At 61.0% G+C, this 55,857-nt stretch carries 54 protein-coding genes (2 of these 54 running past the window's edge); 14 read left to right on the forward strand and 40 right to left on the reverse strand.

The window, feature by feature from the left end; translation table 11 throughout:
* A protein-coding gene (locus GIV35_RS06025) for a CheR family methyltransferase (RefSeq protein WP_236264369.1) crosses the window boundary here: on the reverse strand, positions 1-260 show its 5' portion. It extends 3,892 nt beyond the left edge of the window; 260 of the gene's 4,152 nt are visible here — the first part of the coding sequence; the start codon lies at positions 258-260; the stop codon falls past the left edge of the window.
* 305 nt (positions 261-565) lie between these two features.
* Between GIV35_RS06025 and GIV35_RS06030 the strand changes: the two genes are divergently transcribed.
* On the forward strand, positions 566-1,423 hold the full coding sequence (locus GIV35_RS06030) for an SDR family oxidoreductase (RefSeq protein ID WP_236264364.1): 858 nt from the start codon (positions 566-568) through the stop codon (positions 1,421-1,423).
* Positions 1,424-1,732: 309 nt separating this feature from the next.
* On the opposite strand, the gene GIV35_RS06035 is transcribed toward GIV35_RS06030, so the two are convergent.
* The 6 genes from GIV35_RS06035 to GIV35_RS06060 form a co-directional block, all read right to left on the reverse strand.
* Positions 1,733-1,972, reverse strand: coding sequence for a hypothetical protein (locus GIV35_RS06035; RefSeq protein WP_019821471.1), 240 nt, complete (start codon positions 1,970-1,972; stop codon positions 1,733-1,735).
* Positions 1,969-2,226, reverse strand: a complete 258-nt coding sequence (locus GIV35_RS06040) for a DUF6555 family protein (protein WP_003190423.1) — start codon at positions 2,224-2,226, stop codon at positions 1,969-1,971. Before GIV35_RS06040 ends, GIV35_RS06035 begins: the two co-directional genes overlap by 4 nt.
* Before the next feature lie 102 nt (positions 2,227-2,328).
* Complete coding sequence (locus tag GIV35_RS06045; RefSeq protein WP_236264365.1) at positions 2,329-2,610, reverse strand: hypothetical protein; 282 nt, start codon at positions 2,608-2,610, stop codon at positions 2,329-2,331.
* Positions 2,611-2,783: 173 nt separating this feature from the next.
* Positions 2,784-4,073 carry an SDR family oxidoreductase gene (locus tag GIV35_RS06050; protein WP_236264370.1) on the reverse strand — a complete coding sequence of 430 codons (1,290 nt, stop codon included), beginning with the start codon at positions 4,071-4,073 and terminating at the stop codon, positions 2,784-2,786.
* Between the two features lie 80 nt (positions 4,074-4,153).
* Positions 4,154-4,918, reverse strand: a complete 765-nt coding sequence (locus GIV35_RS06055; protein ID WP_236264366.1) for an OBAP family protein — start codon at positions 4,916-4,918, stop codon at positions 4,154-4,156.
* Positions 4,919-5,186: 268 nt separating this feature from the next.
* Positions 5,187-5,585 carry a low affinity iron permease family protein gene (locus GIV35_RS06060; RefSeq protein WP_105226471.1) on the reverse strand — a complete coding sequence of 133 codons (399 nt, stop codon included), beginning with the start codon at positions 5,583-5,585 and terminating at the stop codon, positions 5,187-5,189.
* Between the two features lie 123 nt (positions 5,586-5,708).
* Here GIV35_RS06060 and GIV35_RS06065 point away from each other — a divergent pair, with 123 nt between their 5' ends.
* Positions 5,709-6,209, forward strand: coding sequence for a CinA family protein (locus GIV35_RS06065; RefSeq protein WP_105226472.1), 501 nt, complete (start codon positions 5,709-5,711; stop codon positions 6,207-6,209).
* A gap of 19 nt (positions 6,210-6,228) precedes the next feature.
* Here the strand turns inward: GIV35_RS06065 and GIV35_RS06070 are convergent, their stop codons facing one another.
* Positions 6,229-6,507: a hypothetical protein gene (locus GIV35_RS06070; RefSeq protein ID WP_105226473.1), complete on the reverse strand. Its 279-nt coding sequence runs from the start codon at positions 6,505-6,507 to the stop codon at positions 6,229-6,231.
* Between the two features lie 5 nt (positions 6,508-6,512).
* Positions 6,513-6,767 (reverse strand): hypothetical protein, encoded by a 255-nt coding sequence (locus tag GIV35_RS06075; protein ID WP_105226474.1) that lies wholly within the window; start codon positions 6,765-6,767, stop codon positions 6,513-6,515.
* Between the two features lie 424 nt (positions 6,768-7,191).
* On the opposite strand from GIV35_RS06075, the gene GIV35_RS06080 reads away from it, so the two are divergent.
* Both GIV35_RS06080 and GIV35_RS06085 read left to right on the forward strand, forming a co-directional pair.
* On the forward strand, positions 7,192-8,769 hold the full coding sequence (locus GIV35_RS06080) for a histidine kinase famiy protein (RefSeq protein WP_268939809.1): 1,578 nt from the start codon (positions 7,192-7,194) through the stop codon (positions 8,767-8,769).
* Between the two features lie 473 nt (positions 8,770-9,242).
* Positions 9,243-10,766 (forward strand): sensor domain-containing diguanylate cyclase, encoded by a 1,524-nt coding sequence (locus tag GIV35_RS06085; protein ID WP_223024075.1) that lies wholly within the window; start codon positions 9,243-9,245, stop codon positions 10,764-10,766.
* 26 nt (positions 10,767-10,792) lie between these two features.
* Here GIV35_RS06085 and GIV35_RS06090 read toward each other — a convergent pair whose 3' ends face one another.
* The 3 genes from GIV35_RS06090 to GIV35_RS06100 form a co-directional block, all read right to left on the reverse strand.
* On the reverse strand, positions 10,793-10,942 hold the full coding sequence (locus GIV35_RS06090; RefSeq protein ID WP_019821496.1) for a hypothetical protein: 150 nt from the start codon (positions 10,940-10,942) through the stop codon (positions 10,793-10,795).
* 111 nt (positions 10,943-11,053) lie between these two features.
* The gene (locus GIV35_RS06095; protein WP_105226478.1) at positions 11,054-11,503 is read right to left on the reverse strand and encodes a GNAT family N-acetyltransferase; all 450 of its coding nucleotides are present in this window, start codon (positions 11,501-11,503) and stop codon (positions 11,054-11,056) included.
* Positions 11,500-11,952 carry a helix-turn-helix domain-containing protein gene (locus tag GIV35_RS06100; protein ID WP_105226479.1) on the reverse strand — a complete coding sequence of 151 codons (453 nt, stop codon included), beginning with the start codon at positions 11,950-11,952 and terminating at the stop codon, positions 11,500-11,502. Before GIV35_RS06100 ends, GIV35_RS06095 begins: the two co-directional genes overlap by 4 nt.
* Before the next feature lie 81 nt (positions 11,953-12,033).
* On the opposite strand from GIV35_RS06100, the gene GIV35_RS06105 reads away from it, so the two are divergent.
* Entirely contained in the window at positions 12,034-12,522 is a 489-nt protein-coding gene (locus GIV35_RS06105; RefSeq protein WP_105226480.1) for a DUF2938 domain-containing protein, read from the forward strand.
* Positions 12,523-12,528: 6 nt separating this feature from the next.
* On the opposite strand, the gene GIV35_RS06110 is transcribed toward GIV35_RS06105, so the two are convergent.
* Positions 12,529-12,984 carry a GNAT family N-acetyltransferase gene (locus GIV35_RS06110; RefSeq protein WP_213154317.1) on the reverse strand — a complete coding sequence of 152 codons (456 nt, stop codon included), beginning with the start codon at positions 12,982-12,984 and terminating at the stop codon, positions 12,529-12,531.
* Positions 12,985-13,234: 250 nt separating this feature from the next.
* Between GIV35_RS06110 and GIV35_RS06115 the strand changes: the two genes are divergently transcribed.
* Entirely contained in the window at positions 13,235-14,068 is an 834-nt protein-coding gene (locus GIV35_RS06115) for a DNA/RNA non-specific endonuclease (protein WP_236264804.1), read from the forward strand.
* A 9-nt stretch (positions 14,069-14,077) separates the two neighbouring features.
* Here the strand turns inward: GIV35_RS06115 and GIV35_RS06120 are convergent, their stop codons facing one another.
* Positions 14,078-14,314 (reverse strand): hypothetical protein, encoded by a 237-nt coding sequence (locus tag GIV35_RS06120; RefSeq protein WP_236264803.1) that lies wholly within the window; start codon positions 14,312-14,314, stop codon positions 14,078-14,080.
* A 234-nt stretch (positions 14,315-14,548) separates the two neighbouring features.
* Between GIV35_RS06120 and GIV35_RS06125 the strand changes: the two genes are divergently transcribed.
* Together GIV35_RS06125 and GIV35_RS06130 are read left to right on the forward strand one after the other, a co-directional pair.
* Positions 14,549-14,992, forward strand: a complete 444-nt coding sequence (locus tag GIV35_RS06125; RefSeq protein WP_034127111.1) for a DUF421 domain-containing protein — start codon at positions 14,549-14,551, stop codon at positions 14,990-14,992.
* Positions 14,993-15,127: 135 nt separating this feature from the next.
* Complete coding sequence (locus tag GIV35_RS06130) at positions 15,128-15,277, forward strand: hypothetical protein (RefSeq protein ID WP_164919367.1); 150 nt, start codon at positions 15,128-15,130, stop codon at positions 15,275-15,277.
* Positions 15,278-15,427: 150 nt separating this feature from the next.
* Here the strand turns inward: GIV35_RS06130 and GIV35_RS06135 are convergent, their stop codons facing one another.
* The 4 genes from GIV35_RS06135 to GIV35_RS06150 form a co-directional block, all read right to left on the reverse strand.
* Entirely contained in the window at positions 15,428-16,768 is a 1,341-nt protein-coding gene (locus GIV35_RS06135) for a c-type cytochrome (protein ID WP_200648628.1), read from the reverse strand.
* 16 nt (positions 16,769-16,784) lie between these two features.
* The gene (locus GIV35_RS06140) at positions 16,785-19,022 is read right to left on the reverse strand and encodes a xanthine dehydrogenase family protein molybdopterin-binding subunit (protein WP_105226485.1); all 2,238 of its coding nucleotides are present in this window, start codon (positions 19,020-19,022) and stop codon (positions 16,785-16,787) included.
* Positions 19,022-19,480: a (2Fe-2S)-binding protein gene (locus tag GIV35_RS06145; protein ID WP_213154319.1), complete on the reverse strand. Its 459-nt coding sequence runs from the start codon at positions 19,478-19,480 to the stop codon at positions 19,022-19,024. The genes GIV35_RS06140 and GIV35_RS06145 overlap by 1 nt, the downstream gene beginning before the upstream one ends.
* Positions 19,481-19,649: 169 nt before the next feature.
* Positions 19,650-20,579 carry a LysR family transcriptional regulator gene (locus GIV35_RS06150; protein ID WP_105226487.1) on the reverse strand — a complete coding sequence of 310 codons (930 nt, stop codon included), beginning with the start codon at positions 20,577-20,579 and terminating at the stop codon, positions 19,650-19,652.
* A 108-nt stretch (positions 20,580-20,687) separates the two neighbouring features.
* Here GIV35_RS06150 and GIV35_RS06155 point away from each other — a divergent pair, with 108 nt between their 5' ends.
* Positions 20,688-22,187 carry a CoA-acylating methylmalonate-semialdehyde dehydrogenase gene (locus GIV35_RS06155; protein ID WP_054895686.1) on the forward strand — a complete coding sequence of 500 codons (1,500 nt, stop codon included), beginning with the start codon at positions 20,688-20,690 and terminating at the stop codon, positions 22,185-22,187.
* Between the two features lie 96 nt (positions 22,188-22,283).
* Here GIV35_RS06155 and GIV35_RS06160 read toward each other — a convergent pair whose 3' ends face one another.
* From GIV35_RS06160 to GIV35_RS06170, 3 genes are read right to left on the reverse strand one after another with little or no spacing between them, the layout of a single operon-like run.
* A complete protein-coding gene (locus tag GIV35_RS06160; RefSeq protein WP_236264802.1) occupies positions 22,284-27,248 on the reverse strand; it encodes an RHS repeat-associated core domain-containing protein in 4,965 nt (1,654 codons plus the stop codon).
* Between the two features lie 42 nt (positions 27,249-27,290).
* Complete coding sequence (locus tag GIV35_RS06165; protein WP_213154322.1) at positions 27,291-28,268, reverse strand: hypothetical protein; 978 nt, start codon at positions 28,266-28,268, stop codon at positions 27,291-27,293.
* A gap of 43 nt (positions 28,269-28,311) precedes the next feature.
* Positions 28,312-29,505 carry a hypothetical protein gene (locus GIV35_RS06170; RefSeq protein ID WP_213154323.1) on the reverse strand — a complete coding sequence of 398 codons (1,194 nt, stop codon included), beginning with the start codon at positions 29,503-29,505 and terminating at the stop codon, positions 28,312-28,314.
* A 259-nt stretch (positions 29,506-29,764) separates the two neighbouring features.
* Between GIV35_RS06170 and GIV35_RS06175 the strand changes: the two genes are divergently transcribed.
* Positions 29,765-30,541: an ABC transporter substrate-binding protein gene (locus tag GIV35_RS06175; RefSeq protein ID WP_105226488.1), complete on the forward strand. Its 777-nt coding sequence runs from the start codon at positions 29,765-29,767 to the stop codon at positions 30,539-30,541.
* A gap of 159 nt (positions 30,542-30,700) precedes the next feature.
* On the opposite strand, the gene GIV35_RS06180 is transcribed toward GIV35_RS06175, so the two are convergent.
* From GIV35_RS06180 to xylA, 7 genes are all read right to left on the reverse strand, one after another.
* The gene (locus GIV35_RS06180; protein ID WP_057978045.1) at positions 30,701-31,327 is read right to left on the reverse strand and encodes a helix-turn-helix transcriptional regulator; all 627 of its coding nucleotides are present in this window, start codon (positions 31,325-31,327) and stop codon (positions 30,701-30,703) included.
* On the reverse strand, positions 31,327-32,460 hold the full coding sequence (locus GIV35_RS06185) for an NAD(P)/FAD-dependent oxidoreductase (RefSeq protein WP_014718055.1): 1,134 nt from the start codon (positions 32,458-32,460) through the stop codon (positions 31,327-31,329). Before GIV35_RS06185 ends, GIV35_RS06180 begins: the two co-directional genes overlap by 1 nt.
* A 13-nt stretch (positions 32,461-32,473) precedes the next feature.
* Complete coding sequence (locus GIV35_RS06190) at positions 32,474-33,421, reverse strand: ornithine cyclodeaminase family protein (protein WP_236264801.1); 948 nt, start codon at positions 33,419-33,421, stop codon at positions 32,474-32,476.
* A 224-nt stretch (positions 33,422-33,645) separates the two neighbouring features.
* Positions 33,646-34,782: a sugar ABC transporter permease gene (locus GIV35_RS06195; RefSeq protein WP_106118377.1), complete on the reverse strand. Its 1,137-nt coding sequence runs from the start codon at positions 34,780-34,782 to the stop codon at positions 33,646-33,648.
* Entirely contained in the window at positions 34,783-36,336 is a 1,554-nt protein-coding gene (gene xylG, locus GIV35_RS06200; RefSeq protein WP_105226492.1) for a D-xylose ABC transporter ATP-binding protein, read from the reverse strand.
* The gene (gene xylF, locus GIV35_RS06205) at positions 36,333-37,334 is read right to left on the reverse strand and encodes a D-xylose ABC transporter substrate-binding protein (protein ID WP_197883376.1); all 1,002 of its coding nucleotides are present in this window, start codon (positions 37,332-37,334) and stop codon (positions 36,333-36,335) included. Before xylF ends, xylG begins: the two co-directional genes overlap by 4 nt.
* Positions 37,335-37,478: 144 nt before the next feature.
* Complete coding sequence (gene xylA / locus GIV35_RS06210; RefSeq protein WP_236264800.1) at positions 37,479-38,795, reverse strand: xylose isomerase; 1,317 nt, start codon at positions 38,793-38,795, stop codon at positions 37,479-37,481.
* A gap of 215 nt (positions 38,796-39,010) precedes the next feature.
* Between xylA and GIV35_RS06215 the strand changes: the two genes are divergently transcribed.
* From GIV35_RS06215 to GIV35_RS06230, 4 genes are all read left to right on the forward strand, one after another.
* Positions 39,011-39,493 carry a hypothetical protein gene (locus GIV35_RS06215; protein WP_105229124.1) on the forward strand — a complete coding sequence of 161 codons (483 nt, stop codon included), beginning with the start codon at positions 39,011-39,013 and terminating at the stop codon, positions 39,491-39,493.
* 56 nt (positions 39,494-39,549) lie between these two features.
* Complete coding sequence (locus GIV35_RS06220; protein WP_105226494.1) at positions 39,550-40,965, forward strand: PAAR domain-containing protein; 1,416 nt, start codon at positions 39,550-39,552, stop codon at positions 40,963-40,965.
* Positions 40,962-41,351 carry a hypothetical protein gene (locus tag GIV35_RS06225; protein ID WP_105226495.1) on the forward strand — a complete coding sequence of 130 codons (390 nt, stop codon included), beginning with the start codon at positions 40,962-40,964 and terminating at the stop codon, positions 41,349-41,351. The genes GIV35_RS06220 and GIV35_RS06225 overlap by 4 nt, the downstream gene beginning before the upstream one ends.
* 185 nt (positions 41,352-41,536) lie before the next feature.
* On the forward strand, positions 41,537-42,742 hold the full coding sequence (locus GIV35_RS06230; protein ID WP_105226496.1) for a XylR family transcriptional regulator: 1,206 nt from the start codon (positions 41,537-41,539) through the stop codon (positions 42,740-42,742).
* On the opposite strand, the gene GIV35_RS06235 is transcribed toward GIV35_RS06230, so the two are convergent.
* The 12 genes in view from GIV35_RS06235 to GIV35_RS06290 are tightly spaced (at most 2 nt apart) and all read right to left on the reverse strand, a layout consistent with a single transcriptional unit that may run on beyond the window.
* Positions 42,630-44,057, reverse strand: coding sequence for an isochorismate synthase (locus GIV35_RS06235; RefSeq protein ID WP_236264896.1), 1,428 nt, complete (start codon positions 44,055-44,057; stop codon positions 42,630-42,632). The genes GIV35_RS06230 and GIV35_RS06235 overlap by 113 nt on opposite strands.
* Positions 44,054-44,362, reverse strand: coding sequence for an isochorismate lyase (locus GIV35_RS06240; protein WP_223024059.1), 309 nt, complete (start codon positions 44,360-44,362; stop codon positions 44,054-44,056). The genes GIV35_RS06235 and GIV35_RS06240 overlap by 4 nt, the downstream gene beginning before the upstream one ends.
* A complete protein-coding gene (locus GIV35_RS06245) occupies positions 44,362-45,105 on the reverse strand; it encodes a thioesterase II family protein (RefSeq protein ID WP_268939892.1) in 744 nt (247 codons plus the stop codon). Before GIV35_RS06245 ends, GIV35_RS06240 begins: the two co-directional genes overlap by 1 nt.
* Positions 45,102-46,700: a (2,3-dihydroxybenzoyl)adenylate synthase gene (locus tag GIV35_RS06250; RefSeq protein WP_223024058.1), complete on the reverse strand. Its 1,599-nt coding sequence runs from the start codon at positions 46,698-46,700 to the stop codon at positions 45,102-45,104. The genes GIV35_RS06245 and GIV35_RS06250 overlap by 4 nt, the downstream gene beginning before the upstream one ends.
* Complete coding sequence (locus GIV35_RS06255; RefSeq protein WP_200648641.1) at positions 46,693-47,412, reverse strand: VOC family protein; 720 nt, start codon at positions 47,410-47,412, stop codon at positions 46,693-46,695. Before GIV35_RS06255 ends, GIV35_RS06250 begins: the two co-directional genes overlap by 8 nt.
* Complete coding sequence (locus GIV35_RS06260) at positions 47,409-48,548, reverse strand: Gfo/Idh/MocA family oxidoreductase (protein ID WP_213154332.1); 1,140 nt, start codon at positions 48,546-48,548, stop codon at positions 47,409-47,411. Before GIV35_RS06260 ends, GIV35_RS06255 begins: the two co-directional genes overlap by 4 nt.
* A complete protein-coding gene (locus GIV35_RS06265; protein ID WP_198715110.1) occupies positions 48,545-49,723 on the reverse strand; it encodes a cytochrome P450 in 1,179 nt (392 codons plus the stop codon). The genes GIV35_RS06260 and GIV35_RS06265 overlap by 4 nt, the downstream gene beginning before the upstream one ends.
* Positions 49,720-51,396 (reverse strand): class I SAM-dependent methyltransferase, encoded by a 1,677-nt coding sequence (locus tag GIV35_RS06270; RefSeq protein WP_223024057.1) that lies wholly within the window; start codon positions 51,394-51,396, stop codon positions 49,720-49,722. Before GIV35_RS06270 ends, GIV35_RS06265 begins: the two co-directional genes overlap by 4 nt.
* A gap of 2 nt (positions 51,397-51,398) precedes the next feature.
* Complete coding sequence (locus GIV35_RS06275) at positions 51,399-52,427, reverse strand: class I SAM-dependent methyltransferase (protein WP_223024056.1); 1,029 nt, start codon at positions 52,425-52,427, stop codon at positions 51,399-51,401.
* Positions 52,424-53,527, reverse strand: coding sequence for a saccharopine dehydrogenase NADP-binding domain-containing protein (locus GIV35_RS06280; RefSeq protein ID WP_105226505.1), 1,104 nt, complete (start codon positions 53,525-53,527; stop codon positions 52,424-52,426). The genes GIV35_RS06275 and GIV35_RS06280 overlap by 4 nt, the downstream gene beginning before the upstream one ends.
* Complete coding sequence (locus GIV35_RS06285) at positions 53,521-55,266, reverse strand: ABC transporter ATP-binding protein (protein ID WP_236264895.1); 1,746 nt, start codon at positions 55,264-55,266, stop codon at positions 53,521-53,523. The genes GIV35_RS06280 and GIV35_RS06285 overlap by 7 nt, the downstream gene beginning before the upstream one ends.
* On the reverse strand, positions 55,263-55,857 hold the end of the coding sequence (locus tag GIV35_RS06290; RefSeq protein ID WP_236264894.1) for an ABC transporter ATP-binding protein. The gene runs 1,145 nt beyond the window's last position; 595 of the gene's 1,740 nt are visible here — the last part of the coding sequence; the start codon falls outside the window, past its right edge — the gene reads right to left on this strand; its stop codon occupies positions 55,263-55,265. Before GIV35_RS06290 ends, GIV35_RS06285 begins: the two co-directional genes overlap by 4 nt.

The following is a 55,857-nucleotide window of genomic DNA, read 5'->3' on the forward strand; positions in this document are numbered from 1 at the left end:
TCATTGACCTGCGACACCGGCATGCGGGTCGTTTCCTGGATGATCTTGTCTGCCACGCTTTGATGGTCGGGCGAAAGATGCAGGACCACCACGAAGGCCATGCCGCAGTCTTTAGGCATGTGCTCGAAAAACGCTTTCACGGCTTGCAGCCCGCCCGCCGACGCACCGATACCCACCACCGGGAAATTCAAGTTGCTGGGGGTCAGATCTTTGCGTTGCGGTACGTTGGGGGACCGCGGGGGGGGGCAGACTTCATAGATACCAACCTTGGTTAACGGCGCACAAAAAGACGGGGTGTAGAGGGAAGAACTTGAACAACGAGGGCGAGGGCTGAACCGACAGTGAAATATAGCTGAAAACCTGCTGCCAACAAAAAATGCCTTGAGGCCACCCGGTCATTCGACACACCACTACGACCCGGTTGAGACGCGCAACCGTCGGAAGGTTTAATCAAACTGACGAGTGGCCACCGCGGTTGCACGGTTATCCGATTTTCTGAAAATCCGTCTGAACTTCGCTTCCTGGCGAACCCTCGCAAAGAGAAACCCACCCAGGAGACGTTCTGATGAACAGCTATCCAAAACCACCCTTCAACGCCCAGCAACAGCCCGTACCCGGTGAGCAACGCAAGATGGACCCGATGCCCGATTGCGGCGAGCAGTCGTACCAAGGCTCGGGCCGGCTCACCAATAAAATCGCCTTGGTCACCGGTGCCGACAGCGGCATCGGACGGGCCGTGGCCATTGCCTTCGCACGTGAAGGCGCGGACGTGGCAGTGTCGTACCTGGATGAACATGAAGACGCCAAGGAGACCGCACGCTGGGTCGAGGCGGCAGGTCGTCAATGCTTGTTATTGCCCGGCGACCTGGGCAATGCGGCGCAGTGCACGGCCATCGTCAACGACACCGTGGAGAAGTTCGGCCGCATCGATGTGCTGGTCAACAACGCAGCGTTCCAGATGACCTATCAATCGCTGGAAGACATCCCCGACGAGGACTGGGTGAAAACCTTCAACGTCAACATCACCGCGATGTTTCGCATCTGCAAGGCCGCGCTGCCTCATATGGCCGAGGGCAGTTCGATCATCAATACCAGCTCGGTCAACTCCGATATGCCCAACCCCAGCCTGTTGCCCTATGCGGCCACCAAAGGCGCGATTGCCAACTTTACCGCCGGCCTGGCGCAGATGCTCGGCGAGCGGGGGATTCGCGTCAACAGCGTGGCACCCGGGCCTATCTGGACGCCATTGATCGTCTCGACGATGACGCCGGACATGGTGAAAAACTTTGGCGGCAACACCCCACTGGGGCGCCCAGGCCAGCCAGTGGAAGTGGCGCCGATCTATGTGCTGCTGGCGTCGGATGAAGGCAGCTACATCTCCGGCGAACGCTACGGCGTGACGGGTGGCAAGCCGATACTTTGATCAGTGATTGAGGAGGGCGGTATGAGCGAAGCCTCGAAGCACCACGAACCGAATCCTTCTGAGCGCAAGGTGCGCCCGCCGGCGGCTAAGCGAAACGATAAATCGCAGTCGCCGGCAGGCGGGCAACAGGCACGGGAGCAAGGCGGTGTTGCCCCTGGAGGCCCTTCGACAGACCCTGAGTCAGGGGCGTGAACGCTAGGGGATATACACTCGGCCTGACATCCTGATTGGTTGTCAGGCCGCTATCGCAGGCAAGCCAGCTCCCACATTTGGATCGTAGGGTGTCAGGTTGATGCGTGCCGGCTGACGTTATTTCCGCTTGGAACGATGAATTCGCATCCACTCTCGATAGGCCACTGTACGCTGCGCATCCGCACGTTTCTTCGCCTCGGTAAACCGCGCCCACGTCTGCGCATCGCCGCTGTAAGACTCAATGATCTCGTACGCCAACGCGTCCAATCGATCCGCTTCGAAGAACATCTCGGCGTTTCGCGTGACCTCGTCGTCCCGCCTGTTTGTCGTTGTGTAACCAAGAGTCTGACTGTTCATCCTCTGAGGCCCTCCGCCCATTGAATCTGTGCCGCGCCACTCCAGCGCACCTGGGTAATGCCGTATTTCTCCGCCATCGGTTTTGACACCCGCTTGAACGTGTGTTGCCCAAATTTGGGGATGACCGCCACACCAGCGTCGCAACTGGCCCAATGCCAAGCCTCGGCATTGTCCATGCGCGGTGCGCGCACGATGAAGGACTTGGGCTCGCCATGCAGCTGGTACTCGATAGTGAATAGGTCGTTGTGTTTCATGAGGCCTCCTTGATACTCATGAACTACAGATATTTGACGTCAAAAATAATTCAAATAAGTTGTCCGACAATTCGATGACTGGGCGCAGGGCATGGATGAGGCCTAATCGTCTACCGTGAAGGTGACCCATCCAGGCCCATCGGCTGGGCGGTTCAGCTCGGCGATGACCCCGCTGACGGAGGAGCCGTCGGGCAAATTGACGGTGATAAAGTTGGGATTGCCGGGCCAATCCATTGGCGTGTCAAAGTCCAAGCGCGCGATGGTCGGTTTGCCGCTACTTTTCATTTGGATGTTTTTTGATTCGTTTAGGCGTTCATCTGAGGGCGTTCCAAGATGGCGCGAGGCAGTGATGACACTGGCAGTACCTTGGTAATCGTAAGACATGCTGGGTTACCTCATGTAATGGGAACAACGAAGATCAAATGTGGGAGCGTGCTTGCTCGCGAAGACGTCGGTCCATTGAACATTGATGTGACTGATCCACCGCTTTCGCGAGCAAGCCCGCTCCCACAGAGGAGTTGTGCTTGACTGGCTGGTATTCGGGATTTGCCCCGTTTTCATTTGTGACGAGCCGAATATTTGCGCGCAACGACAACGCCGCCCACTAGCAGCGCTGCGCCTATTGCAACCATCCCATAGGGCGTACGGCGGGTTTGCCGCCAGCCGCCTTCGACACGACGTTCGCCGCTTGCCGGGGTGTAGAGGTTGCCCGCCGACGTCGCGGCGCGCTGGCTACGTTCCAGGCCGAGGCGGGTAAGCCAGCCGGATAGCCGCGAAAAGCCGGGCAGCAAAAAATGCGCGACACGGGCCACGGTGGCAGCGCTGCCTACCGTGGTGCTGTCCCTCGGTTGCAGCGCACAGGCCACCATCGCTTGCGCGACTTTATGCGGGTCATAGACCGGTGGCGGTGGCGTCAAGGTGTGGCCGGTAAAATTGCCGCCATCGCGAAAGCCCGGTGTGTCCATCACGGCGGGATAGATGTCGCACACATGAATATCGGGGTAATCAGTCAGCTCCCCACGCAGTGCTTCAGTCAGGCCGCGCAGGCCGTATTTACTGGCTGAGTAGGCGACGGCATAGGGCTGGGCTACCCAACTGCCCAGCGACAAGGTGTTGATCAGAATGCCGCGGTGCTGGGCTTTGAAATAAGGCCACACTACGTGGGCGCCGCGCAGGTACCCGAGCAGGTCGGTTTGCAGCACCTGTTCGTGGGCTTCCAGGGGCGTGTCCTCGAAACTGCCGACGGCGCCTACTCCGGCGTTGTTGATCCAGATATCGATGCGGCCATTGCCGAAGGCCGCCGCCTGTTCGGCAAGGGCGCGCATCTGGTCGCCCTGGGTTACATCGGTTTTAACGGCGATGGCCTCGGCGCCACGCGCAGCGCATTCCTCGACCACCTCTTCCAAGGCTTTTTCATCTCGGGCCGCCAACACCAAGCGGGTACTTTGCTCGGCAAAGGCGTGAGCAGCCGCGCGGCCAATGCCACTGGAGGCGCCTGTGATCACCACGGTTTTGCCGTGCAATTTCCCCTTGGCCTGCATGACGCCAGGCGAATCCTCGGGCACGTGGACGGGCAACGGGTGCAGTTGCAGGCGGGTACCGTCAGTCAGTACCAGGGTCAGGTTCTCGAGGGTACCGGCGACGCGGTCGGGAAACACCGGTTCACCTGTGGCGTCGAGCTCATCATAAATAAACGTCTGGCCCTCAAGCCATCCGACGGCCGTCATCAATTCAGGGCCCAGGTAATATTTTCCATCCAGGAAAAAACCGCTGAAGTTCGGTGTGCGCTCCAGGTTTTCCACGGCGTATCGCTCGCCAGGCCTCATTCCGGTTGCGGTATCAATCATCATGACATCCTCCTTTGGCTGGTCTTGGGTAGAGAAAGGCCCGCAAATGATCGTTCAATCCAAATGACTGAATGGCGGTGTCAGTGTTGATGGGCCTTCAGGGTCGGGTCGGCGATCTGGATAACCGTGCCCTGGCGCCACGCGTCCGCGCCGGGCGCGATGGGCGGCGCGGGGATATCGGCGCGCGTCTTTTTCTTGTCGGCACTGTCGATGCCCAGGCATTTATCTCGTTCGGCGACCATACGCGGGTCAGCCTGGCCGTCTGCGGTAAACCCCATCATCAGCTGAGGCACGCCTAAAGGCAGGCGTTTATCCAGATCGGTATGCCAGGTGTGCCAGGTCTTGCCGTAGGTGTGCACCAGCTTCTCCATCAGCGCATGTTCCGCCACCTCAGGAATTCCCGGAGCGACCAGTTGCCCTGACTTCACTTCATGCACATGGCTGTGCCACAGCGCCTGTTCAGGCGCGGGCAGCGTGTTGAACTGCGCCTCGCTGATGATGTACTCCACGCCCATCAACTTTGCATCCTTGCGGTTGCCATCGTAGATCACACACTGGATGACCTCCTCATTGAGGATTGCGCAGTAGTGATGCGCTTCCATTTGCACATCGGGATGGCCGTTGTAGAAGTGAAAACCGTCCAGGTAGGCGTTCAGGGCATCAATCGGTGGGCGTGATTGCAGCAGGGCGGCGCCGGCTTCCAGCGTTCGGGTCGAAGGCGTTGTCGGCTTCCCAGGTGCCTCGACATTCGAAGGTGAGTTGTTGCCAGCGCAGGCGCTGAGCAGGGACAGTGTTATTGCGGCGGATAGGGATTGGGTTACTCGGTGGGTTGGGGTGTCAGTCATGGTCGGCTGCCTCCTGTTGCCGGTAATCTGCGCCAGGTTTGATCCTGTTCTTATTGGAAAGACGAGCGTACGGGGCGTTCAAAATGCTTTGAGTTGAACACCCACTCATGTGCGAGCTGGCTTGCCTGCGATGACGGCCTGACAGTCGACACCTATCTACCTGACGCCCTGCGATCAAATCGTTGGAGCGGGTTCGCTTCGCATCATGGTTACCATCGATCCCTACAACGTTGTGCAAGGGCGCAAGGTACGCTGACCGGCGTAGGGCTCAGATCGGGCCGCTTGAAGAATTCTTCTCCTGCTTGATGTCGTCGACCGGCTTGGGTTGCCCCAGCTTGCTGTACTGCTCACGCAATTTTTGCAGGTCGTGCGACCCGAGCTTATCCAGGCTCAACGCCGCATTGTGAGCTTCTTTGGTGGCACGAATCAGCTCGTCCAGTTTCAGATGAAGAATATCGTTGTCGCGGTTCTGGGTATTCTGGATCAGGAACACCATCAGGAAGGTGATGATGGTGGTGGAGGTGTTGATGATTAACTGCCAGGTGTCGTTGTAATGAAAGTAAGGCCCGGTGAGCGCCCAGACAGCTATCAAGCTGACGGCCGTCAGAAAGGTTTTTGAGCTGCCCGCCTGGTTGGAGAGTTTCTGGCAGAATTTCGCGAACTTCATGGTGCTGTCTCCTAGGGGGATGTTCCTCTGTAGACCCCAGCAGAATTTCGAAATTCTTTTTTACAAGTCGGTTTTTTTGACAAAAATCAATCAGCAAAAACCCTTTGCGCAGGAGCACTCAGCATGTCGGTCGCTGCTTCTATCGTTGAATACCTCAAGCACCATCAGTTGGTCGTCACGACGGCCGAGTCGTGTACCGCTGGCAAGATCATCACCTTGCTTTCGCAGATCGACGGCAGTGGCTCGTGGATCGAAAGCGGGTACGTGGTGTATTCGCCAGAGGCGAAACAGCGGCTGTTGAACGTGCGTCGCTATACCATCGATACCTTCAATCTCACCAGCTGTGAGGTCGCCCAGGAAATGGCTCACGGCGCGCTGCGCGACAGCCCTGCGGATGTAGCGGTAGCGACCACGGGCCTGCTGGGGCCGGATGGAATTGATGGCATTCCTCCAGGCACCGTTTGTTTCGCCTGGGCCTATCGAAATGGGGGAGCGCTGAGTGTGTTCAGTCGCAAGGAACGCTTCATGGGCTCCCGTGAGCAGGTGCAGTTGGCCGCTTCCCTTCACGCGTTGAAATGGCTGCCGCATTTTCACCAGCGGGCGATGGCGGGTGAACGCGCCTAATGCTGCCAAGTGCGCGCGTTTACGGCTGCGGTTCGATGTCCAGCAGCAAGTCGCCGTTGGTCAAGGTTTCAACCTGCTGCACCACGCCACGACAGACCTGACCGTCCCATTCAAAGGTAACTCTGTGGGCTTTCAGCAATTGCGCTGGCCATGGCGGCGCTAGCCGCAACTGCACGTCTGGCGCAGTGCGCACAAGCTGCCCCATGCAATCGCTGGCGAGCGCGTTCACACCGAACAGCGTGTCTTGCAGGTAATCAACTTTGATCGGTTGCAGCGTTGCGTCAGTAGAGTCCGCCATGTCTTTTACCCCACCGACGACCGCCAGAAAGACTGCCTGGCCATGACCATTTCCTCACGTATTTCCCGAACAAGCCGGTTGATCCCCGAGACACCGTGATAGTGGGCGCGGTTGATGTTGGCGACGGTGAATTGATCCATACCGTGCGCCGTTACGGTGACTGAAAGGCTGCCGTCCGCGTTGAGCGCGCACTTGACCGCGCACTTGGGGAGGCGAGCGGAAAGGGCCGTTTCGATTTCGGCTTTCGTTAACGTATCCATGAGTTCACCGCATAAAGGACTCAGCGCGATAAGGCTAGCTCACAATGACTGTGCGTAAATACTGGCAAAGTAATGGTTTTGGAAGGAGGGTCGTCCACAACTGAGCGTCGAAAGCCTTTACGTGAAACCTATGCTGAAAGTTAGCTCGTTGTTGAATGCTTCCGAGGCGTTTTCACAGTCGTTGGCGAAGTTGCCGCCCGATGCTTGGCCGCCTTTTTCCGTAAGCCGGAGGAGATTTGTTCATGCTTCTACATAACAAGCGACTTCAGTCGCGTTCCGTTACTTCACCCAAAACCTGAGCCATGACCAAGGTTGTACGGTGGCGCGGCGCCCAACCACGGCGCCGCGCCCTTCAGGGGGAAGATGGCACTGCGCAGCGTTTTCACGGTCCATGGAACACGTACCACGTATCTGGAGGTGAACCTTGGCGACAAAGAAGAAGCCTGTGGTCGACGGTATGGAATTGGCAATGCTGTCTGCCAGCCGCAAAGACCTGTTCTTTGCGGCCATGCAAGCCAGCCACAGTGCAATGATCGTGACCGACCCCGCCGGGCTTGATAACCCGATCATCTTTGCCAACCAGGCGTTCCTGACCCTGACAGGCTTTGAACTGGACGAAGTGATCGGACGCAATTGCAGGTTCCTGCAAGGGCCCCAAACCGATAAAAACGCGCTGCACCAGGTGCAGCGCGCGGTTGAGCAGCACCATGAAGCCTGTGTCGAGGTGCTCAATTACCGCAAAGACGGCTCGACCTTCTGGAACGAGCTGTTCATTTCGCCGTTGTTCAACGAACGTGGGCAACTGGTGTATTTTTTCGCCTCGCAGTTGGACGTGAGCCGGCGCCACGACGCTGAACAGCGCGTGCGTCGCGCACAAGACTTGGAAGCACTGGGGCAACTGACCGGTGGCATCGCCCATGACTTTAATAACCTGCTGCAAGTGATGATGGGTTATCTCGACTTGATCCAGCAGAGCGCCAAGCGCCCCGGTAGCGATCCGCAGCGCATCGTCAACAGTGCCAGCCGTGCCAGGGCAGCGGCGCAAAAAGCTCAGACCCTGACCCAGCAGTTGCTGGCGTTTTCGCGCAAGCAACGGCTCGACAGTCGGGTGATCAACTTGAACAGTTTGCTCGGTCGCCCCGACTTCATGGCGCGTGCGCTGAAGGGTGTCGAGTTGCATGTGGAGCTTGCCGACGATTTGTGGAATTGCCGCATCGACCCGGTCCAGGCGGAACTGGCAGTGCAGCACCTGTTATCGAATGCCCAGGATGCTTTGCACGGGCGTGCTGACCCGACGGTAACCGTCAAGACCTGCAACGTCCAGGTGCCCGGCGATCTCGGTGCCGAGCGGGATGGGTTGACCGAGGGCTGTTACGTGAGTATTTCGGTCTCCGATAACGGCAACGGCATCGACGCAGGTATTCAGGACAAAGTCATGCAGCCGTTCTTCACCACCAAGGAAGAAGGCCAGGGCTCGGGCCTGGGGTTGTCGATGGTGTATGGCTTCGTCAAGCAATCGGGCGGCACGGCGCGGATTCATTCAGACCCGGGCATCGGTACGACGATTCGCTTGTACTTTCCTGCAGATGACAGCCAGCTGTGGGTCGAGCAGACCCCCACAGCCATCTCACCGCAAGGTAACGAACGCATCCTGATCGTGGAGGACCGGCCCGAGGTGGCCGAGTTGGTGCAGGTCATTCTGTCTGACTACGGTTACCACACCGACATCGCCCTCAATGCCGCCGAGGCATTGGGTATGCTCAAACAGGCGACGTATGACCTGGTGTTCAGTGACTTGATCATGCCCGGCGCTATGAATGGCGCGGCGTTGGCGCGGGAGGTGTCGCGCTTGTATCCGCACATCAGGATCTTGCTGACCACCGGCTATGCGAAAGACGCGCTGGCCCGCGCGGAGATAGAGGTGCATGCGTTCGAGTTGATTCCCAAGCCGTATCAGCCTGCTGACCTTCCCCGGAAAATCCGTGCAGTGCTCGATGGCTGATCGAGCAGGCCACTGCGCCCCAAATGTGGGAGCGGGCTTGCCCGCTAAGGCGGTGTGTCCGTCACTGCATCTGTTACAGCACGACCGCTTTCGCAGGCAAGCCAGCTCCCACAGTTGATCTTCGTTGCTTTGAGCATTGCGTTCGCTTGGTAGAGTGGCATTAGGGCTCGCCGCCGATCATAACCGTGAATCCCGCGCTCCCACATAGCTACCTCAGCACCGCCAACACCAGTTTAAGCGCCAACATCAGTACAATCGAAAATCCGAATACCCTGCGCGCCCAGCCGGCCGGTTCGGTCAGGCGTGGCTGTACGTATGGCGTTGCGCCCCGCCTGATGCTGCTCCGCGCACACTCTGTTGCTGCAGCCCGCACAGACTGCTTGTATGCTGGCACTCTGAAACCGGTTGCCCCTGTGAGTACCGACGTTCGAATGATGGCTGGAACGGAAACCGGACTTCCTTAAGGTGCTGACGTGAAGCGTGATACCCGTCTTGTGATGCTGTTGCTGTTGGTGATCGGCTGTTCCCTGACTTCGCTGACGATTTGGAAAGTCCTGTCTTCCCGCGACCGTGCGCTGGCGGAAGTGGATGTGCATGGCTTGAACCTGACCCAGGCCCTTAACACCTATACCGAAGGCATCGTGCGGCAAAGCTCGTTGCTGTTGCTGGGGCTGGTTGAGCGCCTGGAAACCGAAGGCAGTGGCCCGGTGCAAATCCAGCGAATCAGCACGCTGATCAACCTACAGCAGCCGCTGATGCCGCAGTTGAGCGGCATCACCATTTATGATCATCAGGGCCGGTGGCTGCTGTCTTCCAATCGTGCGATTCCGGAGGGCGCCAATAGCAGTGATCGGGCCTATTTCATCCACCATCGCGACGATCCGAGCGCTGAACCTTTTATTGGCCCGCCGATTCAGAGCCGTGCCAACCAGGAATGGGTGGTGACCATCAGCCGCCGTTTCAACGACGCGGCGGGCAACTTCGCTGGCGTGGTCGCTGTGACCCTGGGGGTGGAAAACTTTCTGCGGGTATTCGGCAAACTCGATGTAGGCCAGGAGGGCGCCATCGGCCTGTCCTACGCCGACGGCACGTTGCTGGTGCGTTACCCCTTCCGCGAGCAGGACATGGGACGCAACTTTTCCACCTCGCCTATTTATTCCAAGTACCTCGTCGACCGGCCTGTGGGCACTGCGGCCTATACCTCCAGCCTGGACGGGGTAGAGCGGCTCTATGCCTTTCGCAAAAGCGAAACCCTGCCGCTGATCACCACGGTCGCGCTGGGCAAGCACGAAGCCCTCGCGGCGTGGCGCATCGAGGCGGCACTGTCAGCGGTCGTGGTGGTGGGGCTGTTGGGGCTGACGGGGCTGATCGGCTGGTTTCTGATCCTGGATATCCGCAGGCGTACGGCGGCGGAAGAGGCGTTGCGTGTCGCCCAGCAACAGTTGCTCGACTCCAATCGGCAATTGGCGCTATTAGCGAAAAAGGATGCGCTGACCGGCCTCGCCAACCGCCGCTGTTTTGACCAAACGCTGGCCGTTGAAGCGCGCCGGGCGCAGCGCGAGGGTACGTCACTGGCATTGCTGATGATCGATATCGACCATTTCAAACGCTTCAACGATGCCTTTGGTCACGTCGCGGGAGATGCTTGCTTGCAGGCGGTCAGCACGTTATTGGCAACGTGCGTGCGGCGGCCGTCGGACCTGGTGGCGCGCTATGGCGGCGAAGAAATGGCGATCATCATGCCCGCGACTGACAGTGCAGGGGCTGCGGTGGTCGCGCAACGCATTCTTGCGCGCCTGCAGCAGGAGAACATTACACACCCAGGCAGCCCTTTCGGGCGCGTGAGTGTGAGTATCGGTATCGCGACGGGCACGAGTTCACGGCTGGAGCCGGTGTTGGGTTTGGTCGAGGCGGCCGATGCAGCGCTTTACGGTGCGAAGGCGGCGGGGCGCAATGGGTTCAACGTGCATCCTGCGGACGTGACTTCGGGCGGCTGAAACGGCTTCCCCTGGGTATGCGCGGCTCACATCCCAAGCGTCGGGATCATGAGTTCGCCGCACTCCATCAGTTGGCCTGCGGTGACTTGCAGCTGCGGCGTGGGTTTGGCCGCATAGCCTGCGATGAAGCCGGCACTCAGCAGTGCCAGGCAGAGGACGGCTTTTTTCACTAGCATGCTCGGGGTCTCGATCGGTTCAAAAGGGTGAACCACAGATTGTGCATTCGAGAAAAGGTTCCCGCGTAGCGCTCCCCCGGCCAGTCCGCTGATCTTGCCGGGTCATCGGGTTCAGGGCCGTGGGCTGGGTGAACGATCAGATACCCAGCGCATGACCTTTTCAAGGTGACCCGTGTGTTCGTCCCGCTGTTCGCTGAGGACGATAAATCCGTGCTTCTGGTAGAAATGAATGCTGGCAACATTCTGCGAATACACGCTCAGTTGAAGAGCGGCTCTAGACCCCATGGCATCTTCCAGCAACTGCGTGCCTACTCCGCGGCCCTGATGAGCCGGTGAGACAAATAGCGCTGCCAAGGTGTTTTCATACACGCAACTGAACCCCCGCACTTGTCCATCAACCTCAAACACGCGTGTCACGGCGCTTGGCAGGTAGATTTCACGCATGGCGCTTAATTGGCCATGCCAGAACGCGGGGGCGATGAAGTGGTGAGCCAGGAGTGACGCCTGCAACCAGATGTCCAGCACAGGTTCCACATCAGCGTTTCGAAAGTCGCGAATCATACGGCCTCAACGTTTGAATGAGCAGGGCGAACACCGGCGCGTCGGCGGGCGGTGTCGCGTTTAAAAACCCCCGAGGCAGCGATTTTAAGCAGCCGACGAAAGTTCGGGCATTGCGTGTGATCAGGCGCAGGGCAGGCTGCCGCGTGCCGCAAGCCACGACTCATGGCGCGCAGTTGCCTGACCGTCGCATCAATCTCGTCGGCCTTGGCCAGCAGCACCGCTCTGTCCACATCGGCCTGGCCGTTTGGCGATAGCATGGCCTGTATTTCATCCAGCGAAAGTCCACCCGCCTGCCCAAGTGCAATCAGCGCTAACTGCTCAATCACCGCCGCTGGAAACTGGCGGCGAATACCGGGTGGGCTGATCGAGGTGATCAGGCCTTTCTTCTCATAAAAACGCAAGGTATGGGCAGGGACTCCCGTGCGCTTGACGACCTCTGCGATATCCATTGGCAACCCATTGACTTGAAGTTGACTTCAACTTCTATGATGCCTGCGCACGTTCAATGGGTCCATGAATAAGAGGTAGATATGGCAGCGCTGGAAGTGGTCGCACAGGTTGTGCTGTTGGGGGTGGGAGCTACCGCCGTGATGGATATGTGGATGTTGTTGATGAAGGTTCTTGGGGTTCCAACGCTGAATTTCGCGTTTGTGGGGCGTTGGGTCGGCCATGCATGCCAAGGGCGGTTTGTTCACGCCAGCATAGGGCGGGCGTCATCCGTTCGAGGTGAAGTGGCCCTGGGCTGGGTCGCGCATTACGTCACCGGCGTTGTTTTTGCGATCACGCTAGTGTGGGTTGAAGGGATTGCCTGGCTTCAGGCCCCCACCATTTTGCCGGCACTGATACTCGGTGTGGTGACAGTGGCCGTCCCGCTGTTGCTGATACAGCCTGCGATGGGGGCCGGGTTTGCATCCTCCAAGACGGCCGCGCCAGGCAAGAATCGCCTGCGCAGTGTGATCAACCATGGGGTGTTTGGCGTGGGTCTTTACCTGGCCGCGCGGGTGATTGCCTGGGCCTGAGCGGGATCAATGGACGAATTTGACGTAAATGTGTTCAGGGTCATCGTCGTCCAGATTCTCGATCTGGCCACTGGGGATAAACCCAGCTTTCATCAGCAGGGCCTGGGACGCGCCGTTGGAGGCATTGGTCGACGTGAACAGCTTGGGCGTCTTGCAGGCCGCTTCGGCCGCTGCCAGCAGACGAAGGGCGACGCCCTGGCGCTGGTACAACGGTGAAACCACCACCAGCGCAATAAACCCATGGTTGAAAAAATCGTGGGTGAGCACCAGGTAGCCGGCGCACACGTCAGCGTCGGCGGCTACCAGGCATTGCTGGCGAATCACGGCGTCATAGATAAACACGCGACGGCTGGCATGCTCGGTTGCGTAGGCATCCAGTGCGACCAGGGCATGCACATCGTCGGGGGTGGCTTGGCGGATCAGCCAGTGTGGGGCAGCGGGAGGCAGAAGGTATTCAGCCATGGTCGTGGAGCATCCTCTGTTTGAACATTTGCCCCCACGTGCTTGATGACAGTCCCTTGTGCATTGATGAGGCGATGCTATCGCCCGCTATAGCACAGTTACAGGGTGCGAAGGGGTTACGTTTGTTGGCCTGGTTGCGGTCGTTGTTTAGAAATGTTTATGTGTTCCAATGGTTATCTCGACTTGCGCAGGAAGCGCATCGGCCGAGGCCATTCAGTCTTTTAACAGATACATCCCAAGGAGTAACACCATGCAAGGAAGCACATCGTTCAAGTACCTGGCGTTTTCGTTGATCCCGTTGATGGCCGCCTGTACCACGCCCACACGCCAATCCGCCGTCCTCCCTGCGCCACCCTTGCAGTTCGATAACTGCGCGGTTGGCTGCCCCACCGGCGGCAGTCCAGTGACGTTGAACCGCCAGGCCTACACGTTGAACAACAACGGTTCGACCAAGTTTGCCAATTGGGTGTCCTACAAGATCACCAAGGCCACCGCGGCCAGCGGGCGTTCCCGTGACTGGCGTACCGACCCGGATATTCCAGCCGGGGAAACCCTGGACCCGGTGGATTACAACGGCGCCAACGTCGCGCTCAAAATCGACCGGGGGCATCAGGCCAACCTCGCGTCAATGGCGGGGACGGCCGATTGGCAAACGCTCAACTACCTGTCGAACATCACCCCGCAAAAAGCCGAACTCAACCAGGGGCCGTGGGCGCGCCTGGAAGACCAGGAGCGCAACCTGAGTAAGGAGCCAGGCGTCGATCAGGTGTATGTGGCTACCGGGCCGCTGTATGAGCATTTTGTTGGCTCGTTGCCGGGCACGAACAAAGTGCACACCATTCCCAGCGGCTATTGGAAAATCATCGTGGTCGGCAGTTCGCCGGAAACGGGCCTGTACGCCTCATTCGTGATGAACCAGGAAACCCCCAAGGGCGCAAACTTCTGCGATTATCAGGTCACCGTGGATCATATCGAAGAGCGCTCGGGGCTGACGTTCTGGAGCACCTTGCCGCAAGCGATGCAAGCCACGCTGAAGGCCAGGCAGGGCCAGTTGCCGAGCCGGATCGGCTGTAGCCGAACCTAAGTCTGACACCTAGTCGGCACACACCAATGAGGGCCTGCGGCTGCTGTTCTTGCCCAGGCGCTCACGGGTGCTGATCTCTGTGAGCGGCGTGCCGGTGTTTGCCTGTTCATGCAGCGCTGCTTCCAGCGCTTGCAAATGCTTGTTCAGGATTTTCACCGAACCGCTCGGGTTAGCGGGGTCGAAGGGGATCCGGCCGTTGGCAATCAGCACCATGGCCAGTTCCCAGGCGCGTTGTGAGTCGTGCATGACAGGGGTTCCTTCTTCAGCGTGATCGATATAGAGCTGTGACCCGCTGCCAACGCCCCGGTATCAACTGGGTTGCCGCCGAAATTTCGATCATTTCAACGATTCAGTTGCGCTGAAACCATCATCTTTTTAGATGGTGCCCGGGCCGCGTGGAAAGAGTGAACCACCGCGGCGCGGTGGTCACCTAATCCGTATGAATCGGTCGTTTCCCATTCAATGTTCCGAGGGGCAACCATGGACTCTGTACTGCGGGCTGTGGCGATTTACCTGGTGCTGCTGGTGCTGTTCAAAGTTGCCGGCAGGCGCACGCTGGCCGAGCTCACCACCTTTGACCTGGTGCTGTTGATGGTCATCGGCGAAGCCACCCAACAGGCGTTGCTGGGCGAAGATTTCTCGATGACCAACGCCGTGCTGGTCATCGCCACCCTCATTGCCATCGACATTGGCTTCTCGCTGGCCAAGCAGCGTTCAGCCTGGTTCGCGCGGGTGCTCGATGGCGGGCCGACGGTGCTGGTCGAGCAAGGCCAGGTGCTGCATAAACGCCTCAAGCATGCGCGGCTGGACGAGGGTGACATTCTTGAGGCGGCCCGGTCCACCCAAGGGCTTGTCGAGCTCAAGCAGATCCGCTTCGCGATTCTTGAGCGCAACGGCAAGATCTCGGTGATCCCGTTTGATTGATACGCGGCCCCCATTCGTCAGCCAAGGGTCTGTTTTTTGAACGCACGCGCCTCTCTACCAGACAGATAGATCATGGGCGGACGAATGTTGCTGTCGTCACGCGGATATCACTCACTCGCCAGCAGGTGAACCTTCATGAAGAAGCTTTATATGTGCCTGGGCCTGTGCAGCGCGTTCATGCTGCACGGCTGTTTTGACAACGCCGACAACGCCACTAAAGACAACAACAGTGGCACCCAGTCGTCGGTGCAGATGCAGGAAGGCAAGGCGGACGAAAATAAATAGCGCGGCCTTGCAGCCGACGCTTATCTACCTGAATGCTCATCGCCCAACTGTGGGAGCTGGCTTGCCTGCGATGCAAACACCTCGGTTCATCAGGTAAACCGAGTCGATGCATTCGCAGGCAAGCCAGCTCCCACAGTTGATCGCGACCGATCAACGCATATGCAGGATGATCGGGCTACTGCTCGCCGGGTCGGTATGCCCGCGCAACTTGCCTACGGCCTTCGCATCGACCGCGCCGCCGTGGTTGCCCCAGGTACCGCGCACGTAGCTCAGCACGTCGGCGATTTCCGAGTCGGACAATTGCTCACGGAACGCTGGCATGCGGTAGGCGTCCGGCAGGCCGGCGGTGACCACGCGTTGTGAGCCGTTGAGGGTGATGTTGATCGCGGACGCATCTTCCTTGGCCAGGGCCGAGGTAGCGCCGGCCAGAGGCGGCATCCAGTCGGGCTGGCCTTTGCCGTCGAGCCCATGGCAGGAGGCGCAGCGGGTCGCGTACGTGTGGGCGCCGGGGGCATCCTGGCGTGCTGTTGCCGCCTGATACTGCCAGGGGCTGCCGTCACGCTGGGGGTCGCCGGGCAGTGACTTGAGGTAGCGAGCGATCGCGGCCAGGTCATCGTCCTGCATGAACTGCGTGGAGTTGTTGAAGGCTTCGGTCATCGAGCCATAGACCACGGCATGCTGGTTGCGACCGGTCTTGAGGAACTGCACGATCTGTTCCTCACTCCAGCGCCCCAGGCCGGTGTTGTGGTCCTGGCGCAAGCTGGGGGCGTACCAGCCGTCGAGCAGGGCACCGGCCAGGAACGGCGCGCCGGATTCGTCCAGGGCCTTTTCGTTGAACGCCAGCCCCCGTGGTGTGTGGCAACTGCCGCAGTGGCCGGGGCCTTGGACGATATAGGCGCCCCGGTTCCACAGTGCGTCCTGGCCGGGCTTGGCGGCATAGGTCGCGGTCGGTGCAAACACACCGTTCCACAGGGCGATGGGCCAACGCAGATTGAGCGGCCAGGGGATGTCGCTGGGGATATTAGGCTGGTTGGCCGGTTGCACGCCTTTCATGAAAAACGCGTACAGCGCCTGGATGTCGTCGTCGCTGAGCTTCACATAAGACGGGTAGGGCATGGCCGGGTAGAGTCGTCGCCCACCCGGTGCTACGCCGTGGCGTACGGCGCGGTCGAAGTCCGCCAGGCTATAGGTGCCGATGCCATGCTCGCGGTCGGGGGTGATGTTGGTGGCGTGGATCGCTCCCAGCGGTGTGGCCATTTCCAGGCCACCAGCGAATGGCTGCTTGCCGGCCAGGCTATGGCAGGCCACGCAGTCACTCACGCGCGCGACGTATTCACCGCGGCTGACCAAGGCGGGGTCGAAACTCGTGGCCTGTTGCTGTTCAAAAGGCGAGGCAGGCTCGCGGGTGACGTACCAGGCCAGCAGGCCGGCGGCGACCACGCAGGGCAGCACCAGCCACCCTGCGGTTCTTGCGAATCGGCGGTTATTCATGGGTGTTCCCTGTCGGTTAGCTGAAGGTGTGGCGGCTCAACGGTAAGCTGCGAATGCGCTGGCCAGTCAACTGTGCCACCGCATTGACCACCGCCGGTGCCACGGCGGGCAATGGCGGTTCACCGATGCCACCCATCTTTTCGCCGCTTTCCACAATCTTCACGTGGACCTGCGCCATACGCGAGGGCGGCAGGATCGGATAAAGGTCGTAGTTACGCGCCCGTGGCATACCGTCCACGTACACCGCTTCCTCCAGCAACGTTTGCGACAGCCCCAAGGCTACCGCGCCGCTGACCTGTGCTTGAATGATGGCCGGGTTGACGATGCTGCCCGGGTCGATGGCCTCCCAGATATGGTGGACCTTGACCTGGCCGTTCTCGATCGACACTTCGGCGACTACCGCCGCGTGAGAGCCAAAGGGCGAAGCCATGGCCACGCCGCGAGCACGGCGTGTACCGTCCTCTGCGGTATAAGGGCCGCGCTTCCAGCCCCCCGACAATTCGCCCACCGCTTGCAACAAGGTAGTCAGCCGCGGGTTGTCGCGCAGCAGGTGCAGGCGCAACTCGTAAGGGTCGTGGCCGCCTTTGTCCGCCAGCTCATCCAGGAACGACTCGTAGAAAAAGTCATTGAGCGAGTTGCCCACCGAACGCCAGTAACCGAGCATGGCCGGGCCTTTGACGTAGATCTGCGCGATGCGTTTGTTGGGGATCGCATAACTCTTGCCCGACAAGCCTTCCAGGGCAGTTGGGTCGATCTGATCGCCTTGTTTGCCACTGAGGGCTTCTGTGGGGCCTTCGGTGGCGCTGACCGCTTCGATGGCCACAGGCAGGCCTTTGTCATCCAGCGCAGCGCGGAACTTGACCACGGCGACCGGGCGCAATACATCGCGCACGAATTCTTCTTCACGGCTCCAGATCAGCTTGATCGGCCGGCCCACCGCCTTGGCCAACGCAATGGCTTGCGGGTAAGGGTTGGCAGAGTCATACAGGAAATGCCGGCCGAAAAAACCGCCCAGCAGCGGCGAGTGCAGGGTGATTTGCTCAATGCTCAGACCGGTGCGCTTGGCAATGTCGGCACGGAACATATCCGGCGCCTGGTTAGGCAGCCACACCTCCAGCGTGCCGTCGGGGTTAAAGCGTGCCAAGGCTGAAGGCGGTTCCAGCTGGGCATGGTTGAGGTACTGGTTGTGGTAGGTGGCTTCGACGCGGGTCTTGGCGCTGGCCAGTGCGCCGGCCACATCGCCTTCGTTTTCGTCATCGCGGGCCGGGCCTTGCTGGGCGGCGAGGAAGTCGCGGTACTTGTCGCTGGAGAAATCCGCTGGCATCGCCCGCACGGTGGAGTCGGCGGCGGCTTCAAGCCACTCCACCTGGATGGCTTCGACGGCCCGCTTGGCATGCCACCAACGTTCAGCTACCACAGCTACGGCGCCGGGCAGGGTGTGAACCGAATGCACGCCTTTCATGGCTTGCACCTGCGCCTGGTTGCGCAGGCTGCCCACGGTCATGCCCAGGCGTGGCGCATGCTGGACGGCGGCATGGAGCATGCCGTCGATTTTCAGGTCGATGGTGTACTGCGCCTTGCCGGTGGATTTGTCATAGGCATCCAGGCGCTTGACCGGCTTGCCGATCCAGCGGAACTGGCTCGGGTCGCGCAGGGTGATGCTGGCCGGGTCGGGCACCGGCATATCCAGGGCGGCACCTGCCAATTCGCCGTAGCCCAGGGAGCGACCGGAAGCGGCGTGCACCACGCGACCGGGTTGGGTGGTCAGCTCGCTGAGCGGTACGCGCAGTTGCTCGGCGCCGGCTTGCATCAGCATCGCGCGGGCGAGGGCGCCGAGGCGCCGCATGGTCGGGTAGCTCATGCGCACCGACATGCTGCCGCCGGTGATGCGCATGCCATTTTCCATCACCACGTAGGCTTCACCGGGCGGGGCCGCTTCGACGATGAACGTGGCCGGGTCGGCATCCAACTCTTCACCGACGATCTGCGCCATGGCGGTGTGGGTGCCTTGGCCGCCTTCCATGAAGGGGCTGAGCAGGCGCACGCTGCCGTCGGGGCGAATCTCCAGGAAGGCGGGCACTTGAGTGCCGCGTTCAGCGGCGGCGCCGGTCGCGGCTTGCACGCGGGAGGTGCCCAGCGGCAAGCCGAAACCGATCACCAGCGCGCCCACGGCAGTGCTGGCCAGGAAGCGGCGACGGGACAGGTTGATCGGTTCGCCCAGGGTAACGCCGGGAATGATCTCGGTGGTGTTCATCAGGCGGTCTCCTTCCCGGCGGCCAAGGCATCCATGGCGGCGTGGATCGCGTTGTAGGTGCCGCAACGGCAGAGGTTGACCATCGCCGCGTCGATCTGCGTCTTGGTCGGCGCGGGGGTGTGCTTGAGCAGCGCGGTGGCCGCCATCACCTGCCCGGACTGGCAGTAACCGCATTGAGCTACTTGATGTTCGACCCAGGCCGAGACGACGCGTTTGCCTACCTCATCGGCCTCGATGGCTTCGATGGTGGTGATCTCGCGACCGACCACCCCGGCTACCGGCGTCACGCACGAGCGCACCACATTGCCGTCCACTAGCACCGAACAGGCGCCGCACTGGGCCAGGCCACAGCCGTACTTGGTGCCGGTCAGGCCCAGGTTGTCGCGGATCACCCACAACAACGGCGTGTCTGCCTCGGCCTCGACTTGATAGGCCTTTTGGTTAATACGTAATTCCATGGCTGGCTCACCTGCTGATCATCGGTTGGTACTGCAGAGTTCTTATAGGAGTGGTGCGACTACAGGTCGCCCATCGTCGAACTCTAGACCAACGTGCAAGGGCTATCTATCCGATTGCCCTCAAGTTCAGAGGATCAGGCAAGTATTTGACAGGATTAGGCGCTCGCACCTATTGGAACCCGCCCGACAGCTTCTCTTTCAAGTAGCCTACCAACGCACTCACCGACTTGGGCACATGGGGTGAGTAAGGCCGTATCAAGTAGATCTCATCGGCAAACGCGCCTTTGAGTGTCCAGTCCTTTAAGACCTGCACCACTTTGCCAGCGGCCAGCGCCGCCTGGGCGCTGAAGTCCGGGAGCAGGGCGATGCCCAGGTGGTTGAGTGCGGCGTCGCGCAAGGCTTCGCTGTTATTGGTGGCGAAGCTGCCGGCGATGGGCACGGTGAGGCGCTCGATGGGGTGGCTGCCGCGTTCGAAGGTCCAGGCGGGTTGGTCGGTGCCGCGTGGGTAAAACAGGCAGTTGTGGGCCGACAGGTCGCCCGGCTCGCGGGGTTCACCGTGGTGTTGCAGGTAATCATGGGTGGCGACCAGTACCGAGGTGGTGTCGCACAGCTTCCATGCCACGTGGGTTTCGGGCACCTGGAAGCCGTGGCGCACCGCCAGGTCGTAACCCTCGGCGGCCAATGAGCTCAAGGCATCGGAGACGTCCAGTTGAATACGCACCTGTGGGTACTGCTGCAAAAAGCCAGACAGGTGCGGCACCAGTTGTTGCCGGGCGAACGCCACGGGGGCGGTCAGGCGCACCAGCCCGCGTATTTCCCCGACCGAGTCGCGCACCGAGGAAAAACTGCGGGCGATCTGCGCGTAGGCGCTGCGTACTTCGCGAGTCAGTGACAGCCCTGCATCGGTCAGCCGCACGCTGCGGGTGGTGCGCGTCACCAGCCGGGTGCCCGTGGCCTTTTCCAAGTCGGAAATGCGCTGGCTCACCGCTGACTTGCTCACCCCCAGGCGCGCGGCGGCGGCGGTGTAGGTGCCTTGTTCCTCCAGCACTGACAGCCAGTGAATGTGGGTCCACAGCCCTTCGATCTCAGCCTTTTCCATGGGTGTATTGTTCGCATATAAGGACAATAAGTTCTGGATTCTGCTCTGGTTCGGAACAAAGCGAAAGCCTATCGTGTGGACCAACGCTACCCACCTGGATCGACTGCCATGACTGCAACCATCGAGCACTACATCAACGACCAGCGCGTCAGCCGCGATGACCGTTATCAGGACGTCTACAACCCGGCCACCGGTGAAGTCACCGCCCGTGTGGCCCTGGCCAGCCGCCAGACCGTGGCCGAAGCCGTCGCCGCCGCCCAGGCCGCGTTTGCCGGTTGGGCCGACACCCCGCCGATCCGTCGCGCCCGCGTGTTGTTCGAGTACCTGCATCTGCTGCGCGAACGCAAGGACGACCTGGCGCGCATCATCGTCGCCGAGCACGGCAAGGTGTTCACCGATGCCCAGGGCGAAGTCGACCGTGGCATCGACATTCTCGAATTTGCCTGCGGCATTCCCAACCTGCTCAAGGGCGAACACTCCGACCAGGTATCCCGTGGCATGGACAACTGGACGATGCGCCAGCCGTTGGGCGTGGTCGCCGGCGTGACGCCGTTCAACTTCCCGGTGATGGTACCGATGTGGATGTACCCCATCGCCATTGCGGCGGGTAACACCTTCATTCTCAAGCCCAGCCCGACTGACCCAAGCGCGTCGCTGTTCATGGCCGAGTTGCTGCATGAAGCCGGCCTGCCCAAAGGTGTGTTCAACGTGGTGCAGGGTGATAAAGAGTCGGTGGACGCGCTGATCGAACACCCGGACGTCAAGGCCGTGAGCTTCGTCGGCTCCACGCCGATTGCCCAGTACATCTACGAGAGCGGCGCCCGCAACGGCAAGCGCGTGCAAGGCCTGGGCGGGGCGAAAAACCATATGGTGGTGATGCCCGACGCCGATATCGAACGCACCGTGGACGCGCTGATGGGCGCCGCCTACGGCAGTGCCGGCGAGCGCTGCATGGCGATCTCGGTGGCGGTGCTGGTAGGCGACGTGGGTGACAAAGTCATCGCCGCCTTGACCGAACGCGCCAAGCTGCTGCGCATCACCGATGGTCGCGATCTCAAAGCCGAGATGGGCCCGATCGTGTCGCGGGCCGCGCTGGAACGCATCAGTGGCTACATTGAGCAGGGTGTACAAGCCGGCGCGCAGTTGCTGCTCGATGGCCGTGACTACGTGCCCACCGAGCCCGGCCTGGAAAACGGCTTCTGGCTCGGCGCGACCTTGTTCGACCACGTGACCCAGGACATGAGCATCTACCGCGAAGAGATCTTCGGTCCGGTGCTGGCCTGTGTACGGGTCAACGATTTTGCCGAGGCAGTGAAGCTGGTCAACGATCACGAGTTCGGCAACGGCGTCAGCTGCTTCACCCGCGATGGCAACATTGCTCGTGAGTTTGCGCGGCGCATCGAAGTGGGCATGGTCGGTATCAACGTGCCGATCCCGGTGCCTATGGCCTGGCACGGATTTGGTGGCTGGAAGAAGAGCCTGTTCGGCGACATGCATGCCTACGGCACCGAGGGTGTACGTTTTTACACCAAGCAGAAGTCGATCATGCAGCGCTGGTCGGAGAGCATCGAGCAGGGCGCGGAGTTTGCGATGCCGGTATCGAGATAATCGGTACAGCCAAATTATTGAAATTTACCTTGGCGCCCGTTTCCGGGCGCTCCTTGCACAAGCAGGCAAGATGTTACAGCCTAGCCTTACCATTCGTCATAGGCTGTAACGTCGCCCTCCTGATTGCTGGCGTGCGGTACGCTCGATCAAGTACCACGAATTTCGTCTGTCAAGAAGATCTAAGTAAAGCATGTCACGAATCTGTTCCGTAGAAAGGTACCCGTTTCTGATTTCATCAGGGGTAGGCGCAACTGCCTGGCGGACAGCTCGAGGATTGATGCCCTGCCGACGAAGACTTGATGGTAAAACACCGGGCTCGTTCCCGGCCCAGATTCGCCTCACCGCACTGATATAGCTGGGAGCCCGTTCTGGTAATACCGGTAAGGCGTGTAGTGCAGGGCGAGAGTGAGTGAGCACTGCCTGATTCATTTGGCGTGAAGTAGCAGACAAGTTGGCCAAGGCTCTGCCGGGCAATTGATTGAAAATATTTTCCAGCACGTGTTCCGGCATGCCGCTCAAGGTAGCATTCGGTCCGCCCCTCAGCGCTCCTCCTTGCACTTCCAACCTGGGTACCCCTCCTGCTGACTGCAGGTTTTGCTGCCAACGACCCACAAATTGACCCAGTTTCGCTGCGGCTTTCGAGGCGAGAGGCGCCAATGCGGTGACGCCTGAGGCTATTCCTGTGGCAAAGGACAGTACACCCAGTATGGACGCGGCTTCGGAATTACCCGAAGCCTCCAGTAGAAACGAAGCGACACCGGTGGTGGTCGCTACCACTCCCAGTGCCACTGACGTTACCGCCAATGCGCCACTTGTCGTGAGTGCCGCCAGCCCACCCGCCATTACCCCGACAACGGCGGACGCCGCTGTTCCGAATGAGGCGGCCGTCGCTAGGACGCCTATCAATAACCCTGCGCCAGCCAAGAACCATTTCCAGAAGCTATGCCCATCCGGGTCGACTCGGTTGAGCGGGTCACCGGCGCAATAGGCGTAACGGTTGAGTCCACCCCTACCGAATGGACTTTCATTGTCGGGTGCCAAGAACATCATAAGGTGAGGGTCGTAGGGTCGATAGCTGCCCAGCAAATAGCCACCTTCTACCAGTCCACGGGGCTCTCCGGCGTAGCCTAGCCGGCTTTTTCCGCTGCCCGTGTCCGCCCCATGGGCGGTGTAGCGCACGCGGCGGATCTGCTGATCGCTTTCAACCTGAACCGTGCCTTGACCATCGCAACCTGTCAGCAAGACCTCGCGTACAGCCTGGGCCATCGTATTCTGGGCAAACACGAAGGTGTCGTCGCGTAGTAACGATAATGCGTCGTCCGACCGGGAGCCGCGTGTACTGATCAGCCGATCACCCTGATAGAACCAGAGCGTCTTAACCCCGTCCTGTGTAGTTTGCGTGACTCTGCCCAGCGGGTCGTATTGATAATCGTATTGACCGTTGCCGCTGATCACTGCGCTGAGTCGCCCCTCTGCGTCCCATTGCAGCTCGCGGCCAAGACCGTCGCGTACCAGACGCCCATCGGCGTCGTACTCCAACGTCAGTGTCTGGGGGGCAGGGTAGGTATGTGTGATGGTAATGGGGCGGTCGGGGGCGGCGCAGTCGTAGGTAAACACCATGACATCGCAATTGCCGTCCGTATAGGTCGTGGTGACTTGTTCGTAGCCGTCCAGGGCGTTAAACGTGAACGTTTGCTGGCTGATAGGCTGGCCGGTGCGCGGGTCTTCGGGGCCCTCAGGGCCAGTCACCGATACTTCTACCAGCCTTGCACGCGCGTCATATTGAAATATCTCTTCGCTCAGCAGGTGGTTTTCTTCCTGCCAACGGCGGCTCGCCAGTTGGTCGCGCCCTGTCCACGTCAAAGTCTGGGTCAGTTGACGATGGTTATCGCCGACCCAGGTACGTGAAACTTCCCGCTCAAACTCATCATAGTGGAGGGTCTGTTTGAGAGACTGGGTAGGGCCTTGTGTGATGTATTGGCTGACGCGGCCGAATGTGTCGTAGGTAATTTGCAGTTCAACAGCTCCCAGCACCTGGCGCTCCGGACGGCCGTAAACGTCATAGAACGTTTGGTGTTCTGCGCCGTTGGAATCCGTAAACGACACGTGCCGTCCCTCCAATGAGTGCGTCCAATCCGTGCTATGCACTTGACCGTCCAGGCACAACTGTTCGGACAATAAGCGCCCGTTATTGGAGTACTGCCAAGTCAATGTGCCGAAGGGGCTGTGTGCTTGTGTTATCTGGCCGGACTTGAAGTCGTATTGAAAAGTGCTGTCCTGACTATCGCCGGGCGACAGTCGGGTCAATTGATTTTCAAGCATCGGTTCATAGGCATATGCCATGGAACGACCACTGCTGCTGGTTCGAGAGGCGGGCAGCTTCTGACCCTCGTTATAGTTGAGACATTCCTTCCGGCTACCGATGGTGCGGCTGACTGGACGACCGATGCCATCAAAGGTCTGCTTGCCTAGCGGCAAGGGTGTAAGGCCGATGGGTTTCAACGTAACGCTAACCGGATGATCCGCATCGCTATGCGGGGCGAATGCCCACTCAACCTCGCTGCCGTCTTCCAACCGACGGCGGGTAATACGTCCATATACATCGTAGTGCGTCTGCGTCTGCACACTGGTCTCGCCCGGTACGTTGACCGTATGGGACAAGGGACGATGAAGCCCGTCATGGGTCCAGGTTTCACTGCGCAGTATTTCATCGTTGCGAGCAAGCGACGTCATGCTGAGCACCTCGCCGGCACTGCCGCGTACTATCCGGGTTTTCGCAGTCACCAGGCCGTCCCGGCTTTCTCGCCAAATGTCGCTTGTCAGTGTGATGGGGTTGGCTTGAGTGTGCTCGAGCGTGCCGTCCGGGTATCTGATCGTGCTCATTTGGCCCCAGTCATCGAACTCATAACTGGTGGTGAGACTCAACGACTGTTCCCTTCCGGCAAACCAGTCCTGAGTGGTCTCTTGTAACAACTGTCCTTCGACGTTATAAACGCCGCGCCAGGTTTCCCGAAAGACCTGGCCGGTGATCAGGTCGTCACGCCGCTCCTCGCGCACTCGGCGCCCGGCGCCATCGAGATAGATACGTCTTTGCTGGCCTGCCAGATCGGTTTCTTCTGCCATGACGGCGCGTTGACGATAGCGGCCCGCGAGCACATAGCGACACGTGGCGCTGGCTTCGAATTCAGTGCCGGGTGCTACCGTGCTGCGAATGACACGACCCAGGGCGTCATATTCATAAAGGGTTTCCAAACCCTCTTCGCGATTGCTTAGCGTCAACCCCAAAAGACTGTCCCGGGTGACGTGTTCGGTTGATGTGTAGCTACCGTCATGGCCGGTAACTCTAATGTGGGTCGTCAGTGCGGTGGCGGTCAGAGTCCGGTGGTAATCGGTGGTGGTGATGAATCCTTGATTCTGCGTCTGTGATTGAGTCACCTGGGCGAAGAAAGGACTGTCGACGACGGTGTCATAACACTGGGTGGTGTGACCGATCAGAACCAGGCCATCTGCGGTGACGCTAAACGCCTCTTCCGACACGACGACCCACTGCAAGTGATCATCCGATTGGCGTCGCGGCAGGTGTTCATATCGGTAGTGCGTTTGCGTTATCGGCGCGCCGCCCGTTCCGCCAGAGTTTACGGATGCGGGCGTCACGATATGGTGTTGTATCCAGCGGACAAACATTTCCGTGTCGGCAACATCCTGCGTGCCGCCCAACGGGTAATAAACCCACTGCTCCACTCGGCCATCGGCATGGCGCTGTTCAAGGGTATTACCGTAATTGTCGTAGGCTGTTTGAGAGGTCTCTTCGCGCGCATCTTGCGCGTCTTCGTAGCGCTTGGTGACTTGAGTGGGTAGCTGACACCAGGCTGGCTGAGCCTCCCAGCCCAGCGTCGGGTCCTCACCATAGTCGGTGGTTGTCGTCACTGTCTTGCCGTTGCGCTGCACACGCTCTCGTGTCAGCAGATGGAATCGGTTCCAGGTCCGCTCGGTTTCTGACAGCACTAGCCCGGTATCGCTGTGCAACGTCTCCAGGCATGTATAGCTATACGACTCGGTGCGATAGAGATTGTCTTCTCCATCCCGCCAGCCTCCTGGCAGGTCGGCGCCGTTGCCGAGGAAGTTGGTGCTGCCCACCCATGTATAGGTTCGCGAGTTCGCAGGTTGACCCGCCCCAGGATCATGCCGATGCGCTGTCACACGGGGCAGCGAGGATAAAGGCGCGCCGGGTGGAAGTTGGTGGCCCTCGGTACCGGTGGCATACCACACCTCATCCTCGCTGCCCAAGGGGCCAGTCAGTCTGACGGGAAACAGCAATCCGTCGTGCTCGTCATAACTGAAGGTCCAGCGGCTGTCGTTGTCCGGCAGGATCAGTGTGCTGAGTTGGTCGCCGCTCAGGTGTAGCCTGTAGACACTTTTGGCGGCATCGTCTGGAAAAAGTTGAATCTGGAACTCGTCGATGGTGTCCCGAACAACTCGCAGCACCGCGCGCTGTTCATCGCGAATTTCAGCGAGGACATAACGCCCACTGCCATGGGGCAACCAGTCCAGAAATACCTGGCGCCCTTCAGCAGAGCGTATTTCCTGGGGCAGGGCCAAGCCGCTGTCGCCCTGAACGACCAGCCACTGGGTTTCGCCATCTTTGTACTCGACGCGAAAGCGGCGGCCGTCCGGTCCTTCCTGAATCACGCGGAAATTCAATAGCTTCTGGTCGATGAATACCAATCGACCTTGGTCGACGAATGTCGTCGCTTGACGATCGAGGCTGAAGCTTTCTCCCGTCGTCAACTGCAAACGCCCGGCGGGCAAGTCCAGTTCAGACATTGCCAGCATCCAGCCACGCCCGAATCCAAAATCTGTGTGGGACGACAGTGGACTGAACAGCAACCTGAACGACACGGAAGGGCCGGACTGATGATTGGCCTGAAGTTCCGGCAGGGCGATGTGGAGAGTGAGCTGGCCGGTGCGAGCATCGACGCCGTTGCTGACGTGACTCAGGAAATTACCGGCCTGTGTGTAAAGACCGCCTGTTTTCAAGCGGATTGAAGAAGCGCTGTCCATGCCCGAAACTCCTGATGATGAGAGGAGACCTGCGAGGGAAAATCACAACAACACCAACTCCAAGCGGCCAGTCGGCGTTCGGTCTTTGAATGCAATATTCAATAGGTGCTCATTGCCGTACGTGTCGATGGCGCGCAGCTGACAAGGGCCGCCTTGATTGATCGCACTTTCACTGTGGTAGGGAATATTGTTGCCGCCCTGCAGCACCACAGTCACATGGCCTCTTCTTGGACGCGCAACCGTAGTGGCAGGGGAAAACTCCGAGCCGAGGTTAATCGCTGTGTTGTAATTGACGTTGGGCTCGCCCGGTGCGGCGTATCCGACATGGGAGGCCCGCGTGACCGTGTTGTCGCGGTCAACCCATTGAATCATTCCCATGGGGCTCATACCTGTTACCGAGAGTAATTCGACCACGGGCATCTGCACATTCTTTCCAGCGAGTTGGTACTCCCAGGTGAATAAATCGCTGTTGGGGTTGCCCGCGACCAAGTCTCGATTGAACGTGTAGTTGTCAGGGATACTAAAGTGCGGAATTTCTGCCGTTCTAAGGTCGACATACGATTTGAACGTGGCATCTATTGCGGTGTTGTAAGTAACAGGCCCTTGCGCGGTGTGCTGGGTGATTTGTGCATACAATCGGACCGATGCCCCCGTGGGAGCACGGCTCAGGATATAAAAATCTTTTTGAAAGAAATTGACATTCTCAGGCTCTTTTTGAGTAAGCGGTGGGCTGACAGCGCTCGCTGGATAAGGCAGGTACTGATTTTTCGTTTGGGAATAGAACCATTCACTGCCGTCGTCACCTCCGGGTAATATTGGGAAGAGTTCGTTTTTACGCGTGGTAATACACACGCTCTCTAATTCATCGTCAGAAATGGTCTGGCCTGTTCTGGGAGCAATGATCAATGTCACCAATACTTGTTGACGGGCGTTGGGATAGAGCAGCGCCGACAAACTGGTCAAACTTATTTCGAATCGGCTCAGCCAATTATTGGAGGCGCGGAGGGTTTGTTTAGTCATGCTATTCACCGTGAGCGTATCGGCTCCTGAAATGACGTGGTATTCACATTTCGAAGGAGTCCTGAAAGATATTGACCGGCGCTTCCTCTATGCGAAGACTGTATCTCGTGCTGTCATTTTCTGGATCTAATAACGCCACACTTGATTTAAATCGTTGCGAGTTACCAAAAGCGTCAAAAGTGGTAAATTCTTTAGAAGAATTTCTGACAAGGCTGTTACTTGTTGGCACCACGCCTGAAACCACGAATACCAACCTATCGGTGCTTGGCTTGAAGTAACCATTTTCTCTCAGCCATTGACCAGCTTGGTCATTCCAGTTCGAAGGGTAGGTATACCAGAGAAAGTTCGGCTTGTCGGGTTCGCGGACGCCGACCAGGAGGGAGAAGTAGGCCTTTCCAGAACCATGACGGAGATCGTATATGTTCCAAATAAACCATTCATCGTCATGTTCAACGTGTTTAATCGCAATGGCCCTTGCGGTGCCGGGCAAGTTAAATCCGATGTAATGGTTGTAGGTATACCAATACTGGCTGTGATAACGCACTTGTTCGACTGTTTCTACCAGGCCGCCATTTCCCGCAGTGTAATAGTTCTGCGTTACTGACCTAAGATAGACGGAACTGTAGAAACGACCATTCTGCCCGGCGCCGCCATAAGGCACATCCTCGTTACGGCTGGTGTAATCAACGCTCGTGCCAGGTAAACGGACACGTACGGCGAATCGGTCTACCATGCCCCCGGGGTTTGCGTCATTGGTCAAGTATCGTTTAAATACTTTTCGTTGGGTTTGTGTACCGTCCGGAGAGTAAAGAGTGAGCGGTTCCGGTGTTGGCGCAGGCAAGAACTGACTGGGCGCCACGCTTTCCGGTCTGTACGATTGCGGAGGGGGTGATGAGTCAATTTCTTGAACAGTGAAACTCTCATCAAACGGTAAATAGCCTTTTTCATGCGGGCCAGTTTTTGCAGGCCAGTGACCTCGCAGGGCGATGAACGGAATGATTTCGACCGTTGTTCCATCGGGTACGACGGTCACTTGTCCATGTTCATCTCGCGCCTCCAGCGTAATCAAAAATTCGGAAACCTGGCGCCGGTTGTTATAAAGCCGGGCGGTAGCATTTTCTCTTCCTTGAAACTGCTGCTGTTCAAGCAGCAAGTAGCTGATGGTCCTTGCGGAACCTGCGGTCATTGGGTATCCGCCGCCAGGCATGTCGATTTCAGTTAACGGCGTATCGCTCATGATTTAATCATCCAATTCGAACTGACTTAAGGTTCATCACCAAGCCAATCAGATAGGAGAGGGCGCGCAGCGTCTACCTGTCAATATTGACAGTCGCGACGAGTGGTATATGCGCATGGCTTGCGAGAGTCGGCTGCTCTGCGTGTCCAACGTCCTGTTGATTTAAAGTACGATAAAGTCCAATATAGATTTTGTAGTATGTATGATCTTTCGTTTTGACATTCTTGCCAAACCAACAACAACTTGCGAGAACCCCTCCATGAAGAAACGCCATCTCCTTCCCGTCCTGGCCCTGAGCCTGTTTGCCGCCAGCCACCTGCTGGCCGCCGAGAAAACCCTGCGCATTGGCATTGAGGCCGCTTACCCACCGTTCGCCTCCAAAACCGGTGACGGCAAGATCGTGGGTTTCGACTACGACATTGGCAACGCCCTGTGTGCGCAAATGAAGGTCAAGTGCGTGTGGATCGAAGGGGAGTTCGACGGGCTGATTCCGTCCCTCAAGGTCAAGAAGATCGACATGGCGTTGTCGTCCATGACCATCAACGAAGACCGCAAGAAGTCGGTGGATTTCACCCACAAGTACTACTTCACCTCGTCGCGTCTGGTGATGAAGGACGGCGCCGTGGTGGATGACCAGTACGCCAGCCTCAAGGGCAAGAACGTCGGTGTACAGCGCGCCACGACTACCGACCGGTATGCCACCGAGGTGTTCGAGCCCAAGGGCATCAACGTCAAGCGCTACAGCAATAACGAAGAAATCTACATGGACCTGGCAGCGGGGCGCCTGGATGCGATCTTTGCCGACACCATTCCCCTGAGCGACTTCCTGTCGATGCCGCGCGGGCAGGGTTATGCCTTTGTCGGCCCGGAGCTCAAAGACCCGAAATACGTGGGTGAGGGGGCCGGCATCGCAGTACGCAAGGGCAATGGCGAGTTGGTCAGCGAATTGAATGCGGCCATCGACGGCATTCGCGCCAGCGGCGAATACCAGAAGATTTCACAGCAGTACTTCAAGGCCGATATCTACGGCGACTGACCCAAGGAAATACGCGGTGAATGTGGGAGCTGTCGAGCTTTAGCGAGGCTGCGAAAGCGGTGGGTCAGGCGATGAAAATGTTGACCTTGCCGGCCCCTTCGCAGCCTCGCTAAAGCTCGACAGCTCCCACAGGGGATCGGCGCTGTGGTCAGAAAGGGTTCAAGCCTTCAATTCCTTCAAATGCTTGTAGACCGTCGCCCGCCCCATGCCCAGCACATTGGCCACATAGTTGGAGGCGCTCTTGCCCTTGAAGGCTCCCTCAGCATGCAGCGCCAGCACCAGTTCGCGTTTGTGGTCGCGGGTCAACAGGTTCAGGCTCAACTGCCGCTCGCGCAGCCAGGCATGCAGGAAGGTGTTGATGCGTTCCTGCCAGTCATCGCGAAACAGCGCGTCCGGCTGTGCGATCAGCTTGCTTGGCGACAGGAATAAATCCAGCGCCGCCTTGGCCGTTTCGAACATTGAAATATTCAGGTTGATGCACAACACAGCCAGCCGGTGACCTTTGTGGTCGTGCAGCACGGTACTCAGGCTGCGGATTTTCTGGCCGTCCCAGTTGAGCTTTTCGTAAGGGCCGATATTCACCTCGCTGACGTCGCCGTCGAGCATGTCCTCCAGGGACGAGTCGTCACCCAGGCTGCGTTTGGACAGGTTATTGGCGATGTAATCCACGGTTTGCGTGCGCAGGTCATGCAGCACCACTTCTGCATGGGGAAAGAACAACGTGGCGATTGCATCGGCAATCGCGCGGAAGTTCTGCATGACCTTGTCTTGTTCAGCGGTGTTCATCAATGGGGCTCCAGGCGGACCGGGGAGAGCATACCAGCGTCCAGGCCGAACCGGGTCAGTGCCTCCGGCAGCGGTTCGCCGCGCACCAGGGCGGCGCTTGCCTGGCCCATGGCGGGTGAGGTCTGGATACCATAGCCGCCTTGCGCTGCCACCCAAAACAGCCCCGGTACTTGCGGGTCAAAGCCCGACAGCAAATCACCGTCCTGCACAAAACTGCGCAGCCCGGCCCAGGTCCGCGTCGGCCGGCGGATGGTCAGGGTGGTGGCTTCCTCGATCTGGTAAATGCCCATGGCAATATCCAGCTCTTCGGGTTGCACGTCCTGGGGTTCTACCGGGTCGGCGTTGGCCGGCGAGCCGAGGAACATGCCGGCATCCGGTTTCATGTAGAACGCTTCGTCGAGGGCCACCAGCATCGGCCAGTCGTGGCTGTCCATGCCCTCGGGGCCAGCGAAGACGAAGGCCGAGCGGCGCTTGGGCTGCAAGCCGATGGACGCCGCGCCCGCCAGCCCGCCGATATGGTCGGCCCAGGCACCGGCGGCGTTGATGATGACCGGCGCGGTGAAGGTCGCATCCTGGGTGCGCACCTGCCACAGGCCGTCGGCGTCGCGGCTCAAGCCCAGCACATGGCTGTCGGTGCGCACTTCGCCCTGGTTGCGGCGGATACCGCGCAGGTAGCCTTGATGCAGGGCGTCGGTGTCGATGTCGCAGGCGGTAGGGTCGTAGATTGCCCCGTGGACTTTTTCACGGCGCAGGATTGGCAAGCGTGCACAGGCTTCATCGACCGTCAGGCGCTGCACCTGCGCCACGGTGGCCTTGGCGCTCAGGTACTGGCTGTCGAGTTCGGCCGGGTCGCCGTTGAAATCCACGGTCATTTCGCCCCGGGGCGTCAGCAGGGGGTGTTCGCAAAAGCCTGCAGGTGGCTGGTCGAAGAAGGCCCGGCTGGCCAAGGTCAGCGCGCGTACTTGCGGGGTGCCGTACGCGGCGGTGTAGAGCGCTGCCGAACGCCCGGTGGAGTGATAGGCCGGATGGTTTTCACGCTCCAGCACCAGGACCTTGCCGTGCTGCGACAACCAGAACCCGGTGGACGCGCCGGCAATGCCGCCGCCGATGATGATGAAGTCTGCCTGATGCATAACAATCTCCTGATTAGCGCTGCCGTTGGTACAGGGCATTGGCCAGGGCGATGTCTTCCAGGCCCAGGCCGATGGAGCGGAAAAAGACGTGACGATCGTAGTCGGGGCGCTGGGCCATGTCGCTGAACAACTCGGGCAGGTCCCCGACAATTGTGCGTTTGTCCCAGCCGTGCTGCTCGCTGGCGATCAGCATCTCACCGGCTGAACCTGGGGTGGTCTGGCGGTAGTCGCAGAATACGTGCATCTGGTTGAGGCAATGTGGCGGTACTTCATGGGCACGTGGCGCGTTGGTGCTGATGGAGGTAATCAGCGCGGGTTTACTCAGGCGCGAGGGGTCGATGACCGGCCCGGCGGACGAAGTGCACAGCAGGATCACATCCGCGCCTTCCAGGGCGGCCTCACAACTTGCGACGAGGCTCAGGCGCGGGTCCAGGCTAGCCAACTGCGCACGCGTTTCGGCGCTGGCGCTGCCCAGGCTTGGCGAGTACAGGCGGATTTGCTGCCAGTCGCGCAGGTTCTGCACATAACGCAGGTGGGCCTGGGCGACCTTGCCGCTGCCGATGATCGCCAGGCGTTGCGCCGCCGCGGGCGCCAGCGCATCCACTGCCAAAGCCGTGGCGGCGGCGGTGCGTGCAGTGGTCAATTCAGCGGCATCGCACAACAGCAACGGCTGGCCGCTGTGCATCGACATCAACAGGGTCCAGGCCGTCACCAAAGGGCCCTGATCACGCACGATATAGGGGGAGGTCTTGACCCCGTACACGCCGTCTCCGGCCAGTACGCCCAGGTAGTTGATGAAATCCCCGGCGCCTTGGGGAAATTCCACCAGCTGTTGCGCCGGCTGCACCGCTTGCCCTGCGGCGAGGTCGCGGAACAGTTTGCGCAGGATCGCGGGTACATCGACTTGAGCCAATAAAGTACGGGCCTGGGCCTGGTCGATGACGAGGGGCGTCGTGGACATGGGGTTCTCCGGATAAACTAATTTGTCCATTATGGACTTTTAGTTTTTATCCGCAATAACCTGAGGTAAAAATGAGATCAATGTGGGGGGAGCCATGAAGATCAAATGTGGGAGCTGGCTTGCCTGCGATAGCGGTGTGTCAGTCGGTCCATCAGGTGGCTGACCCGCCGCCATCGCAGGCAAGCCAGCTCCCACAGGTGATCGGTGGTGTTCTGGCGGACGAGTTATCGCCTGCCCGAGCGCGTACTCACATCCACCCACACCGCCAGCACCAGAATGCTGCCCTTCACAATCATCTGCCAGTAGCTGTCCACATCGAGCATCGACATGCCGTTGTCCAAACTTGTAATCACCAACGCGCCAAGCAACGCGCCATAGACGGTGCCCGAGCCGCCGCGCATCGACGTGCCGCCGATAAAACAGGCCGCGATGGCATCGAGTTCACCCATGTTGCCCGCCGAGGGTGAACCCGCAGCAAGGCGGGCGGTGTTGACCAGGCCGGCCAGCGCGCACATCACCCCCATGATGCCGAAGATCCACAGTTTCACCGCTTGCACGTTGATGCCGGATAGGCGTGTGGCTTCCATATTGCTGCCTACCGCATACACGCGGCGGCCGAATACGGTCTGGCTGGTGACGTAGCTGAATACGCCGAGCAGCACCAGCAACAGCAGAACCGGCACGGGGATACCGTCGTAGCTGTTGAGGGTGGTGACGAACCCGGCGAGCACCGCGCCGATCAATACCACGCGTAACACGTCGCGCACCAAAGCGTGCGCGGCCAAGCCATGCAGTGCGCGGTTGCGCCGCTGCTTCCAGGTGAGGAACAGCGTCAGTGCGAACAGCAGTACGCCAAGCCCCGCGCCCACGCTGTGGGGCAAATACCCCTGGCCCACATACACCAGCGACGGCGACACCGGCGCAATGGTGGTGCCGCCGGTAATCCCCAGCAGAATCCCGCGAAACGCCAACATCCCGCCCAGGCCGACGATGAACGAGGGGATGCGCAGGTAAGCGGTCATGTAGCCGTTGGCCAGGCCGATCATCAAGCCGCACAGCGCCACCAGGCTCAGGTTGGCCAATAGCGGCACGTGATAGACCACATCCAGAATCGCCGCCAGCCCGCCCAACAGCCCGAGCAACGAGCCCACCGACAAGTCGATCTCGCCGCTGATAATCACCAGCACCATGCCGCACGCCAATATCCCGGTGATCGACATCTGCCGCAGCAGGTTGGAGAGGTTGCGCGGGGTGAGAAAACCGCCCTCGGTCTGCCAACTGAAAAACAACCAGATGAACGCGACGGCGATCACCAGCGCGAGCATTTTGTAGCGGGTGAAAAGATGTTTGACCTGGTTCATCTACGCGGTCTTCCGATCATTAGGGTTATGGCTGAGCGCGGCGGCGAGCACCTGTTCCTGGGTGAGCCCGTCATTGATGAAATCCCCTCGCAACTGGCCGTCGCCAATCACCAGCACGCGGTTGGACACGCCGAGCACTTCGGCCAGTTCCGAGGAGACCATGATGATCGACACGCCTTCGGCCGCCAGCGCGCCCATCAGTTTGTAGATCTCGTACTTGGCGCCCACGTCCACCCCGCGTGTGGGTTCGTCGAGGATCAGCACCTTGGGCTGGGTCATCAGCATTTTCGCCAGCACGGCCTTTTGTTGGTTGCCGCCTGAGAGGCTGGTGATCGGCAGCGACGGGCTGGCGGTCTTGAGGTGCATGCGGGCGATCTGCTGGTCGATGCTGCCCAGTTCGGCCTCAGCGTCGATGCGGGTCATGTGCGCGTAGGTGTCGAGCACCGCCAGGGTAATGTTCTGGCCTACCCCCAGGTCGGGGATGATGCCTTGGCGCTTGCGGTCTTCTGGGACCATGCACAGCCCGGCGCGGATCGACTTGAGCGGCGTGCGCGTATCGATCACCTGGCCGTCCAGCCATACTTCGGCGCTATAGCGGCCGGGGTAAGCGCCGAACAGCGCCGACACCAACTCCGTGCGCCCGGCGCCCACCAAGCCGGCGATGCCAAGGATTTCACCGCGCCTGAGCACGAAGGAGATGTCGTCGACGCGCTTGCGCTTGGGGTTGTCGACGTCGTAGCAGGTGACGTTACGCGCTTCGAAGATCACCTCGCCCACTTCATGGGGTTCGGTGGGGTAGAGGTTGCTCATTTCGCGGCCGACCATCTGCGTGATGATCCGGGGGATGTCCATGTCTGCCATGGCAGTGGTTGCGATGTGCTTGCCGTCGCGAATCACCGCAATGGTGTCGCACACTGCTGCCACTTCATCGAGCTTGTGGGAGATGTACACGCAGGCCACGCCCTTGGCCTTCAGGCCCTTGATAATCTCCAGCAACACCTCGATTTCGCCACGGGTCAAGGCCGAGGAAGGCTCGTCAAGGATCAACAGGCGTGCCTGTTTGTTCAGGGCCTTGGCGATCTCCACCAGTTGCTGGTAGCCGCCGCCGTACTGCGACACCGGCAGCGCCACATTCATGTCTGGCACCTTGAGTTCGCGCATCAAGACTTCGGCGCGGTGCAGCATCGCCGGGTAGTTCATGCGCCCAGCGGGCAGGGTCAGCTCGTGGCCCATGAAAATGTTCTCGGCCACCGACAGGTCGGGCACCAGGGTCAGTTCCTGGTGAATGATGACAATGCCGGCCGCCTCGGTTTCGCGGATGGACTGGGCCTTGAGCGGCTGCCCATCCCAGAGGATTTCCCCCGCCCAGGTGCCGTGCGGGTACACCGCCGATAGCACCTTCATCAAGGTGGATTTACCCGCACCATTTTCACCGCACAGGCCCACGCATTCCCCAGGCTTGACCTTGATATCGATACCGTTGAGGGCGTTGACACCGCCAAAGCTTTTGACGATGCCGTTCATTTGCAGCAGGTAATCGGCGGCCACGGTCATTGCCCGGCGATCTGCTCTTTGGTGTAGAAACCATCCTTTTCCAACAGGTCGATATTGGCTTTGGTCAACGGCGTCGGGGTGAGCAGGATGGTGTCGACCTTTTTACTGCCATTGTCGTATTGCGAGCTGTAGGTCGGCTGTTCGCTGCGTGCCAGCTGAACCGAAAGCTTGGCCGCTTCGGTGGCGATCAGCTTGAGCGGTTTGTACACGGTCATGGTCTGGGTGCCATCGATCACGCGCTTGATTGCCGCAAGGTCAGCGTCCTGGCCGGAGATCGGCACCTTGCCCGCCAGCTTCTGCGCGGCCAGGGCCTGGATTGCACCGCCGGCGGTGGCGTCGTTGGAGGCGACAATAGCGTCGATCTTGTTGTCGTTACGGGTCAGGGCGTTTTCGACAATGCTCAAGGCTTCGGTGGGGTTCCATTCCTTGACCCATTGCTGGCCGACGATCTTGATATCGCCTTTGTCGATGGCTGGTTGCAGCACCTTCATCTGGCCTTCGCGCAGCACCTTGGCGTTGTTGTCCGTCGGTGCGCCGCCGAGCAGGAAGTAATTGCCCTTGGGCGCCGCTTGCAACACGCCGCTGGCCTGCATTTCGCCGACTTTTTCATTATCGAAGGAAATGTAGGCGTCGATGTCGGCGTTGAGGATCAGGCGATCATAGGACACCACCTTGATCCCGGCCTTCTTGGCTTCGGCCACCGCGTTGGTCAGCACCGTGGCGTTGAACGGCACAATCACGATCACATCGACGCCCCGGGAGATGAGGTTTTCGATCTGGGCAATCTGCTTCTGTTCGTTGGCATCGGCAGACTGCACGAACACCTTGGCGTCGAGCTTTTCCGCGGCGGCGACAAAGTAATCACGGTCGCGGGACCAGCGCTCCAGGCGCAGGTCGTCGATGGAAAAACCGATTTTCGGGTGCGCAGAATCCGCCATTACCGGCAGGGCGAGCAGCGCCAGGGCTGCGGCGAGCAGGGCAGGTTTGAATGACTTCATGGTGGTGCGTCCTTTTATTGTTGTTGGAAAGACACTAGGTGAAGATCCTCTTTGTGGCGAGGGAGCTTGCTCCTGCTGGAGTGCGTAGCACTCCCATTTTTTGGGGCCGCTTCGCGCCCCAGCGGGAGCAATCTCTGGCCACAGTCAGGTGTAGATAAACCGATTCACCACGCCTTCAAGCATCTCCTGGCGCCCACTCACCGCCTGTGGGTCCAGTTCGTTGGCAAAGGCATGTTCAGCCAATGACTCCAGGCTGAACTCACCGGCCAACACCGCCTGGCCCAATGGCTGCTGCCAGCCGGCATAGCGTTGGTCCTTGAACTGCTGCAAGCGGTCGTCCTGCACCATCGCCGCCGCACGCTCCAACGCCAGGGCCAGCACATCCATGGCGGCGACATGCCCGTGGAACAGGTCCACCTCGTCGAGGCTCTGGCGGCGCACCTTGGAATCGAAGTTATAGCCGCCGTTCTTGAACCCGCCGGCCTTGAGGATTTCATAGGTGGCCAGGGTCATCTCCTCGACACTGTTGGGGAACTGGTCGGTGTCCCAGCCGTTCTGCGGGTCGCCGCGGTTGGCGTCGATACTGCCGAAGATCCCCAACGACACGGCGGTGGCGATCTCATGATGAAAGCTGTGCCCGGCCAGCGTCGCGTGGTTGGCCTCGATGTTCACTTTGATCTCGTGTTCCAGGCCGTACTCATGCAGGAAGCCGAACACGGTGGCGCTGTCGTAATCGTATTGGTGTTTGGTCGGCTCCTGGGGCTTGGGCTCGATCAACAGGTCACCCGTAAAGCCGATCTTGTGCTTGTGTTCAACCACCATGCGCATAAAACGCCCGAGCTGTTCGCGCTCGCGCTTGAGGTCGGTGTTGAGCAAGGTTTCATACCCTTCACGGCCACCCCACAGCACATAGTTGGCGCCCTTGAGACGTAGCGTGGCGTTCATCGCGCTGAACACCTGGGCGGCAGCGAAGGCGAACACCTCTGGGTCTGGGTTGCTCGCCGCCCCGGCGGCGAAACGCGGGTTGCTGAAGCAATTGGCGGTGCCCCACAGCAGCTTGATGCCGGTCTGTTCCTGATGGCGCTCCAGGTGGTCGATCATCTGCGCAAAGTGGTTGCGGTACTCCTTGAGCGTGCTGACTTCGGGCGCCACATCGGTGTCGTGAAAGCTGTAGTAGTCGATGCCCAGCTTGGAAAAAAACTCAAACGCCGCCTCGGCCTTGCCGATGGCCACCTCCAGCGGATCGCCACTGCGTTGCCAAGGGCGTTTGAACGTCCCCATCCCAAACATATCCGCCCCCGGCCACACAAAGGTATGCCAGTAACAGGCCGCCATGCGCAGGTGCTCCCGCATGGGCTTGCCGAGGATCAGTTTGTTGGCGTCGTAGTGACGAAACGCGAGGGCAGAGGTGCTGGCAGGGCCTTCGAAGCACACCTTCTCGACACCGGGGAAGTACGGCATGGGGTTTTCCTTATTGTTCTGGGCGGTGTCTGGATACTAGCAATGGCACCTGGGCGGCTGATTATGAAAATCACCAAAGGGGAGTGCGATTTTGAGTGAAGGGCTGAGAACGGCGCAGGGAGTACAGGATTTAGGGAAACGTCTGACTTTACGGTGGGGATATGCCTCTTCAAAGTTTGGGGGTAACAAAGACCACCTCTCTAAGGGCAATACTTATGAACGCATCGCACACCTCGCTATATACCAATGACCTGACGTCTGACGTATTCAGTCAATTAGATAGTTCACCCTTTACGGAACAACAATTGTCCCATTTTAATGAGCAGGCTCTGCAGTTAGTTAAAGACCAACGCGCTTATTGCAGCGCTCATCCGCCCATTGCTATTTACCGAGTCGCCACTGAGGGCAGTCAGACCCGCAACGGTGGAACCATCAAGAAAACCGCATCGGAGTTTGAATTTCGATTGGCTGACGGTTCGCAGGTCCGTGGCGCGCATAAAGGAGATTACGTGGAGTACGCCGACGGCACTCAGGCGCTTATCATGACCGGCTCGGGTGAAGGTAATAGCGACTTCGCATTGGTAGGCAGTCACCTCAGTAATGGTGACCAGATCGTTAATACACTTCAGGACTCGTTACTCTTTGTCGAGCGTCACGGCGTGCCATTGGCAGAAGACTTCCTGCCTACCATTGAGTGATGAGTTGGCCAGGGCGCAACGCCCTGGTTTATCCGACATGAATGTAAGGAAGTAGCATGAGCGTAGGTTATTTCATTGGCCTGGGTGATAAAACCACCTGCGGCGGCAAAGTGCTGGACGGTGATAGCCGCATCAACTTATATGGCCTCCTTCACGCCCGTGAAGGAGATCGGGTCAGCTGCGGAAAAGATGGCAAAACCTATAAGATCGTTGGCGGCATTTACTACATGAACAGTCACGGCAAGCTGATGGCGGGCACGCTGGACAGCCACAGTGACTGCCCGTGTAAAGCCCGGCTGATTCCCTCGGTTTTTACAGCCACCTATGAAAGCCGAAACACCGCACCACAAGGCCCCCGTAGAACAATCGAAATGTCCCAAGCAGTGGCCAGCGGCAACCCCGTTGCACACTCCCAGTCTGCGTACACCCCCTCAACCAATTTGTCCCCCGTTGCATTTACCGGTTTGCAGGGCGAGGAACCAGGTTTTTATATCGTCCCCAAAAGCATCCCCCGCGAGGCGCTGGAAGCCACACTTTTTCCGACGCTCGACCCGGCTGTAATGCGCAAGTTTCAAGCACTGAACCCGAGTACGAGCCACGTCAAAGCCGGCTCGATGATCGTGCTCAGCGACCCGAACAACACCTCCTGCACCTATCAGGAAGCGCAACTGATGCAGGCTGCACAACATGTCAGCGCATCACTGGATGGGCTGACACCCGACGAGGCCGACTTTCTGTATCGCCATGGAGCTGAAATCGCTGGGTTCGTCGGGCAGACCTCAACCTGGCTAGGCGTCAGTGCGGTAGTGATGGAAAAGCACCTGAACAACTTGCGCGATACGCTGCAGGCCATGGAACGCCTGCATCAGGACAGCTATCGGCAGCACGGGCACCTTAGGTCACCGCAGTTCTTCACTGATCGCCAACGATTGATGAACCAGTTGGATGCTCATCTGCTCAACTCCACCCGCCTGCGCGGGCAGACCACCTTGGGCGATCACCCAAAGTTGAAAACGGCCCTGGGTATATCCAGTCGCAGCTTGGTGCATCACTGGGACAAGGCGGGTGGGCCGGGGCAGATTCCGGGGTATGCCGCTCATGTGGAGGCGGTCAGCCGTGCCACGAAGTACATGAAGGCAGGGGGTTATATCGGTATTGGACTTGGGGGAGTGTCTTCGTTGTTGGCTATTGAGCAGGTGTGTAACGGGGATTCTGGGGCGGCTTGCGAGAGGGTCAAGTTTACGGAAGTAGGAAAGTTTGTGGGGTCTACTTCTCTTGGGGCTTTGAGCGGAGTGATGGCTGGTGCTGCCAGTGGTTCTATTTGCATAGCAATGGGCGTGGCGACTGGAGGCGTTGGCGGGGTAATTTGTGTTGCGGCTATAGTGGGAGCGGGCGCATGGGTGGGTACGACGGGCGGGGGGATGGCGGGTGAAGCTATTGGAGAAAAACTCTACCAAGTTAATCAACCATGAGCAGTATTGACACTTGGCCTCTCTGGATCGCGATCTCCTTTCTAGGGGGGCCAATGTTGCTTGCAACTTTGACCCTTACATACAGCCTTTACCTGACCCATCGTCACATGGACGCCATAAAGGAGGCCTTAAAGCACAGCCGTTATATCTATATCTGGGGGCCAAGCCTTGGAAAACGAGGCTTGATTTGGTCACTTTTAGAGATGGGTAAAATTTCGGGAATGCTACTGTGGCCAAAAGCTTCTCTCATTAATGGAGAGCTGGACCCAACCGATCTTGAAAACTTCCCACCTCACTTAAAGCTTCGACTTACCCTTAATCTGAAAACAATGATCATCGCCTTCATTTGGATGTTGATCGGGGTTGCTCTGCTGGAGTTCAGGTAGTTCTGCGGTGAGATTCTTAACTTGAAAGCCCTCGGCACTTTACACCCATGCCCTGACACATCATTGGGTTTCGGTGGTTATGCCGAGGCAAACCTCAAATTGAAGCCTACCCGTTCACTCATCTATTGATTGAGAACCCCGGCCTACCCGCCTAATCTGCACCGACCGGCCCCAGGACAAAAACAATGAAAACCCTACCGCCCGTTCACCGCATCGCCTTGCTGTTCAACGGCAGCAAAATCTACGACCGCGGCATCATCGCCGGCATCGGCAATTACCTGAGCAGCACCCGTGCATCCTGGGACCTGTTCCTGGAAGAGGACTTCCTCTGTCGCCTGCGCGGTATCGAGCGTTGGCAGGGCGATGGGATCATTGCTGACTTCGATGACCCGCTGATTGGCGAGGCGCTGGCCGGCAGTCGGCTTCCGGTGGTGGCGGTGGGTGGGTCTTATGAGGACGTGGGCAAGTACCCGAAGGGCATTCCCTATGTGGCCACCGATAACCATGCCCTGATGAAGTTGGCCTACGAGCATCTGGTGGAGGCGGGGTTGACGCGGTTTGCCTGTTTCAGCTTGCCCGAGGCCCAGGCCAATCGGTGGGCCCAGGAGCGTGAGAAAGCTTTTCGCCGCTTGATGCAGCGTGATGGCTTGCAGGTAGAGGTGTATCGCGGGCTGGGCACCAGTGCGCCGTTGTGGGACAGCGCGGTGGAGCAGCAGATTGCCTGGCTGCACAGCTTGCCCAAGCCTATCGGCATTATCGCGGTGACGGATGCCCGCGCCCGGCAGTTGCTGCAAGCCTGCCTGACGGCGGGCATTGCGGTGCCGGAGGAGGTGGCGTTGATCGGCATCGACAACGACCCGCTGACCCGTACCCTCACGCGGGTGCCGCTCAGCTCGGTGATCCAGGGCACGGAGACCATGGGCCGTACCGCTGCGGCATTGTTGCATCAGATGCTGCATGGCAAACCCTGCACGGGCACGCAGGTGCTGGTGCCGCCGGACGCCATCAACGTGCAGGCCTCCAGCCTGCATCAACCCCTGGGCAACCCTTACGTGATGCAGGCCTTGTTGTTTATCCGCCAGTACGCCTGCCAGGGTATCAAGACCGATCAGGTCGCGGCTTATGTCGGTGTTTCCCGCTCGTCCCTGGAAGCGCATTTTCGCAAGGCGCGTGGCTGCAGCGTGCATGATGAGATTTTGCGCTTCAAACTCGCCGCTGCCGCCAAAGGCCTGGAAAACCACAGCCTTGCTATCGCCGACATTGCCGCACGCTGCGGCTTCACCTCTGCGCAGTATCTGCATACGGTGTTTCGCCGCGAATTTGGCTGTACGCCCCGTCAGTATCAGCAGGGCAGGCCAGTTGCAAGGCCTGCTGCATACTCGCCAGCTTGATCTGTGTTTCCTCGTATTCATTGGCCGGTAGCGAGCCCTCGACAATGCCGCAGCCGGCGAACGCGTGGCAATGCCTTGGGGTGATCAGCGCCGACCGCAGGGCCACGAGGAAGTCGCCATTGCCCTGGGCGTCCAGCCAGCCCACTGGCGCTGCGTACCAGCCACGATCAAAACCCTCATGTTCGCGGATGAACGCCAGAGCCGATGCCTTGGGCAGGCCGCCAACGGCGGGCGTGGGATGCAGGGCCTGGATACCGTCCAGCAGGCGCTTGCCCACGTTGAGTCGGGCGCTGATCGGCGTGCTCAAGTGCTGCACGGTGGCCAGTTTGAGCAGGCTGGGGCTGGATGCGGCCTGCAGGTCGCTGACCTTGTCATGCAGCGCCTGGGTGATGGTCTGCACCACCAGTTGATGCTCATGCTGCTCCTTCGGATCGGCCAATAGGCGTTCCCCCAGCGCTTGGTCCTCATTCGGCTTGAGCCCACGGCGGGTGCTGCCTGCCAGGGCGTGGGTGCTCAGGTGGCCCGACGCGCAGCTGAGCAAACGCTCGGGGGTGGCGCCCATGAAGCAATGGTCGCCACGGTGGATCGCGAACAGGTGCGAGGCGTTACGGCGTGCGTACAGGCGGCCCATCACCGCGCCGGTGTCGAGGGCCGCGTCCAGGCGGTGGTCGATATGTCGCGCCAGCACCACTTTGTTCAATTCACCCTGGGCGATGGCGTCCAGTGCGGTCTCGACCTTGGCCTGCCATTGATATTGGGGCAAGGCGCTACGGCCCAGCACCGTGGGTGTGGCTGCCGGGTTGTGGGTGGGGTTGAGCAGATGTTCATAGGCGGCCAGGCTTTGCTGGGCCAGTGCGGCGGGGTCGCTGCCCGGCTCGATCACGCGCTGGCAACGCAGCCAGCGCCCGCTGGCGTCCTCGCTGAGCAACCAGTGGGCGAGGTGAAAACTGGCGTCGGCAAAGGGCGCCCAATGGGGGGCACTGGGTCGCTGGTCATCGAAGCGCATGCCGCCCAGCAGCAAGGGCGCATGTGGCCCTTGTACCAGCGCATCGGCGCAGAGTGCGAACCATTGGCGATCCACCTCGGCCATGCGTTGGGACCCGGTGGCTTCGATCTGCCAAGTGCAGCCCAGGCCGAACAGGCTCAGGTCGGGCGAATGCGCGCACCAGAAGAAACCTTGCCGATGGGCTTGATACAGCGCCAAGGGCGCGAGCGTCGGCGCGGCGCACGCGCTGACGGCAATCACCGGTCGTTGGTACGCCACCGCCCGTTGGTGCGCGGCCTGGAACACTTTGAGCAAATCGTCCGCGTTCATACGGCCTTGCTCTTTTTCTGCAGCCAGAAGGCGGTCTGCTCGGCGATGTACCAATGGATGATCTGGTTGAACAGGCTTTCGATAAACTCCCCATCCAGCCCGACGTCCTGCGCCCATTGCCGACGCAGCGGTAGCATCGCCGCGACGCGCTCCGGGGCGGCGATGCTGGCCTGGTCGGGTTTGAATTCAGAGGCGGCCTTGACGTACTGCATGCGCAGGCCAAGGGCGTCGATGATCTGTTGGTCGAGGCTGTCGATGGCGTGGCGAATATCAGCAAGGCCAGTGCAGTGTTCCGGGGTTTTCATCATGTGTCTCCCTGAAGGTAGTCGGTGCGTTGCAATAGGTGGTCGATCACCGGTCGCGGCTGATGCTTGAGGTAAAAATGGTCGCCGTCGAACAGGCGGATATCCGGGAGATGGCCGCTCAGGTCGGCCCAGGCGCGGGCCTGTTCCAGGCTGACTTCGGCGTCATCGCGGGCCAGCAGCACATCCAGCGGCGCCGCCAGGGGCGGCAGGTGTGCAGGGCGCCAGGTTTTGATGGCCTGGTAATCGCTGCGCAGCGCGGGCAAGAACACCGCACGCAACTGCGGGTTGGCCCACAGGCCGGCGGCCTGCGCGTCCTGGCGCAGGATGTCGGCGATCAGTGCACTGTCGTCCTGGCGGTGCAGGTCGCTGGGCGGTTGCCGGTGGGGCGGCGCATGGGCCGAGACAAACACATGGGCCGGGCCGGCAGCGGCCGCTTCCAGGTGCACGCCCACGGCATAGGCCAGCGCCGCGCCCATGCTATGACCAAACAGCAACAGGGGCCGCGCAGGCAAGGCCAGCAACGCCTGGCTGATGTGCTCGGCGAGGGTCGCCAGGCACGGCACATGCGCCTCGTTGAAGCGCTCTTCACGGCCGGGATATTGCACCGCCAGCAGGTCGATATCCCCCGGCAAGTGCGCCAGCCACGGCCGGTAAAAGCTCGCACTGCCACCGGCGTGGGGCAGGCACACCCAGCGTGCGCGGGGCTGCGGGCCCTCCCGCAAAACGCGCAGCCACCGGCTCATGATGCCAACACCTGTTCCGCCAGGGCCTTGCGGTTGACCTTGCCCAGGCGTGTCAGCGGAAACTCGCGCAGCACCTGCAAGCGGTCCGGCAACTTGTAGGCGGCCAACCCACGTTCTCGCAGCCAGGCGTTGATCGAAGCCAGGTCAATTTGTTCGTCGTGGGCCAGTACGCAGGCGCAACTACGTTCACCCAGCAACTCATCGGCCAGGGCCACCAGCGCCACATCGCGGATCAGCGGGTGGCCCAGCAGCAGGTTCTCGATCTCTTCTACGGGGATCTTCTCGCCGCCGCGGTTGATCACATCCTTGCTGCGCCCTTCTACAACCAAATGCCCTTCGGGCAGGCGCCGTACCAGGTCGCCGCTGCGATAAAAGCCATCGGCAGTAAACGCTCGCTGGTTGTGCTCGGCGGCGTTGTAGTAGCCCCGAATGGTGTAGGGCCCGCGCACCAGCAGTTCTCCCACGGCGCCGGGCGCGACCGCTACATCATCGGCATCGACGATACGGATCTCATCCGCAGCGGTCAGTGGCAGGCCCTGGGTTTCGAAGACCAGCGCCTGCGGGTCATCCAACCGGGTAAAACACAGCAAGCCCTCTGCCATGCCGTACACCTGTTGCAGGCCACAGCCCAGGGCGGGGCCGATGCGCGCGGCGATCTCGGCCTTGAGGCGCGCGCCGCCGACTTGCAGCCATTGCAAGCTGCTGAGGTCGTTGTCGGACCATTGCGCCACTTCCAGCCACAGCAACACCAGGGGTGGGATCAACGCAGTGTGGGTGACACGTTCGCGTTCAATCAGCTCGAAGGCGGTGTCCGGGCTCGGCTCCGGCGCCAGCACCAAGGTGCCCCCGACACTGAATACGCCGAGTGCGCCCGGGGAAGCCAAGGGGAAGTTATGCGCCACCGGTAGCGCCGCCAGGTAACGGGTGTGGTCGTCGAAGCCACAAGCGCGGGCCGCCAGCCGGGCGTTGCAGGCGTAGTCGTCGTGGGTACGCGGGATCAGCTTGGGCAGGCCGGTGGTGCCGCCCGACAACAGCAGTACTGCGACGTCCCGGGCGTCTGGCGCGGTAAACTCGCGGGGTGTGGCGACACAATCGGCAAGGGCCACGAACTCCTCGGCCGCGCCCACCACCCACACCTGTTGCAGGCTCGGCACCTGTTCAACCAGGGTGCGCGCCAGTGGCCGGTAATCGAAGCCCAGGTGCTGATCGACAATCACATAGGCCACCGCCTGGCTCAGATGGGCCAGGTGGGCCAATTCGTGCTCGCGATGGGCTGGTAGCGCAAACACCGGGATCACCCCCAGGCGCAGCAGGGCGAAGGTCAGGCTGAAGAACTCAGCGATATTGGGCAGTTGCACCAGCACCCGCTGGCCGGCGACCAGCCCGCGCTCAGCGAGGCCAGCGGCCAGGCGGTCGGCGTGTTGGTCCAGTTCGGCGTAGCGCCAGCGTCGGTTGCCGTCGACCAGGGCTTCACGTTGTGGTGTGCGTTGGGCTTGCTCGCGCAGCAGTTGGCCCAGGGACACGCCTTGCCAGTAGCCTTGCTCGCGGTAGCGGCGGATAAAATCTTCGGGCCAGTCAGTGCATCCATCAAGCATGGCGATCTCCTTGGGCTGTCGGGCAGCCGAGCAATTGGGCGCCGTGCAGGGTCAGTGGTTGCGCCAGGCCGGCGACCTGCACCGCCTGGACGCCGGTGTGGGTGGCCGGTTGCAGGTGCAACATAGGGTCGTCGCCCGCGAGCAGGTTTAGGGCGGTGTGGTCGGCGGGGCTCACGCCAAGGTGAATGGCCGCCAGGCCAGTGGCGCCGTTGGGATGGATCAGCCGCGCCGGATGCTGCGTGGGCGTGTAGGGCGTCACCAGAAAAGGCAGGCGCTCGTGGCGCGGGTAGACAAAACGAAAGCGCGTCTGACTGCCGTCTGCACAGGTGCGTTGCCAGTTCACCACGCGGCCCATGGCCACGCCGCTGGCCGCCAGGCCCTTCAGGCGCGGCGCCAGGGCGGCGTCATCGCACAGCAACGCCAGGTCACAGAAGCCTTCGCCATGGGCGGCCCAGCGCAACATGCGCCGGCCGGCGCCACGCCCGGCCAGGCAGTCGATGGGCCACTTGAACAGCCAGGCGTGGCGCGGCGTGGTGAGCAACTCGATGATCGGCCCGTGGCTGAACCAAATGTGCGCGTGCTGGGCGCGGGCCTCGGCGGTGGCGTAGGTGACTTCGAACCCGGCGGCGCGAAAACTCGCCACGGCCTGATGCAGGTCGCGTACCCACAGCAATACGTGGCTGCAGGAGGAACGGAATTGGGCAGTATTCAAAAGGGCAGGGCTCCCAAGAGTTGAGCGCTGGGGTCAGCGCCAGGGGGTTGCATGGCCTCGGCGCGGCGGTGCAACTCGGCCAGCGGCAATGCTTGGGGAACAGGCGGCTCAATCAACTGGGGCATGCCGATCAGGCTGTTCATTTCGCGCCAGGCCATCGACACCTCGGTGGCCCACACGCCGCTGCGCAGGCGGCGCGCGGGCGTTTCGATGTCGGCGCACAACGCGTCCAGGGCGAGGCAAACCGCATCTGGCCACACTTGGTTGAACACCTGGTGATAGCTGGCAGGTATCTGTGGGTCGAGCACCACCATGGTCGGCCCGGCCAGTCGTTCGCTGCCGGTGCCCGCCATGATCAGGCGGTCGGTGCTGTCCCGTGGCGCATGCAGGCGCGGGTTCCACAGCACCGGGCCGTGGGTATCGCAGAGGCTCAGTACGCCGGCTTCACAGCCCACTTCCAGGCGATGCATCAAAAACGAATGGTTGTCCGGGTCCTGGGGATGCACTTGGTTCTGCACGCGCAGACTGATGGGCACGCCATTGAAACTGGCGCTCAACTGCGTGAAGGGGTGTGCGCCGACGCTGGCGGCGGGTGCTGCAAATGCCCAAGGCCGCAGGCCACCGGCCAGGCGCCCGAGAATGTCGAGCAAGGGGTAGGCCACCTGGCTGTTACAGGCCGCGTCGATATAGGCCAGTCCGTGTTGCTCGCGTAGGTAGTCGGCTACCGCGAGAAAGCGCCGGATCGCGAGGATATTGGGGTACAGCGTATTCACCGCGTAGGCCGCCTGGCCCTGGCGCGCCGCCTGCATGCACGCGGCGATTTCGCGGTGATGCACCGGGTGTTCCTGCAACACATGGATGCCACGGCGCAGCAACTGCTGGGCCAGTTCGCTGCCGGCGCCACCGGTCGCGCCGGAGCGCACCACCACACAGGCGATATCGACGGTGTCCGGCACCTGTTCTACGGCCTCGTACAGTGGCACGCCGTAGTGGTCGGCGCAGGCTTGGGAGTAGGCATTGCCGCGCGACAGGATCCCCACCAGCTCATAACGCTCATGGGCCCGGGCCAGGGCTTGCAGGTAAATGCGACCAAACGCGGTGCCCGCAACGATCACGCGTTGACGTGGGCGGCTCATGACCAGGTCACCGGCAGGCAGTGGGCACCGCGAAAAAAAGTCGCGGTTTTCCACTGTACTGCCCCGCAGCGTTTCAAGCTGGGCAGGCGTTGCACCAGCGCCTGCAACGCCTCCTGCAACTCCACCCGCGCCAGCGCCGCGCCGATGCAATGATGCAGGCCGTGGCCGAAACCGAAATGGCCTTGGGTATCGCGTTGCAGGTCCAGGACCTGTGGGTTGGCAAAGCGCGCCGGGTCATGGTTGGCCGCGCCGATTGAAGCGAATACCGCCTCGCCTTGACGCACCAGGGTTTCACCCACCTGAATGTCTTGCAGGGCGTAATGCACAAACATTGCCGCCGAGGCCAGCGGGATATAGCGCAAAAGCTCTTCCACCGCCTGGGGGATCTGCTCGGGGTGGGCCTTGAGCTGTTGCCATTGCTGCGGGTTGTCCAGCAGCACGAGGATGAAGTTGGGAATTTGCGAGGCGCTGCCTTCGTAGCCGGCGACCAGGATGGCGATGCACAACAGCAGCAGCTGTTCCTCGCTCAGACACTCGCCTTGTTCGTCGGCCTGGGCCAGGGCGGTCATGAAATCGTCCTGGGGGTGGCGGCGGCGCTCGGCGACCAGGCCCTTGATATACACCGCGAGTTCGCCCAAGTGCTGTTGCGTCAGGGCCGCGTCTTCGGGGCGGGTCGACAGCAGCGAGTCGTTCCACTGTTTGAAACGTTCGCGATCGTGCAGCGGTACGCCCAGCAATTGGCAAATCAACGCCAGGGGCAGCGGCAAGGCAAAGTCATTGACCAGGTCGGCGGGCGGGCCGGCGGCGAGCATGCGGTCGATCAACTGGTGGGCATAGGCCCGCGCATGGGGGCGCAAGGCTTCGACGCGGCGCCGGGTAAACGCCTGGGCAGCCCGGGAGCGAATGCGGGTCAGCTGCGGCGGGTCCATCATCACAATGCCACCGGCGATGCGTGGGAACGCCCGCGGTGCATCGTCATGGCGAAACGCCTCGCTACGGCTGAAACGCCGGTCGCCCAGCACCTGGCGCACATCGTCATAGCGGGTGGCGAGCCAGGCGGGCGCGCCAATGGGCATCTGGATACGCAGCAGGCCGGGCGCTTGCTGGGCATGGCGATAAGGCTCAGCCAGCGCCAGGTCGGTGAAGGCGTTGAAGGGGTAGGCCAGCGGGGTCATGGCAAGTCCTTGGCGGTAGGCAGGTCGGGCAGACGGTCGAGCAGTTCAAGCTGCAGGTCGGGATGTTCCAAGTGGGCCGCCAGCGCGGCACGGCTCAGGCGTTGCTCGGGCACTTGGGCGACGAAGACGCGATGGCCCAGGCGCGCCAACGGGTGATGGGCGGCGGGCAGGCTGCGGTTGCCCTGGAAGCCGGCACGGGCCAGGGCGCCTTGCCACTGGTTGAGGTCCAGGAAGGTGCAGCTGCTGAGTGCACGTTCATCGCTGGCCTGGTTGAGCATGAAGGCCTGGGACGCCATCACCCAGAATTCCTCCTGGGTCGGCTCGCTGAACACCAGCCAGCCGCCCGGCCTGAGCAAGGTCAGTAGGATGGCCAGGGAGCGCTCGGTGTCGCGGGCGGCATTGAGTACACCGCCGGCGATAATCAAGTCCCAGCCCTGGGTGTGATAACCCTGGGCCAGGGCAGGGCGGTCGATATCGAACACGCCGTGGCGCACCCATGGCCAGGCGTGCAGGCGCTCGGCGGCCTGTTCGCTGAAGTAGCGCGACACGTCGGTGCACAGGTAGTCCACCGCTACATTGGCCAGGGCCGGCAACACCGCCTGGGTGGTGGAGCCGGTGCCGGCGCCGACCTCCAGCACCCGCAACGGCGCATCGGTGGGTTGGCGCGCTGCCCAGGCACCCACCCAATGCGCCACACTGCGATGCTGGTATTGCGCCGCCAGGCTTTCGCGGTACAGCGCCGCTGCGCGATCGGTGCGGCCTTGGGGAAACAGCAGGTGCACGGCGGCGCACTCGCCGCGCATCAGCGCTGGCAACTGGCGGGCATTGTCCCGTGCATAGTCAAGGGTGGTGCTGCCGCCAGTGTTTTGTGCCCAGTCCAGGCTCAACTGTGCCCAAAGGTCTTCCAACGTGGCGGTGCTCCAGGCGCTGGCGTCGAGGCTGGGATACAGGTGATCGCCCTTGCGCTGCAGCAGTTGCTGGGTGTGCAACACGTCCAGCCAGCGTGCGATCAAGGGCCGGTGACCAGGAGCGATGCCGGCATTGGCCAGGCTTTGGGCCACATCATTGAGCGGCGCCGGCAGCAAGCCGCATTGCTCCAGGCCGTTAAGCATCGACAGCAAGGCCGCGTGGCTCAAGCGTTGGTTCAACTGCACGGCTTGGTTCAATTGCGTGACGCTGAACTGCTGATTGACAGCTGCCTCGGTTGCGTCGAGATGATCGTCCACCGCAGTCGCTTCACAACGCTGGGGCACGGCGAACAGGGTCTGGCCGTGCAGCGCAACTGCACTCACCTGAGGGTGCCCCAGGGCCCGCTCACACCAGCGCTGTTGCTCACGCTTGAGGTCGGCCAGGTCGCGTCCCTCTTCGGTGAAACCCTGCACGTGGCAATCCAGCTGGGCTGCGGCGCGTTCGGCCAGTTGCCAGTCGCCGGGGCGCTCGCTGACGAACACCAACTGCTCCAGATGGCTCAGATCACTCAAGGCCAGGGCGGGAAAGTCCAGCAGGCGCTCCAACTGCTCGGCGCTCATCACTACCACCGCCGGGCGCTGGCGTTCAAGCACCGCCAGCAAACGTGCCGGTGCCTGTTGATGCGCGCCCAGGTCGGTCAAGGTCGGCAGACGCCACGGATGCGCTCCGGCGGGCAGGTCGATGAGCAAGGTATCGACATTCATCCTCAAACTCCTATGGCATGAAACAAGCGTTGCCCCGCGGCGGCGAGCGGGTCGCACGCGCGGGGCCATACCTCAAGCAACTCAAAACCTGTGGCCTGCAAGGCCAGGTCCCATCCATCGGCGGCCATGAAGGCTTCATCGTGGGGGCGCAACGGCGCATCGGCGGCGGGCGACAGCAACAGGTGCATGAAGGTCAGCATCGCCGGGTTGTCGGCGATGGATTCGCTGAACAGCAAGGCGCCGCCGTCTCGAAGGCTGCTGCGGATCTGTCCAAGGCTGTAGGGCAGGTCGCGGGCGTTGTGCAGCACGTTGCCGGCGATCACCAGGTCCTGGGTGCCTGGCAATATGCCCTGGCCGCTGAAGCTGCGATTGAGGTCGAGCAGGCCGAACTGCATGCCCGTCTCAAGGCGAAACTGGCGGTGCGCGGCGCCGGTAAACAGCGAGCTGATGTCGGTGAAGCGATAGTCCTTTTCGCACGCTTGCAACGCCGCCAGCACTGCGTCGGTGGTGCCGCCGGCACCGCCGCCCAGTTCCAGCACCCTAAGCTGCCCGTCAGCGGCGCTGATTTGCCGCGCGCGATCAGCCAGGGCTTGATTGATCGTTGTGGTGAAGTGGTTGTGCTGGTAGGCGCTCAATACCTTTACCGGGTCGCCGCCGAGCATCAGCAAGTGGGTGAGGGTGAACTGATCACGCAGCAGGTCGGGCAGGCACTCGATGACTTGGGTGTGCAGGCGCGCCATGCTGGCGGGAAAGCCCAGCGCGCCATACAGGCGTGGCAATTCACCGAGCTGCGGGTCAGGTGGCGGCGTGCGCCAGGCCACACGTTCACCGGCTTCGCGCAGCAGGCCCGCACCGCCCAACGCCACCAGCCAACGCCGTACCACCCAGGCATGGCGCGCCGCTGTGCCCAGCGCCTGGTTGACCTGTTCGGCGTTGCGCCATACCTGTAGCGGCAATGCTTGGGTGTGCAGCAACACCTGGGCCATCACGCCCAGGCTCAGCTGTTCCAGCTCGTTCAACGCCGTGTTCATAGGCAACCTTCGTCGGCGGTATGCAGTTGATCGAGCGGGCTGTGCAGCAGGTTCAGGGCCTGAATCGCCGAGGTGCGCAGCAGGCGTTCAAGGCTGGCGGCGGGCGGCAGGACTTGGGCGGCGGCATGGCAGCCGGCGCGGATTTCACCTTCCACCACGCTGATGACCGTGGCCGCTGCCATGGCGGCGGTCAGCGCTGCATTGCCCGCACCGCTGAGCACCAGGCTGCGGGTCAGGGCCTGGTTGTGGTGCATTCCATCGAGTTGCAGCAGCAGGGTGACGAAGGGCGCCTGGCCGCTGAGGTCGAGCCGGCTGGCTTCGCACAACCGCTGCACGGCGTCGGCCCGTGGCAAACCATGGGCCTGGTCGAGGGCTTTGAGAACGTGGCCGTCGGCGATCACGTTGAACCATTGGCCGGCGTCCAGGTTGAGGTCCATGGCCAGGCGTTCGCCCTCAAGGTTGAGGTACGGCAGCAGGTGAACCCGGCCGGGAAAGCAGGGCACCGACACGTCGCGTTGCCGGCGCAAGGCGCGATGACGCCGGCCGTGCTCCCAGGCTGCCAGCGGTTCGCTGCTGCCATCCACTGCGCCTTGCAAAAAGTCATCGGCGGCCACACGAGTGAAGTGATCGCGCAAACCGAAATAGCTGGTGAGGCGCTGCACTTGGCTAAACCCTTGCTCGGCCAGCCAGCGCGGCAGCAGGCCGGTAAGCCCCGGTTGCAAGCCGGCGCCCAGCACCGCGCAACGGCCACGCCAGTGGGCCGGATCAAGTTGCTCAGGGGCGGCGGCATCGACGTAATGAGCATCGGCCCGCAGCGCTGCGTGGGCGGCACGGTCTTGTAGCTGCCAGGATGGGCCCGCGCAGTTGAGCAGCACGTCGCAGCCACGGGCGAATGCAGCCATGGCTTTTGCGTCGTTGAAGTCTACCGAGGCCCACTGCAGGCGCGCTTGTGGCCATTGCTGCAGGAGCAGGTGCATGCAGTGTGCGCCCTTGACGGCATCGCGCCCGCCCAGGCGCAGATCGCTCATCCCCAGGGTCAACAACGCCTGGGCACTGGCCAGGCCCACGTCGCCACTGGCGCCCAACACCCCGATCAGCATGGCTGGGCCTCGGCGTTCAAGCGCCAGCCACCGGCACGCTGACGGTCATGCCAGAACCCGGCGTAGCGACCGCCTCGGGCCAATAATTGGGCATGGGTGCCAGACTCCACCAGGCATCCTTCATCCAACACCAGGATCTGGTCGGCGGCCATGATGGTTGGCAGGCGATGGGCGATCACCAGCACCGTGGCACTTTGCATCAGGCTGCCAATGGCCGCTTGCACGAAGGCTTCGTTGTGCGGGTCGAGGGCCGCTGTGGCTTCATCCAGCAGCACGATGGGCGCCCGCTTGAGCAAGGCGCGGGCCAGGGACACGCGTTGGCGTTCGCCGCCGGATAACGCCGCACCGCCTTCCCCCACGGAGGTGTTCCAACCCTGGGGCAAGCGCGCGACGATTTCATCGACGCCGGCCAGCCGTGCCGCTTCGGCGACTTGTTCGGCGCTGGCGTCGGGGCTGCCGACGCGGATGTTGGCCTCAAGGCTGTCGTCGAACAGGTAGACGTCCTGCATCACCAGGGACAGCTGGGCCATCAGCGCTGCGTTGGACAGCTCACGCACGTCCACGCCACCCACCTTGACGCTGCCCTCGCTGGCATCGAAAAAACGCATCAGCAAACGCGTGACGGTGGTCTTGCCGGAGCCCGAGGCGCCGACGATTGCGGTCATCGTGTGGGCCGGGGCGTTGAACGACAGGCGGTGCAATACCTTGGGCCCGCTGGGGTAAACGAAACTGACCTGGTCGAAGGCCAGGCTGCCAGGCGCCGTCAAGGGCTGGCTGACGGCGGGCTCTGGCAACGGCGGCTCGCGCAGGATACTCACCAGTTGCTCCAGGTCGTTGCCCGCCATGCACAACAAGCCGCTGCGCGCAGCCGCTTCGGCCAATGGCCCGACAAACCGCGCCGCCAGCGCGAGCAGGGCGACCAACTGGATGGCGTCGATTTCGCCGTGGCTGGCCAGGGCGATGCCCACGCCCACCAGCAGCGCAAACGCCAGTTGCACCGTCAAGCCACCGGCCAGCAGTTTCGGGAAGGTCTGGGACAGCATCGAGCCGCCGGCGTGTTTCTGCGCCAGGTTGGCAGCCTGCAAGGGGGCGTAGCCCTCCTGGGTGCGACCGAAAGCGCGCAGCACTTGCTGGTAGCGAGCAAACTCCACCACGCGGTTACCCGCCAGCGTCGCGGCGGCCTCTACCTGCGCATCGTTGCTGCCGATGGCGGCCGCCGACCAGTGATGGGCAAAGTAGATCAGCGGCGCGCACAGTACCGCGGTCACGCCCAGGCGCCAGTCAAACACGAACAGGGTCAACGCCACCGTAGCCGGCACCACCACACCTGACACCACTGGCCCCAGGTAGTGAGCAAACAAGCCGGTGACCATCAGCGTGCCGCTGGTGGCGCTGCGCGACAGGCGCCCGACCTTTTCCGAGTTGAACCAGCCCAGGGGCAGGGTCACCAGGTGCTGGCCAAGACGCTCGTGCAAGGTGGTCAACACCACCAGGGCCAGCGCAAAGCCTTTCATGGCCTGCTGGTAATGGGCAATGCAGGTCAGCACCGCCATCGCCGCCAGGCCGGCGAGCCATAGGCAGGCACTGCGCAGGTCACCGGCAAACAGCGCGTGCAGGATCGGCACCAGAAACGCGACGGCTACCCCTTGCAGCACGGCACTGGTCACCAGCCAGGCCAGGTAGCGGTACAAGCGTGCGGCATGGGCCGGGCCCAATAAAGTCACGAGGCTGCGGATCACAAGGACATCTCCAGGTCGGGGGCGGTGGTTTCGGCGCTGGCGCGCCACAGCCGGGCGTAGGCACCGTTGGCCTGCAGCAGCTGTTCATGGCGCCCGCTTTCAATGACGCGACCCTGGTCGAGCACCACGATCTGGTCGACGCCGCAGATACTGGCCAGGCGGTGTGCGATCACCAGCACCGTGCGGCCCCGAGCGAGGGCGGACAAGGCATCCTGGATCAAGGCTTCGGACTCGGGGTCGGCGTGGGAGGTGGCTTCATCGAGGATCAGCACCGGCGTGTCGGCCAATAGCGTGCGGGCGATGGACAGGCGCTGGGCCTCGCCGCCGGAAAAAATTGCGTCCTCGCCGATCACCGACTGGTAACCCCGGGGCAGGGCCTGGATGCGCGAATGAATCTGCGCCGACCGCGCTGCCGCCTCGACCTCGGCATCGCTGGCCTCGGGGCGGCCCAGGCGCAGGTTGTCGGCGACGGTACCGTGCACCAGTTGCGCGTCCTGCAACACGAACCCTACGTGCTGATAGAGCTGGCGCGGGTCGATCTCGCGCACATCCACACCGCCCACGCAGACTCGCCCGGCGTTCACGTCGTGA

The organism is Pseudomonas sp. PA-1-6B (assembly GCF_021609545.1).
Taxonomy (GTDB): domain Bacteria; phylum Pseudomonadota; class Gammaproteobacteria; order Pseudomonadales; family Pseudomonadaceae; genus Aquipseudomonas; species Aquipseudomonas fluorescens_BV.

What these genes read in the sequence shown, in the direction of transcription:
- GIV35_RS06100 (WP_105226479.1), bottom strand. Translation starts at nt 11,952, where the DNA reads ATGGATATCGCAGAGGTCGTCAAGCGCACGGGAGTCCCTGCCCATACC.
- GIV35_RS06115 (WP_236264804.1), top strand. Translation starts at nt 13,235, where the DNA reads ATGCAAGGAAGCACATCGTTCAAGTACCTGGCGTTTTCGTTGATCCCG.
- GIV35_RS06140 (WP_105226485.1), bottom strand. Translation starts at nt 19,022, where the DNA reads ATGAACACCACCGAGATCATTCCCGGCGTTACCCTGGGCGAACCGATC.
- GIV35_RS06265 (WP_198715110.1), bottom strand. Translation starts at nt 49,723, where the DNA reads ATGACCCCGCTGGCCTACCCCTTCAACGCCTTCACCGACCTGGCGCTG.
- GIV35_RS06125 (WP_034127111.1), top strand. Translation starts at nt 14,549, where the DNA reads ATGGACTCTGTACTGCGGGCTGTGGCGATTTACCTGGTGCTGCTGGTG.
- GIV35_RS06190 (WP_236264801.1), bottom strand. Translation starts at nt 33,421, where the DNA reads ATGTCCACGACGCCCCTCGTCATCGACCAGGCCCAGGCCCGTACTTTA.
- GIV35_RS06040 (WP_003190423.1), bottom strand. Translation starts at nt 2,226, where the DNA reads ATGAAACACAACGACCTATTCACTATCGAGTACCAGCTGCATGGCGAG.
- GIV35_RS06230 (WP_105226496.1), top strand. Translation starts at nt 41,537, where the DNA reads ATGAAAACCCTACCGCCCGTTCACCGCATCGCCTTGCTGTTCAACGGC.
- GIV35_RS06105 (WP_105226480.1), top strand. Translation starts at nt 12,034, where the DNA reads ATGGCAGCGCTGGAAGTGGTCGCACAGGTTGTGCTGTTGGGGGTGGGA.
- GIV35_RS06135 (WP_200648628.1), bottom strand. Translation starts at nt 16,768, where the DNA reads ATGAATAACCGCCGATTCGCAAGAACCGCAGGGTGGCTGGTGCTGCCC.
- GIV35_RS06095 (WP_105226478.1), bottom strand. Translation starts at nt 11,503, where the DNA reads ATGATTCGCGACTTTCGAAACGCTGATGTGGAACCTGTGCTGGACATC.
- GIV35_RS06240 (WP_223024059.1), bottom strand. Translation starts at nt 44,362, where the DNA reads ATGAAAACCCCGGAACACTGCACTGGCCTTGCTGATATTCGCCACGCC.
- xylG (WP_105226492.1), bottom strand. Translation starts at nt 36,336, where the DNA reads ATGACCGTGGCCGCCGATTACCTGCTGCAAATGAACGGCATCGTCAAA.
- GIV35_RS06270 (WP_223024057.1), bottom strand. Translation starts at nt 51,396, where the DNA reads ATGAATGTCGATACCTTGCTCATCGACCTGCCCGCCGGAGCGCATCCG.
- GIV35_RS06180 (WP_057978045.1), bottom strand. Translation starts at nt 31,327, where the DNA reads ATGAACACCGCTGAACAAGACAAGGTCATGCAGAACTTCCGCGCGATT.
- GIV35_RS06120 (WP_236264803.1), bottom strand. Translation starts at nt 14,314, where the DNA reads ATGCACGACTCACAACGCGCCTGGGAACTGGCCATGGTGCTGATTGCC.
- GIV35_RS06220 (WP_105226494.1), top strand. Translation starts at nt 39,550, where the DNA reads ATGAGCGTAGGTTATTTCATTGGCCTGGGTGATAAAACCACCTGCGGC.
- GIV35_RS06050 (WP_236264370.1), bottom strand. Translation starts at nt 4,073, where the DNA reads ATGATTGATACCGCAACCGGAATGAGGCCTGGCGAGCGATACGCCGTG.
- GIV35_RS06065 (WP_105226472.1), top strand. Translation starts at nt 5,709, where the DNA reads ATGTCGGTCGCTGCTTCTATCGTTGAATACCTCAAGCACCATCAGTTG.
- GIV35_RS06035 (WP_019821471.1), bottom strand. Translation starts at nt 1,972, where the DNA reads ATGAACAGTCAGACTCTTGGTTACACAACGACAAACAGGCGGGACGAC.
- GIV35_RS06130 (WP_164919367.1), top strand. Translation starts at nt 15,128, where the DNA reads ATGAAGAAGCTTTATATGTGCCTGGGCCTGTGCAGCGCGTTCATGCTG.
- GIV35_RS06055 (WP_236264366.1), bottom strand. Translation starts at nt 4,918, where the DNA reads ATGACTGACACCCCAACCCACCGAGTAACCCAATCCCTATCCGCCGCA.
- GIV35_RS06030 (WP_236264364.1), top strand. Translation starts at nt 566, where the DNA reads ATGAACAGCTATCCAAAACCACCCTTCAACGCCCAGCAACAGCCCGTA.
- GIV35_RS06195 (WP_106118377.1), bottom strand. Translation starts at nt 34,782, where the DNA reads ATGAACCAGGTCAAACATCTTTTCACCCGCTACAAAATGCTCGCGCTG.
- GIV35_RS06070 (WP_105226473.1), bottom strand. Translation starts at nt 6,507, where the DNA reads ATGGCGGACTCTACTGACGCAACGCTGCAACCGATCAAAGTTGATTAC.
- GIV35_RS06260 (WP_213154332.1), bottom strand. Translation starts at nt 48,548, where the DNA reads ATGAGCCGCCCACGTCAACGCGTGATCGTTGCGGGCACCGCGTTTGGT.
- GIV35_RS06280 (WP_105226505.1), bottom strand. Translation starts at nt 53,527, where the DNA reads ATGCTGATCGGGGTGTTGGGCGCCAGTGGCGACGTGGGCCTGGCCAGT.
- GIV35_RS06165 (WP_213154322.1), bottom strand. Translation starts at nt 28,268, where the DNA reads ATGACTAAACAAACCCTCCGCGCCTCCAATAATTGGCTGAGCCGATTC.
- GIV35_RS06275 (WP_223024056.1), bottom strand. Translation starts at nt 52,427, where the DNA reads ATGAACACGGCGTTGAACGAGCTGGAACAGCTGAGCCTGGGCGTGATG.
- GIV35_RS06150 (WP_105226487.1), bottom strand. Translation starts at nt 20,579, where the DNA reads ATGGAAAAGGCTGAGATCGAAGGGCTGTGGACCCACATTCACTGGCTG.
- GIV35_RS06235 (WP_236264896.1), bottom strand. Translation starts at nt 44,057, where the DNA reads ATGAACGCGGACGATTTGCTCAAAGTGTTCCAGGCCGCGCACCAACGG.
- GIV35_RS06175 (WP_105226488.1), top strand. Translation starts at nt 29,765, where the DNA reads ATGAAGAAACGCCATCTCCTTCCCGTCCTGGCCCTGAGCCTGTTTGCC.
- xylA (WP_236264800.1), bottom strand. Translation starts at nt 38,795, where the DNA reads ATGCCGTACTTCCCCGGTGTCGAGAAGGTGTGCTTCGAAGGCCCTGCC.
- GIV35_RS06185 (WP_014718055.1), bottom strand. Translation starts at nt 32,460, where the DNA reads ATGCATCAGGCAGACTTCATCATCATCGGCGGCGGCATTGCCGGCGCG.
- GIV35_RS06215 (WP_105229124.1), top strand. Translation starts at nt 39,011, where the DNA reads ATGAACGCATCGCACACCTCGCTATATACCAATGACCTGACGTCTGAC.
- GIV35_RS06160 (WP_236264802.1), bottom strand. Translation starts at nt 27,248, where the DNA reads ATGGACAGCGCTTCTTCAATCCGCTTGAAAACAGGCGGTCTTTACACA.
- GIV35_RS06155 (WP_054895686.1), top strand. Translation starts at nt 20,688, where the DNA reads ATGACTGCAACCATCGAGCACTACATCAACGACCAGCGCGTCAGCCGC.
- xylF (WP_197883376.1), bottom strand. Translation starts at nt 37,334, where the DNA reads ATGAAGTCATTCAAACCTGCCCTGCTCGCCGCAGCCCTGGCGCTGCTC.
- GIV35_RS06170 (WP_213154323.1), bottom strand. Translation starts at nt 29,505, where the DNA reads ATGAGCGATACGCCGTTAACTGAAATCGACATGCCTGGCGGCGGATAC.
- GIV35_RS06245 (WP_268939892.1), bottom strand. Translation starts at nt 45,105, where the DNA reads ATGAGCCGGTGGCTGCGCGTTTTGCGGGAGGGCCCGCAGCCCCGCGCA.
- GIV35_RS06090 (WP_019821496.1), bottom strand. Translation starts at nt 10,942, where the DNA reads ATGCTAGTGAAAAAAGCCGTCCTCTGCCTGGCACTGCTGAGTGCCGGC.
- GIV35_RS06250 (WP_223024058.1), bottom strand. Translation starts at nt 46,700, where the DNA reads ATGCTTGATGGATGCACTGACTGGCCCGAAGATTTTATCCGCCGCTAC.
- GIV35_RS06110 (WP_213154317.1), bottom strand. Translation starts at nt 12,984, where the DNA reads ATGGCTGAATACCTTCTGCCTCCCGCTGCCCCACACTGGCTGATCCGC.
- GIV35_RS06075 (WP_105226474.1), bottom strand. Translation starts at nt 6,767, where the DNA reads ATGGATACGTTAACGAAAGCCGAAATCGAAACGGCCCTTTCCGCTCGC.
- GIV35_RS06060 (WP_105226471.1), bottom strand. Translation starts at nt 5,585, where the DNA reads ATGAAGTTCGCGAAATTCTGCCAGAAACTCTCCAACCAGGCGGGCAGC.
- GIV35_RS06145 (WP_213154319.1), bottom strand. Translation starts at nt 19,480, where the DNA reads ATGGAATTACGTATTAACCAAAAGGCCTATCAAGTCGAGGCCGAGGCA.
- GIV35_RS06225 (WP_105226495.1), top strand. Translation starts at nt 40,962, where the DNA reads ATGAGCAGTATTGACACTTGGCCTCTCTGGATCGCGATCTCCTTTCTA.
- GIV35_RS06045 (WP_236264365.1), bottom strand. Translation starts at nt 2,610, where the DNA reads ATGTCTTACGATTACCAAGGTACTGCCAGTGTCATCACTGCCTCGCGC.